Source organism: Ehrlichia minasensis, from assembly GCF_004181775.1.
Taxonomy (GTDB): Bacteria; Pseudomonadota; Alphaproteobacteria; order Rickettsiales; family Anaplasmataceae; genus Ehrlichia; species Ehrlichia minasensis.
In genome coordinates, this window is record NZ_QOHL01000012.1 from 1 (window position 1) to 43,029 (window position 43,029).

At 29.7% G+C, this 43,029-nt stretch carries 31 protein-coding genes, 4 tRNA genes and 1 pseudogene; 22 read left to right on the forward strand and 14 right to left on the reverse strand.

Going from position 1 to position 43,029, the window contains the following annotated elements; all coding sequences use genetic code 11:
- Positions 1-440, forward strand: a pseudogene (locus DRF75_RS05045) (hypothetical protein); the annotation flags it as partial.
- Positions 441-513: 73 nt separating this feature from the next.
- On the opposite strand, the gene DRF75_RS02935 reads toward DRF75_RS05045, so the two are convergent.
- Both DRF75_RS02935 and nrdR read right to left on the reverse strand, forming a co-directional pair.
- Positions 514-586, reverse strand: a tRNA-Ala gene (locus DRF75_RS02935).
- A 119-nt stretch (positions 587-705) separates the two neighbouring features.
- Positions 706-1,167, reverse strand: a complete 462-nt coding sequence (nrdR, locus tag DRF75_RS02940) for a transcriptional regulator NrdR (RefSeq protein ID WP_045170984.1) — start codon at positions 1,165-1,167, stop codon at positions 706-708.
- Between the two features lie 130 nt (positions 1,168-1,297).
- On the opposite strand from nrdR, the gene DRF75_RS02945 reads away from it, so the two are divergent.
- The 3 genes from DRF75_RS02945 (at position 1,298) to DRF75_RS02955 (ending at position 2,542) form a co-directional block, all read left to right on the forward strand.
- Positions 1,298-1,591, forward strand: a complete 294-nt coding sequence (locus DRF75_RS02945) for an NADH-ubiquinone oxidoreductase subunit NDUFA12 family protein (RefSeq protein WP_045170983.1) — start codon at positions 1,298-1,300, stop codon at positions 1,589-1,591.
- 25 nt (positions 1,592-1,616) lie between these two features.
- On the forward strand, positions 1,617-2,066 hold the full coding sequence (gene mlaD, locus DRF75_RS02950) for an outer membrane lipid asymmetry maintenance protein MlaD (protein WP_045170982.1): 450 nt from the start codon (positions 1,617-1,619) through the stop codon (positions 2,064-2,066).
- 170 nt (positions 2,067-2,236) lie between these two features.
- Positions 2,237-2,542: a hypothetical protein gene (locus DRF75_RS02955; RefSeq protein ID WP_240729886.1), complete on the forward strand. Its 306-nt coding sequence runs from the start codon at positions 2,237-2,239 to the stop codon at positions 2,540-2,542.
- Between the two features lie 80 nt (positions 2,543-2,622).
- Here DRF75_RS02955 and DRF75_RS02960 read toward each other — a convergent pair whose 3' ends face one another.
- Positions 2,623-4,098 carry a proton-conducting transporter transmembrane domain-containing protein gene (locus DRF75_RS02960; protein WP_045170980.1) on the reverse strand — a complete coding sequence of 492 codons (1,476 nt, stop codon included), beginning with the start codon at positions 4,096-4,098 and terminating at the stop codon, positions 2,623-2,625.
- 602 nt (positions 4,099-4,700) lie between these two features.
- Between DRF75_RS02960 and lnt the strand changes: the two genes are divergently transcribed.
- The gene (gene lnt / locus DRF75_RS02965) at positions 4,701-6,215 is read left to right on the forward strand and encodes an apolipoprotein N-acyltransferase (protein WP_240729887.1); all 1,515 of its coding nucleotides are present in this window, start codon (positions 4,701-4,703) and stop codon (positions 6,213-6,215) included.
- An 896-nt stretch (positions 6,216-7,111) separates the two neighbouring features.
- Here the strand turns inward: lnt and DRF75_RS02970 are convergent.
- Positions 7,112-9,757 (reverse strand): AsmA family protein, encoded by a 2,646-nt coding sequence (locus tag DRF75_RS02970; protein ID WP_045170978.1) that lies wholly within the window; start codon positions 9,755-9,757, stop codon positions 7,112-7,114.
- 164 nt (positions 9,758-9,921) lie between these two features.
- Positions 9,922-12,219 carry an NADP-dependent malic enzyme gene (locus DRF75_RS02975; RefSeq protein ID WP_045170977.1) on the reverse strand — a complete coding sequence of 766 codons (2,298 nt, stop codon included), beginning with the start codon at positions 12,217-12,219 and terminating at the stop codon, positions 9,922-9,924.
- 585 nt (positions 12,220-12,804) lie between these two features.
- Between DRF75_RS02975 and DRF75_RS02980 the strand changes: the two genes are divergently transcribed.
- Entirely contained in the window at positions 12,805-13,485 is a 681-nt protein-coding gene (locus DRF75_RS02980; protein ID WP_045170976.1) for an ABC transporter ATP-binding protein, read from the forward strand.
- 918 nt (positions 13,486-14,403) lie between these two features.
- On the opposite strand, the gene DRF75_RS02985 is transcribed toward DRF75_RS02980, so the two are convergent.
- The gene (locus tag DRF75_RS02985; protein ID WP_045170975.1) at positions 14,404-15,333 is read right to left on the reverse strand and encodes a tyrosine recombinase; all 930 of its coding nucleotides are present in this window, start codon (positions 15,331-15,333) and stop codon (positions 14,404-14,406) included.
- A gap of 321 nt (positions 15,334-15,654) precedes the next feature.
- Here DRF75_RS02985 and secG point away from each other — a divergent pair, with 321 nt between their 5' ends.
- Together secG and DRF75_RS02995 are read left to right on the forward strand one after the other, a co-directional pair.
- The gene (gene secG, locus DRF75_RS02990; protein WP_045170974.1) at positions 15,655-15,987 is read left to right on the forward strand and encodes a preprotein translocase subunit SecG; all 333 of its coding nucleotides are present in this window, start codon (positions 15,655-15,657) and stop codon (positions 15,985-15,987) included.
- A gap of 6 nt (positions 15,988-15,993) precedes the next feature.
- Entirely contained in the window at positions 15,994-17,610 is a 1,617-nt protein-coding gene (locus DRF75_RS02995; RefSeq protein ID WP_045170973.1) for a CTP synthase, read from the forward strand.
- A gap of 367 nt (positions 17,611-17,977) precedes the next feature.
- On the opposite strand, the gene DRF75_RS03000 is transcribed toward DRF75_RS02995, so the two are convergent.
- On the reverse strand, positions 17,978-18,397 hold the full coding sequence (locus DRF75_RS03000; protein WP_045170972.1) for a hypothetical protein: 420 nt from the start codon (positions 18,395-18,397) through the stop codon (positions 17,978-17,980).
- A 343-nt stretch (positions 18,398-18,740) separates the two neighbouring features.
- Positions 18,741-19,826, reverse strand: coding sequence for a bifunctional diaminohydroxyphosphoribosylaminopyrimidine deaminase/5-amino-6-(5-phosphoribosylamino)uracil reductase RibD (gene ribD / locus DRF75_RS03005; protein WP_045170971.1), 1,086 nt, complete (start codon positions 19,824-19,826; stop codon positions 18,741-18,743).
- 108 nt (positions 19,827-19,934) lie between these two features.
- Between ribD and DRF75_RS03010 the strand changes: the two genes are divergently transcribed.
- Entirely contained in the window at positions 19,935-20,534 is a 600-nt protein-coding gene (locus tag DRF75_RS03010) for a nucleotide exchange factor GrpE (RefSeq protein WP_045170970.1), read from the forward strand.
- A 239-nt stretch (positions 20,535-20,773) separates the two neighbouring features.
- On the forward strand, positions 20,774-21,775 hold the full coding sequence (gene trpS / locus DRF75_RS03015; protein WP_045170969.1) for a tryptophan--tRNA ligase: 1,002 nt from the start codon (positions 20,774-20,776) through the stop codon (positions 21,773-21,775).
- A 577-nt stretch (positions 21,776-22,352) separates the two neighbouring features.
- Here trpS and DRF75_RS03020 read toward each other — a convergent pair.
- Positions 22,353-22,949 carry a TRP47 family tandem repeat effector gene (locus tag DRF75_RS03020; protein ID WP_129992636.1) on the reverse strand — a complete coding sequence of 199 codons (597 nt, stop codon included), beginning with the start codon at positions 22,947-22,949 and terminating at the stop codon, positions 22,353-22,355.
- Between the two features lie 247 nt (positions 22,950-23,196).
- Between DRF75_RS03020 and DRF75_RS03025 the strand changes: the two genes are divergently transcribed.
- Positions 23,197-23,284 (forward strand) — tRNA-Ser (locus tag DRF75_RS03025).
- 434 nt (positions 23,285-23,718) lie between these two features.
- Here the strand turns inward: DRF75_RS03025 and DRF75_RS03030 are convergent.
- From DRF75_RS03030 to DRF75_RS03040, 3 genes are all read right to left on the reverse strand, one after another.
- Positions 23,719-23,797, reverse strand: a tRNA-Pro gene (locus DRF75_RS03030).
- Positions 23,788-24,162, reverse strand: a complete 375-nt coding sequence (locus DRF75_RS03035) for a MerR family transcriptional regulator (RefSeq protein WP_082019996.1) — start codon at positions 24,160-24,162, stop codon at positions 23,788-23,790. The genes DRF75_RS03030 and DRF75_RS03035 overlap by 10 nt, the downstream gene beginning before the upstream one ends.
- 12 nt (positions 24,163-24,174) lie before the next feature.
- Positions 24,175-24,477 (reverse strand): integration host factor subunit alpha, encoded by a 303-nt coding sequence (locus DRF75_RS03040; protein ID WP_045170968.1) that lies wholly within the window; start codon positions 24,475-24,477, stop codon positions 24,175-24,177.
- A gap of 425 nt (positions 24,478-24,902) precedes the next feature.
- On the opposite strand from DRF75_RS03040, the gene DRF75_RS03045 reads away from it, so the two are divergent.
- Together DRF75_RS03045 and purE are read left to right on the forward strand one after the other, a co-directional pair.
- Positions 24,903-25,349, forward strand: a complete 447-nt coding sequence (locus DRF75_RS03045) for a TlpA family protein disulfide reductase (protein ID WP_235424715.1) — start codon at positions 24,903-24,905, stop codon at positions 25,347-25,349.
- Positions 25,339-25,842 (forward strand): 5-(carboxyamino)imidazole ribonucleotide mutase, encoded by a 504-nt coding sequence (gene purE / locus DRF75_RS03050; RefSeq protein ID WP_045170966.1) that lies wholly within the window; start codon positions 25,339-25,341, stop codon positions 25,840-25,842. Before DRF75_RS03045 ends, purE begins: the two co-directional genes overlap by 11 nt.
- 317 nt (positions 25,843-26,159) lie before the next feature.
- On the opposite strand, the gene DRF75_RS03055 is transcribed toward purE, so the two are convergent.
- Entirely contained in the window at positions 26,160-27,443 is a 1,284-nt protein-coding gene (locus DRF75_RS03055; RefSeq protein ID WP_045170965.1) for a hypothetical protein, read from the reverse strand.
- A 1,294-nt stretch (positions 27,444-28,737) separates the two neighbouring features.
- Here DRF75_RS03055 and DRF75_RS03060 point away from each other — a divergent pair.
- The 3 genes from DRF75_RS03060 (at position 28,738) to ychF (ending at position 32,213) form a co-directional block, all read left to right on the forward strand.
- Entirely contained in the window at positions 28,738-29,454 is a 717-nt protein-coding gene (locus tag DRF75_RS03060) for an IspD/TarI family cytidylyltransferase (protein WP_129992637.1), read from the forward strand.
- A gap of 385 nt (positions 29,455-29,839) precedes the next feature.
- Positions 29,840-30,361: a 2-C-methyl-D-erythritol 2,4-cyclodiphosphate synthase gene (gene ispF / locus DRF75_RS03065; protein ID WP_045170963.1), complete on the forward strand. Its 522-nt coding sequence runs from the start codon at positions 29,840-29,842 to the stop codon at positions 30,359-30,361.
- Positions 30,362-31,124: 763 nt separating this feature from the next.
- Entirely contained in the window at positions 31,125-32,213 is a 1,089-nt protein-coding gene (gene ychF / locus DRF75_RS03070; RefSeq protein WP_129992638.1) for a redox-regulated ATPase YchF, read from the forward strand.
- A 1,391-nt stretch (positions 32,214-33,604) separates the two neighbouring features.
- Here the strand turns inward: ychF and tldD are convergent.
- The gene (gene tldD, locus DRF75_RS03075; protein WP_045170991.1) at positions 33,605-35,032 is read right to left on the reverse strand and encodes a metalloprotease TldD; all 1,428 of its coding nucleotides are present in this window, start codon (positions 35,030-35,032) and stop codon (positions 33,605-33,607) included.
- A 68-nt stretch (positions 35,033-35,100) separates the two neighbouring features.
- Here tldD and DRF75_RS03080 point away from each other — a divergent pair.
- The 6 genes from DRF75_RS03080 to DRF75_RS03105 all read left to right on the forward strand — a co-directional run bounded on the left by DRF75_RS03080 (position 35,101) and on the right by DRF75_RS03105 (position 42,073).
- Positions 35,101-35,184, forward strand: a tRNA-Leu gene (locus DRF75_RS03080).
- A 32-nt stretch (positions 35,185-35,216) separates the two neighbouring features.
- The gene (locus tag DRF75_RS03085; RefSeq protein ID WP_129992639.1) at positions 35,217-37,112 is read left to right on the forward strand and encodes a hypothetical protein; all 1,896 of its coding nucleotides are present in this window, start codon (positions 35,217-35,219) and stop codon (positions 37,110-37,112) included.
- 273 nt (positions 37,113-37,385) lie between these two features.
- Positions 37,386-38,384, forward strand: a complete 999-nt coding sequence (locus DRF75_RS03090; protein WP_045170988.1) for a pyruvate dehydrogenase complex E1 component subunit beta — start codon at positions 37,386-37,388, stop codon at positions 38,382-38,384.
- An 860-nt stretch (positions 38,385-39,244) separates the two neighbouring features.
- Positions 39,245-39,679 carry a CopD family protein gene (locus DRF75_RS03095; protein WP_129992640.1) on the forward strand — a complete coding sequence of 145 codons (435 nt, stop codon included), beginning with the start codon at positions 39,245-39,247 and terminating at the stop codon, positions 39,677-39,679.
- Between the two features lie 87 nt (positions 39,680-39,766).
- Positions 39,767-40,348 (forward strand): thioredoxin family protein, encoded by a 582-nt coding sequence (locus DRF75_RS03100; RefSeq protein ID WP_045171055.1) that lies wholly within the window; start codon positions 39,767-39,769, stop codon positions 40,346-40,348.
- A 15-nt stretch (positions 40,349-40,363) separates the two neighbouring features.
- Positions 40,364-42,073: a cation:proton antiporter domain-containing protein gene (locus tag DRF75_RS03105; protein WP_129992641.1), complete on the forward strand. Its 1,710-nt coding sequence runs from the start codon at positions 40,364-40,366 to the stop codon at positions 42,071-42,073.
- The last annotated feature ends 956 nt before the right edge of the window (positions 42,074-43,029 follow it).

Here is a 43,029-nt window from a genome sequence, read left to right on the forward strand (position 1 = left end):
AAAACAAAGTACAAAGCACTCCTACAGAAGATATTGCGCACCAGAAAATAAGTGATACAACACAAAAACACGATACATTGGTTTCAGAAAAAAGTGATAAAACTTTACAAAATTCAGTAGGTGAAGAATACAACATTAACAAAAGTAACCCTAATACCAATGTAGAAAAAAATATTGTATATTTTCCTCTATCAAGAGAACACGTAAATATTGTGGATAACATAGATCAGCATAAACATCACGTATCTTTTGATCTCACATACGAAGAGATGTTAAATTTCTATGAAGCAGTAAAAGAGCAATATAGTTACGATGAAGTATTAATTGCATACAATAACATATTCAAAAATTATGGTAGAGAACAAAAAAATGATAACGTTTATATTGATGGAGATAATCACATATTTATTGAGAATCATGATTTTGGATTATTACAGTAAATTTCTACAAATAAAAATACCAAAGCTTTATGATGCTAGTTTTTTTTATTAAGTTTAAGATTCAAATAGAACGTGGAGGTAAGCGGATTCGAACCGCTCGCCTTCTGCGTGCAAAGCAGATGCTCTACCAAATGAGCTATACCCCCATGATCATAGTGGCATAATATATTATCAATAGAAATATACTGATAATACATAACATAAGCTCATTAACAATTCAAGAATAATAATCTATCATAACATAATTTAACGGACTTAATACATACTAAAGAATTTGTTCATTAATTATTTTTGCTATTATATTACTAAAATCATTTATGTTCTTAAAATTCATATATACAGAAGCAAACCTAACATATGCAACTTTATCTAATTTAAAAAGATTATCCATGACCATTTTACCAATAACATCAGTTGGAACAGCACTTTCCTTTTTCCCCTCAAGTTCATAAAAAATATTATTAACCATTACATTTATTCCTTCATGACTAACAGGACGTTTTTTTATAGCTATTAAAATTGAAGAAAGCAATTTTTGCTTATCAAATAGCTCAGTTTCACCATTTTTCTTAATAACCATAAATGACCTAAGTAGTAATTTCTCAGTTGTAGTAAATCTAGAATTACATACAAGACAGATTCTTCTTCTTCTAATTAGCATGTCATCTTCTATAGCTCTTGAATCTTTTACTTGAGTATTAGTATTATTACAGAAAGGACATTTCATAATTACTTATTGAATATTACCAAATTTTAAGCTAATTGTTACATAAAATATTAACTAAATACCTAGTTAATAGTTGTATTGTATTATCATAACCATTATACTAATATAAAATAAATTACCAATTATAAGTATGTCATTTTTTTACAACTTACAGTTCTTAATAAAAAGAAACAAAAAACTAATTGGTAAGGATATTTTAGGTAATCATTACTATAATACAATAGTAAATGGGGTTGAAAAAAGGTGGGTAATATATAATGGTAAAGCAGACCCAACAAAAATTCCTGCACCATGGCATATGTGGTTACACTATACAAACAATCAAATACCCAAATCTTCAAAAAGTCTACATTTTCCAAACTTAACCGGTACTCAGTATGCTTATCATCCCAACAAAGTTTCTGTTTTTCATAATACAAAGTAACATTAAATTTTATTGGTAATTTTTTATGCATCGATCTAACGTAATTGAAATTTTTGCAGGATTTATAGTTTTAATAGCTGCGTTATCTATTGGAATAATAGCATTTAAAAAATTACCTTTCAATAATACTTCTCACAGTTGTTACACAGTTAAAGCACACTTCCCTAGTGTAGATGGATTAGATATGGGAGATGATATAACATTATCTGGAGTAAAAATAGGCAAAGTAACATCAATATCACTTGACAGAAATTTCACACCGGTTGTTACAATGTGTATACAAAAGAATGTCCTATTACCTTCTGATAGTTCAGCATCACTATCTCTCTCTAATTTCCTAGGTAGAAGGTATATCGATATTGTACTTGGATCAAATGAAGATTCCATTCCTATTGGAGGGTTTATTGAGCATACAAGTTCAGATTTAAACCTCAATGTAATATTGACAAGATTAGTTAACAGATTTGTAAAATAACAAAATTCAATTGACCAAATTTTATACTTGTATTGACGTAGCATTATTCAACAAAATAATTTACAATATTAACAATAAGTTGCTTATTATATATATTAAATAACACTATTCAAATTGATTACTTAGTGCTATTATTAAATAAGTGTGCAACAATTTGGTAGAAAGTGGTTATGAGTTATTTTCACTATATTTTACTTTACATTACGGACAATCCAAAGTGGTATGTTCTATTAGGGTTAATACTACTTATCGGTACGGGGTATTTCTTAAAACAAAAAGTAAACAGAAAATATAAAAGAAAAAAATCCATATCCTCATCTTATATCAATAATAGTGGTATTGGTTCTCCAGTTAAACCACATAATAAGCATTACGTGCCAGAGCTTAACACTGTACAAAATCAAGAACACTGCAGTTTTGTTGTTGAATCAGTATCTCAAGTCTTTGAAAGCAAAGCACAAGGAAGAAGTAGATAATTTCTCTTTCTTAATATAACACTTCTTTATTTCTTGAAAAAGACCTAGGTGGCTTTTAATTGTTTATTTGGTGCTCATGTTTAATATAATAGCGATTCTGCTATCTTGTTAGAAATCAGTGTTAAAGGCATTGGATATATTCCAAGAATAATAGAAGAAATCGCTATTGCCCAAATACACAGTACCATAACATTAGGAATTTCAAATAACTTTCTGTTCTGTTTATCAGATGACTTGAAACACGTTGCTTCTATTATATTCCATACATACACCACAGATAAGCCTGACCCAACAAGTAGCATAACCACACCAAACCAAAAATTCGCTTTAATCGTTGCATCAAAAATATACCACTTAGAAATAAACACTGAAGTTATTGGCATTCCAATAAGACTTATACACAAAATAACAAATGGTAATGCAATTTTTGGCATATTTTTCCATATGTTTGTACAATCCTTAAGATCAAGGCTCCCACAATTGTAAGAAATATTACCTATTACCATAAATAATGCAGATTTGACTAAACTATGATTAATTATATATGTTACAGCAGCTGCTAATCCATAATAAGTATTTAAACCAACAGCAAAGACAATGTATCCAAGATGAGCAACACTTGAATATGCAAAAATTCTTTTTATATTATCACTCAATATTGCAAATATAGATGCAAAAATCACTGACAAAGCAGCAAAAAACATAAATACAAAATTGAAAGGCAAAGTTATCAAAACTAATTCAGCTTTAAAAATATCGTACACTACTTTTATTATTAAGTAGATCATCACTTTGGTAGACACACCAGAAAAAAACACAGAAACAAAAGTAGGAGCATAACTATAAGCTTGAATTAACCATTTATGAAATGGGAACAGTGCTGCCTTAACAAATAAACCTACTGCTATAAATAATAATCCAATTTGTATAGCTTTATTTGTTGCTAAAGATTTATCCTGAACTATTAAAAACAAATCACCAACATTCAGAGTTCCAGTAATAGCATATAAAAATCCTACTCCTATTAAATAAAATGTCGCACCAATAGTACCTATCACTAAATAATCAAATGCTGCTATTAAAGCGGTTTTATCACGCCCCATTGCAACCAAAATATACGAAGAGATAGATGATATTTCTAGAAAAACATAAATATTAAAAACGTCATTTGAAACTAGTATACCTAAAAAACCACTAAAACATAACAGGAATATAGAATAGAAACTCGGTATAGTACTAATATTCACTTCCTTTGTATTAGGATATATGCCATATATAACACTCATCACAGCAACAAACCCAACCAAAACAAGCATTGTTGCATTAAATATATTTACTTTAAGTTCTATACCATAAGGCACTACCCACCCACCTACGCTATATTTAATCACACTATGAGGATATACTTGACAAAACAATATGACTGCAATAGAGAAAGAGATAAATATTACAATAGCTGATATTATTTTGACTAATCTAGCATTCTTTAATAAAGCACAGCCTACTGCAGAAAGTAAAGGTATAACAACCTGCAAGACAGGCAACAAACTAATCATCACATATACCTATAAACTTAATAATATATGATTGACAAACCTACTAAAATATTATCAAAAAGGCAAGCGCCTTTATCATAAATTATAATATTAACTATTCTACAAAGCAAAAATACTATAAATTGCTGTTCTTACTTTTCATGATTTTTTTGCTAAATTAAAATTAATGGATAAAAAAGCCAATACTATAAAGCATTTTTATACAAACAATAATCCAAGAGATTCTTTACCTTATAGATAATATACAAACTTTCTATAACAAAATAAGAAGCTTTACTTTTTTTTTAAGACAAAAGTGAATTACACTTAACTTAACAAAGTTGTAGCACAAACACAATTGACATCAAAAACAGGACCAACACTATAAAACATCTACCAAGAAATCACTAATACATTACATGAATATTCAATCCTGCTTAAATATTACTATCTTACTAACAAACAATTGAATATTAAATTTTTTATCTACTAAAAACTCATAAGCTTTATTATGTATAAACGCATTAAAGTCTTATGCTTTACATAACATAAAAAATACTTACAATAGTGAGTATACTAATCTTTATTGAGTATAATTAAGCATTAACATAGGGATAAAAAAATTGAAGGAACTTTATAAAAAATGCAACTATACATTAGCAATGACGCTAGGAGTACTAGGAGCGTTATCTATGGCACCCTTTTACATGTTTATTGCTTTAATGATAGCATTCTCTGGACTCTATATTATACTATCACATTCAAAAAATATAAAACAAGCCTTCTTTTGCGGATGGTCCTTTGGTTGTGGTTATTTTACTACTAGCTTATATTGGCTTGATGTCCCATTAATTACTCAAAGTAAAATATTATGGCTGTTAATACCTTTTACACTCATTATTCCAGCATCTTTATCATTATTATTTGCTGCAGCTACATCCATAAGCTATTTTCTAAATTACAAAAAGTTACCAGGATTAATAACATTTTCGTTATCTTTCACTATTGTAGGAATGTTATTAGAATACATAGTGCCTTGGAGTTTATTTGCCTATTCTTGGGCTTTCTCTATAGAAATGCTACAAACTGCTTCATTACTTGGAACATACGGTATGGAATTTCTTGCAATATTCTGCAGTACAGCTCCTGGAGTATGCATAAAAGATAAAAGCACCGCTTCATGTGCTATCGTAATGTTAGTACTAGTAAGCATGTTTATCTATGGAAATAACAGACTATCATTAACCAATCAAGATCAAAAATACAACCATGATGTAGCTATACGCATAGTACAAGGAAACACAGTAAGCAGCTGGAATGGGAATGAAGAACAAGAATATGATAGATTTCAAACATATTTACGCTTAACCAGTCAATATGGATTAAATTCAAGAACACATGTAATCTGGGGAGAAAACTCTTTTCCTTTCCTGACTAACAGAAATATTGATTCAGTGCAAAACTATCTTAAATTAACTATCCCAAAGTTTTTAATTGCCGGAGGAACAAGATTAGCAAATACCAATGATAAATTTCATAATACATTATTCGTTATTAATAGCAATGGACAAATAATAGATCACTATGATAAATTTCACCTTGTACCATTTGGAGAATTCATACCATTCGCATTAGGAAGTTTTATCCCTGAGAAAATTACAAGCAAATTAAATTATAGTCCAGGAACAAACAAAAATAAGACTGTATCATTAAATTACAGTCCTTTTATTCCTTTAATATGTTACGAATCCATTTTCAGCAATGAAGTTGCAAACAGATGTACAAAAGGTCAATGGATTGTCAACATTACAAATGATGGGTGGTTTGGCGTCAGTTCTCAACCATATCAACACTTAGAAATTAACCGCGTAAGAAGTATAGAAAATGGTTTACCTACTATCAGAGCTGCAAATAGTGGAATATCTGCTGTAATAGATAGTTATGGACGTATCATTAACGCTTTACCTATAATGACTGAAGGTATTATTGACTCATATTTACCTTATCATATAAGTGAAGGCACTATATATTCCAAATATTTAAGTAAATTCATCACAATTAAATATGCTACACTAATAATGTTAATATTAGCGATGTTAAGGTTGATACCATTTAAATTTCATACTAATAAAAAATAATGTACATGTCTTTTCCAATTTTATTATCAAACATTGATTAAACAACCCACATCATTTATGAAATAGTGGGTTATAGCATTCAATAATTATTCTACTCTAAGATTGCAGAGTAAGTAAACCATGAAGCCTTTAAATTAACTCTACTAAACTAAAATATATACACTAACCATACTGATTTTACTAAGGTTTATACTATTAAATTCCAGAACAATAAAAGATAATTTACATGTCTTTTCCAATTTTCTCATCAAACATTGATTAAATAACCCACATCATTTATGAAATAGTGGGCTATGGCATTCAATAATTATTCTACTCTAAGATTTTAGAATCAGTGTATCACGCACATCATACCTTTATCCAAATCTTGTAACACAACACATACTGACTATGTAAATGTTTCTCACTCCTACATTACTACAGATCAATAAAAGATAATGTTAAAATTCTATATTCAATTTACACATCCACAAACAAGTTACACGTGGAAAACAGTGGAGTGCAACAATTCAATAACTATTCAACTTATTAAATTAAAACAAACAAGTTTCAATAGTACACTTTTTAATCCCACAACACTGCCTTCACAAATAAATGATAAACTAGCAATTACCTGACATCAGAACCACAAATAACATTAAAAGCTATAATATTAAAGTTCATAAACAATAAATATACAAATATCAGCACAAAAATCTTTTTGTATACTTTCAATTTTTTATTATCACAAATAAAAATTTTTGAAAATCAGTGATAAATAGTTTATTTTATCCTCTTCTTCAATAAAGCACATAAGTTAAGAGAACTATATACTCAACAAACTTTTGATTGAGATAAAGCTTGCAAGCTTATACTAATACTATATTAAACAACCAGGTTGAATTATTTTAAAATTCTTAATCTATGAATTCTTCTTCATCATGAGTTGATACATAACCACTATTCCCTTTTACAATTTCTTCATAAAGAGAATGTACATTAAAACTCATCTTAGGCTGCCATAATTGACCATATAATGACATATCTATATTAGCTGGCAAAGATACACCTGGCCGCATAAACGATAATCTAACTTTAGATGTTACAGTAAATTGCAATAAAGAAACATTAGCAGATGCTACACCACTAGCATTATCAATTGCAAATTGCAATGAAGATATAACATTACCTCTACTAATGTTAGCACCAGCATTGATAAAGTTGAATACTGTATTGTTATCATACAAGCCAATTTGAGTTAATGCTACAACATCAGACTTATTTTTAGCATCTAATAGGTCCACTATAAACTTGTTAAAATCTACACCATTAACATTTACACCTTTAGCAACTATTTCCATTTTACCTTCTAAAGCATTAACCCAATCAACTAAATTCTTACCTTGAGTTTGAATACTACCACTTATACTTACATTACCAGTAACACCATCAACACGCGCATACTGAAGTAAATTCTTTAATCCAACATTAGCTACAGATATCACAGCAGACAATGAAGAAGTATTAGAGCCTATACCAATCTTACCACTAGTTGATACAAATCCATCATCTATCTTAAACATCAGCTTATTAATAGACATTAGACTATCTTTTAAACTAGATGAGAATACAAAATCTGTTAAAGCATTATTTTTAGCAACAAAATTTTTAATACTGATATCAATATTACCATCAACATGTTCTAATCCATAAAATTTTAGATCATGATTTAACCATTTTATGTTAGTTACTTTATTTGATGAATCAACAACATCATGTATTAAAGTAGGAAATTTTATGAACGCAGTATTATATTTATTTCCTTTAAGACTAACTGATATCTTTGGTTTTAGATCCTGAGATCTAATAGAAGCTTTAATAAATCCACTAAGATCAGACCCATCAGCTCCATTAAAACGTATTTTATCAATACCAAACTTACCTTGCACTACATTTACCAAAAAACCTAGTGTATTAACCCTCTGCTTTTGAATAAGAAAGTTATTCAGATTTGTCTCAACATTTATTTTATATTTTATATCTTTCAACCATTTCATTTGCATAAAGTTTTCTAGATTTAATTCCTCACTTACCTTATACAGACCAAAATCAATATTACTTAATCCAATATTACCGTAAACAGACCTACTTTTTTTATCATATTTTATTTTTAATTGCCCTTCCGCATCCCCAAAATTTTTAGTTAATATTTCAACATTAGATAAAGAAAACACCCTAGGTGCTAAATATAAATCACTTTGTATAGAAAATTTACTACTCGATTCCAAATTAACATGTATAGGGAATAACCATTTTGCAAAAGAAACAAAATCATCTCCTATTACTTTAAGCTTTCCATTAAAACTAGAGATTAAATCACTGCTACTAACATTACCTTCAATAGATAATACATTATTATTTCCAGGTAACATCACTGTCATTTTATTAATATTAATCTTTCCCTTTAACACTTCAAAATCTAGAACCAACTTACTAGATACTTCACCATGATACTTTATCTCCTCAGCATTAATTTTAATTTTATAGTCCAAATTTTCAGATATCAAAGTATTAAAATAGTCAAGAGTACGAGATTCTTTGCCATATGTATCACTTCTATTATTATTGCTAGACAAATTATCTATATTAATTTTTGAAAAATCAATACTAGCATCACATGATGCATAACTTGAACAAACTATTTTTCCTACACCATCTATGCTATCAGTAGATAGCTTTAAATCATTTAGTTCAAAAGACTTACCAAATAATTTTACATTAGCAGACAAAGAAAATTTTTCATTTGAATTAATAAAAGAAAAAATAGAAGTTTTATTAGTCTCAGAAATATCATTAATAAATTGCGAAAAGTCAGTCCCATTAGCCAATATTACACCATCAAATTCATTTCCACTAGCTATACCAGACAAAGTGACTTTTGTAGATTGAGAATAAACACCTGCATTAATCTTATTATGCTCTTTATCGAGTGATACATCACCAACTAAATTATAATCATTCTTACCAATACTCAATAATCCATTTATTACTTTTGCACCATTTATAGTTTTAATAGCTCCCTCTTTAATAGATATAGGCTTACTATTAAAAGATGTACCATCCTGATCTGTATTAACAACACTATTAACAATATTAAATGTATTTATATTAAAACTTTTGCTTTGAAATGAAGAAAATAGACTCACAAGATTCCCAAGTGGAATACTTAATCCGTCAATAGTGATCGTATTAACCTTAGGAGAAAACAACAATAAGGATAATAACGATATCTTTAATTCAAGCTGATTAACTAATATTGTTGATTTATGTGTTGATAATTTTCCACGCCCTTCTATATACAAATTATTAACTATAATCTTAGGTAAGATAAGTTTTCCTGTAACACTTCCTACACCTTTTACAGTGACATCATCTGACATACCTTCTATCTGTTTAAGTATATGAGATGCATAGTAAGAATTCCAATTAATAAAAAAAGGAGAAATTATTAAAAATAACAACAAAGCTAAAACAATTCCACCAGAGTATATTAAAATTCTCATCAACTCACCAAAAAAATACTTATCTTCTATTTATCTAAACAACATTAATTACACATAATAATATTAGAAAATGCATAACTTTAATAAATAGCAGCATTTAATAAATAATTAACAAAGAGATACATCATAGCACAATTTACCCTTTACTAACCCAATATAATTTATTATATCCTATCATACAAGCAAGATTGAACATTACTATTTACTGTAGGTGCAAGCACAGTAAGATTAAGAATCTCAGAAACTGAAGAAGACATTTGTACAATTTGCACTGGCTTTTCCATGCCAATCAAAATAGGTCCTATTACAGATACTCCAACAGCTTGTTGTAATAGCTTAGAAGATATATTTGCACTATGAAGAGTTGGCATAACTAAAATATTTGCTGCTCCAGTCAACCTACAAAAAGGATATAATGTTAACAATTCTGCACTAAGAGCAGTATCAACAGACATTTCACCATCATATTCAAAATCAACATTACAACCATCTAAAATTTCTATAGCCTTTCTCATCTTCCTAGCATCTTCTTGACAGTGACTACCAAAATTCGAAGAAGAAACAAACCCAACACGAGGTTCATGCCCCATTTTTCTAGTTTGTATAGATGCCTGAATTGCTATCTGAGCAATCTGCTCTGGCGTTGGTGATTCATGTATTGCAGTATCAGCAACAAATATAGTACGCTCTTTCATTACAATAACTGATAAACCAAAAACAACACCTTGAGATCCTATGACCTTCTGTACATCACTAATAGAAGCAGAATAACTTCTGGTTAAACCAGTAATTAATACATCACCATCACCACATGCAAGCATACATGCTGCAAAAACATTACGATCTGTTTTTACATCTCTTACACAACTCCTATATAAATACCCTTCACGTTGTAATTTTTTATATAAATAATCTGTATATTCATCATTCCGTTTTGAAATTGCTGCATTGGCAATTTCTATACCTTGCATATTTTTAATACCTAAACGTTCAAATGCTTCCTGCACCTTATCAATACGTCCCACAAGTATAGGCAACCCATATCCTTGATTACGCCACTGTACAGCAGCTTTAATTACTTTTTCCTCTTCCCCTTCTGAAAAAATAACTCTCTTAGGATCACGTTTAACAGCACTATACATCATGTTAAGTATATTAGAAGTTGATGATAGCCTTGACGCTAGTTGTTTAGTATATTCATCCCAATCTTCTATTTTTTTTCTAGCAACACCAGATTGAATAGCAGCCCTTGCAACCGCAGGAGACACTATAGTAATCAATCTAGGATCAAATGGAGTTGGTATAATATAATCCTTTCCATAGTTCATTTTACGTCCACCATAAGCATCAGATACTTCATCGCTAACATACTCACGTGCTAACATAGCAATTGCATTTGCTGCTGCTACTTTCATTTCACTATTAACTGATTTAGCACGTACATCTAATGCTCCACGAAATATATAAGGAAACCCCATAACATTATTAATCTGATTATTATAGTCCGACCTTCCAGTAGCTATAATTGCGTCAGGTCTAACCTCACGCGCAATATCAGGATTAATCTCAGGATCTGGATTTGCTAAAGCAAAAATCACAGGATCTTTATTCATAGACAACAGCATATCCTTACTTAAAACATCTTTAACTGATAACCCAAGAAACACATCTGCCATTACCAACGCATCTTTTAAAGATCTATCTTTCGTTTCAACAGCATGCTTTTCTTTCCACTCATTCATTCCAAGCTGTCTACCTTTATATATTACTCCATTTTGATCACATAAAGTTATATTATCAGCAGGAACACCTATTAGCTTTATCATTTCAAGACATGCAATACCTGCAGCACCAGCACCATTTATAACAATTTTAACATCTTTAAAGTTTTTACCAGTAATATCAAGAGCATTAATAAGTCCAGCAGATACAATAATAGCAGTCCCATGCTGATCATCATGAAATACTGGAATATCCATTATCTCACTCAACTTTTTCTCAATGATAAAACATTCTGGAGCTTTTATATCTTCTAAATTTATTCCGCCCCAACTTAATCCTAAATATTTTACAGCATTAACAAAATCATCCACATCAGAAGTGTTAACCTCTATATCAACCGCATCAATATCAGCAAATCTCTTAAATAATACAGCCTTACCTTCCATAACAGGCTTTGATGCTAAAGGTCCTATATTTCCTAAACCTAACACAGCTGTACCATTTGAAATTACAGCAACATAATTTCCACGCGCAGTATATTCATATACCAAATCAGGATTTTTAGCTATCTCTAAGCAAGGTACTGCAACACCAGGAGAATATGCCAGTGACAAATCCCTTTGAGTCAATAAGGGTTTAGTAGGCAATAAAGAAACTTTTCCAGGTTTTGAATCTTTACAATGGAATTCAAGAGCTTCTCTTTTTTTTTCATCAAAACTATTATTCTCAACATCTAACATAATATATATACTCAATTTAACACTTCTTCTAAAGCCTCCACTGTGTATACTGCCAGACAGTACAACATGTCAAGCTTTTAACAAAATGGAAATATTAGGCAATTTTTCCAACAAATAGATAGCTATGGACTAAATATGATACAACACAAGGATTATTAATCAGACCTATTTATCATTATACAACTTACGTTATTTTCAGAACTTGAAAATACAACTTTCTCATAATTTTGTACTACAATAACACAATATAATTTTTAATCACTACAACTTAAGAATAAGCATCAATAAACTACACCCAATAAACCTCATACATTAACAAAAGTTATGCACACCATCACAAAACAGTCACAACATAATAAATAAAAGCCAGCTTTAAAATTTCATTTAGTTTTTTGATACTACACTTACAATAGATAGTTATTTGAACTTATATTAGCCTTTTTCAATTTAATATCACACAACTACAAAAAACTTAACATATTTCTCTTTTTCAGTATGGAAAGTTACAATACACGATATACTATAAGCCTTGACAAAGTACACGTGTTTATACAATAAAATTCAAATAAAACAATAGGATTAAAAATGTCTACAGTATTTGCTTTATCTAACATCAGCAAATTTTTTGGCAAAGATAACAAATTACCTATTATAACAAATGCAAATCTACAAATAAAAAAAGGAGAAATTGTTGCTTTAATTGGTAGATCTGGTTCTGGTAAAAGTACACTGTTACATATTGCTGGATTACTAGACACTCCATCCTCAGGTAGTGTATTTATAAACAACATAGAGTGTTCAAATAAAACTTCAGATAAAGATAAAACTTTCTTACGTCGTCATTTTTTAGGGTTCATATACCAATTTCATCATTTACTACAAGAATTTTCAGTACTAGAAAATGTAATGTTACCACAAATTATCATCGGGAAAAGTAAGTCCATTGCAAAAAAAAATGCTATGGAAATCTTAGAACGTGTAAAATTACAAGACAAATTTTCAATGTCTATATCACAACTTTCTGGAGGAGAAAGGCAAAGAGTTGCAATAGCAAGAAGTTTAATTAATTGCCCGCTTATAGTTTTAGCAGATGAACCCACTGGAAGTTTAGATAACTATACTGCATTTGAAGTTTTTTCTTTATTACAAGAACATGCAAAAGAAAAAAACATTGCTATGTTCCTAGCTACACACAACAAAAGTCTAGCACAAAAAGCATGTCGTATTATTGAAATAAATTCATGCATGTTGAGGAGTGTTGATTAAGTTCTAGATAATCAAATATGATTTTCTATAAAAGAAAAAATATTCCTACACAAAACCCTTTTTAAAAACTTATTTACAATAAATACAAACTTTCAGTAAGATAAACTGCTAAACATTAGTTAAGTGGATTCCTAAATGACATAGGTTACTAACATAGTTCAATAACATCACCTTTATCTTAAAATTCCTTAGAACTCATGTACCATTACATTAATACTAAATTCTCACTAAATTAGAAATACTAAATAACGAACACCATATGAACCAATAATTTTACTACAAATACCTCATGCTTTCTTACAACCTATGCACTATCACATTAACACTAAATCTTAGTTAGATAAGCAAAAACGCTACAGTTAATTAACATTGTACAAATAATATAAAACCTCAATCAATAAGATCAATCCTTTCAATTGCATTTTAAACTTTCCTATTAATCATTATATCAATACAAGCTCTTAATTAGATAAATTATAAAAACTGAATCAAAATTATAAAAACTGAATCAAATTTCTAAATAACAAGTATCAATTCCTTAACCTATCTTAAATTTTTCAGACCTTATGTCTTATTATATCAACACTAAACTATTAATAAATATTCTCAAAAATGCCAACCAAACTAATATCAATAGAGAAAACACATTTTATATATTTCAATAACAAAATTAGTAATTTTTTTCAATTTATTAACATAAAAATTTTATGTTAATCTATAAATTTAAATTTTTAGTACTATATTTAAAACATGAAAATTCCAGTCAATAGCAATACTACTACTACAATAAAAAACATATTTAAACAGAGTAAGATATTTTATAAGTACATTGCTTTATAGCTTAACCTACAGAAAATTAAAGATAATTCAACTTTAGCAACACTATTTAAGAGGAAAATAATATCTTCTATTACAAATTTATTCATTGTTTAAAGGATGAAATTTTAGTAGCACATTCTTTAGTTTTTCATTTGCAATATGAGTATATATTTGTGTAGTTGCTAAATTAGCATGTCCCAACATTTTTTGTATAAAAATAATATTTGATCCGTTATTTAACAAATGAGTTGCAAAAGAATGTCGAAGTTTGTGCGGAGAGATTTTTGTAATATCAATACCAGCATTCATAGCTAAACCTTTTAACAATTGCCCTACTCTTTGTCTAGTTATAGGATTATCAAATTTTGTCCCAGGAAATAGCCATCGTGACATTTCAAACCCATTTGGAACAAAATATTTATAAACTTCCATATACTTTTTTATACTTTCCACAGCAGATAAATTTAATAATACTATCCTCTCCTTATTTGCTTTGCCATTAATCTTTATATGATAAATTTCCTCATTATGACCTTCCAAAGCCTCCATTACTGAACAAAACTTTAAACATACTAATTCAGAAATTCTTATACCTGAGGAATATAATATATTAACTATAGCATTAATCCTTCTTCCATCAGGTGAAATATCTAAAGCAGCAACATCAAGTAATTTATCAATTTCTTCAAAACTCAAAGCTTTTGGAAGAGAACGAGATAACTTAGGAGCATCAAGATACAAAGTAGGATCACTTTCAATTATATTATCTCTATATAGAAATCCGTAAAAATTCTTAATAGCTGATATCTTTCTCAATACAGTATTTGCTTTATATCCCTTCTCATACAACAACCTTATATAATTCTGTAATTCATTGATACTAGCATCTATTAATAAAAGATTCTGCTGACTAACAAATTGACAAAGCCCTAATAAATCAGTTTTATAACTCTGACAAGTATTATAGGATATATGTCTTTCTGCAGTTATTGCCTCAAGAAAAATCTCCACATATTTCTGATTATCCATATCAACTCACTATTAGCATATTGTCAGATTTTAACAGATAGAAAATCCATTGCTATCACAAAAAAATTCCACATTTTTTTATTACACATCACTACATAATCAACTAATATTCTCAAGCAAAGTGTACTGTTACAACAGACAGCAAAATTATAGTAACTAAAACTAATACTCAATTAATTGATATACAGTTACATCTTACTATCTTGCATAACAACCATACAATTATTAATACAAAAACTACATTTTTATAACCTCTGTAATCCTTGACTTAAAACAATAAACAATGTATAAAATATACTTTAATAGCATTATCTTTTCTATATGGTTTTAACAGTTATACAATTAGTGCTAGTATTTCTATTGGTAATCTTAATATTATTACAACCACCAGAATCTGATAATCTAAGTGGATTTGGTGGAACGCAGGGTAACTTGGATTCCATGTTTTCAACTGGGTCATCCTCTAATTTTATCACAAAACTTACAGTTGTTATTGCAACTGCTTTTATCATTAACACAGTTTTATTGGTTGGGGTAAATGCTAAAAGTGTACACAAGGAGTCTATTGTCAAGAAAATTGCTGAAATGAGCAAAGTACATAATCTGCCTCCTATGGAACATGATAATGAAGATAGCATACCATTTAATCAGTAAGGTATTATGAGTAACCAAACTTCAACTAGATTTATTTTTGTTACTGGAGGTGTAGTATCTTCTTTAGGCAAGGGGTTAGCTGCAGCTAGCATCGGAGCATTGTTACAAGCTAGAGGATTTAAGATCTGTTTACGTAAGTTGGACCCATACCTTAATATAGACCCTGGCACAATGAGTCCAATTCAACACGGAGAGGTTTTTGTAACTGATGATGGAGCAGAAACAGACCTAGATTTAGGGCATTATGAACGTTTCACAGGCGTCAAAACAACAAAAAATGACAACATAACTACCGGTAAGGTATATCATAATTTACTGAAAAAAGAAAGAAGAGGAGATTATCTAGGCCAAACAGTACAAATTATCCCACATGTTACTGACCTTATTAACTCTTTTATTCTACATAACACTGAAGGATTAGATTTTGTCATATGCGAAATAGGTGGAACAGTAGGAGATATTGAAAGTCAACCATTTCTTGAGTCTATAAGACAAATTGGATATAAATTAAGCAAAAATAATACTATATTTGTCCATTTGACTTTAGTACCATATATTGATGCAGCAATGGAATTAAAAACCAAACCTACACAACACTCTGTAAAAGAATTAAGTGCTGTAGGTATACAGCCAGATATAATACTGTACCGCAGTAAAATACCATTATCAAAAGAACAAAGAGATAAAATAGCAAACTTATGTAACGTTTCACCAACAAACATTATTCCTGCATTAGATGTAAAAAATATATATGAATTACCTATTTCTTATCACAATTACAACTTAGACACACAAATATTAAAACATTTTAATGTTAATTCTCCTGATCCAAACTTAAGTAAGTGGGAAAACATACTAAACATATCTCATACACTAACAAGAACAGTAACTGTAGCAATAATAGGCAAATATATCAAACTGCTTGATGCGTACAAGTCATTAATTGAAGCTTTAGAACATGCATCAACTCACAATAAGGTAAAGTTATTGATAAGATGGATAGATTCACGTTCATTAGATAGCAACGGGATTAGTGCATTTGATAATGTTGATTCTATACTAATACCTGGAGGATTTGGTGACGACGGAGTTAAAGGTAAGATCACAGCAATAACACATGCACGTTTAAATAAGATACCCTTTTTAGGTATTTGTATGGGCATGCAGCTTGCCATAGTTGAGTTCGCAAACAATGTAGCTCACTTAGAAGATGCTAATTCTACAGAATTTAACTTATATTGCAAAAACCCTGTAATACACCAATTACCAGAATTACAGCAAAACTTTCTAGGAGGAAGCATGAAACTAGGGTCATGCCCATGCTATTTAGATGCAAATTCTAAAATCTTTTCCATATATCAACAATCAGTAATAAACGAAAGAAGAAGACACAGATACACATTCAATTTACAGTATAAAGACTTACTAGAACAACATGGATTAACTTTTACAGGTAAAGCAAACAATACTGATGATAGCCTAATAGAAGCTATAGAATTAAACGATCATCCATGGTTTATTGGAGTACAGTTTCACCCAGAATTTAAATCAAGTCCTTTCCATTCTCATCCATTATTTATATCACTTATAAAAGCTTCATTGAGTTATCAAGAAACAAAATAAATTACACTATAACAATTCTAACAAAAAATAATTAAAACAATTAGATAAAATTAGATAAGTTAAAGCAGCAAATTAAATATTGATTAACATAAAAACTTCAACCATTTATGCTGCTTTACATTTAATTATATTAAACTACACCACCAGAATAATAGTTAAAAAATTAAAACATATGGAAATCAATAAGCTACAGCACCATAATACTATAAAACAGCATAAATAAACCTATAAAAACTCTTACCAAAACCTACAATTTATATATAATACCAAACTAAAAGAAGTATAAAACTACAAATCATCAGTTGTTAAATACAGGAACAATTGATAAATTTTAGTAAAGAATTTTATGCTTGTTGAATATTATGATTTACATTGCACAATCACAACAGTTGTTATAATACATATTATTATCACAACAATCGTAACAATTTTTATAACAACAGTCGTAATAACTTCTATCATAACAATCATAATAACAACAAGGGCGGCTATAAGACATGTAATGCATAGAGCTTAAAAAGCCACCTAACAATAACCCTAATTGATATGCATCAATAGTCAAGGCATCACCTTGGTGTACTTGCTTTTCCTCATTATGATTTTTTTCCATGTCTAAAGGAAAATATACGCAATCACATACTACATTATCATCAGAAGATATATTTAATTGCGCTTTTTCTTCCTCAGAAAGACTAACTTCAAACTCTTCACCGTGAGAACAATTTGTACAATTATGATAATCTATATAACCTTCATGTTGATCAACATCACTTTGAACGTGTAACATATCTAATACCTTATTTCATAATTAACACAGTGAACATGATTAATATTGCATAACCACAACACTAATTTTGAGTATATACTAATAAGATACAAAAATAAAGCTCTATAAACCCATAACTACCAATTAACATCCTGAGTTAATACATTTTATAGCAACAGTGGATGCAGCAATAGTGGCTTTTAAGGCACTGTTCGTATCAACTTTTTTAATATTGTCAATATTACAAAATTAATATATGAAATTAACATAAAACAACAACTATACATTACTTAATATTACATAACATTTCTACCTTCAATATTTCACTAAGAACATTTAATAACAATTATTACAGTAAAAAACATCAATACCTTCTACAACTTTCCAAAATATCCACAATATCATCATCAAAATATAATGTATTTATTTTTTTAAAATTATAAAGATTCTGTATCGCTAATACATCCAAATTCCCAATGGATGATACTGCACTGGCACCAAAAATCTTATTTGATCTACACCATATAATTCTATCAACCAATTGATTTTTAAGAAGCTCTGTTATTAAAATACTACCACCTTCAACAAATAATCTAGTAATACCTATTTTCATAGCAATTAACTTCATTGCATTTTTCAAGAAATCATCTACACCATTTACTACCAGGTAGTTAGCTTTACACAACTTCACTTTAGAACTATCATCTGTTAAAATATAAGTAGGAATAATATCAGCAGTTTTCACTATATTATGATAAGTACATATCTTTCCAAAGCGATCAATCACTATCCTTACTGGAGAATAATATTCCAACCCAGGAATCCTAACATTTAACATTGGATTATCATAAACTACAGTATTACTGCCAACCATAATCGCATCATACATAGATCTTTGCTTATGCACCCAATTACGTGTTAACTGATTTGTAATCCATTTACTACTACCATTACTTAAAGCTATTTTCCCATCCAAAGTAGATGCTAATTTTACTGTAATAAAAGGCCTATCCTTGATTTTACTAAAAAAGAACCCAATATTGAGCTCTTGAGCCTCTTTATACATGAGGTTACACCTTACATCTATATTTGCATCACGCAGTAATTTTATTCCATTGCCAGATACACGCACATCAGGATCCCTTGCAGCTATTACCATACGTTTAACACCAGCATCTATGAGTTTCAACGCACAAGGCCCTGTCTTTCCATAATGAGAACACGGCTCAAGAGTAACATATACAGTAGCACCCTTTGCTAGACATCCAGCATTATTCAACGCTATCACCTCTGCATGTGGCCTTCCACCCACTTGTGTCCACCCACGTCCAACTATCATGCCATGATTCACTACTATACATCCAACTGCAGGATTAGGGAAAACATTACCAAGGCCACGTCTTGCAATTCTTAATGCCAAAGACATAAATTTCTTATCGTCACGCATCATAAAATATTAACAATCTAGAAAAACTCTATTAACAATAGCTCATAACACTTGATATTTTTTGATAATATTACTATATATTCCTTAGAGTTTATAAACAAGTTTAGAATTATGAGTGATAGTGACAATAACACAAAAAGTCAACAAAACAATACGCCTCAAACTGAAGAAAAGTCGGGTGAAGAAATTCAATCTAACCAGAAACCACAAAGAAAATTTACAGCAGTATTAAACAAGAAAAAAGAAAAATTAAATGAAGATTTATCAGAGCTAGAGAAACTAAAACAACAACTAGCACATTTCCAAAATCAGTTTCGCTTGGCAGTAGCTGACAAAGAAAATGTTAAGCGGATTATGCAAAAAAATATAGATGATACATCTATCTATGCTATTTCTAATTTTGCACGTGATCTATTAAGTTCTTGTGATAATCTAGAAACATCATTAAAAAATTTAAAGGAAGACGACAGTATACATGCTGGAGTATTGATGACTTACAAAGAACTACTCAACACACTAGAACGTCATAACATTACAAGAATAGATCCAATTGGAGAAAAGTTTAATCCGCAGTTTCATAAAGCAGTATCTCAAATGAGTGATGAAGAGAAAGATGAAAATACTATTCTGCATGTTGTGCAACCTGGATATATAATAAAGGATAAGTTATTACGTCCAGCTTCAGTAATAATATCCAAAAAGAGTGATTAAATTCCATTAAACTCAAGCAAATTTATTTTATGCCATTTTAGTGGAGTATTTTTTGCTCTATGTTAATGCTAGTATATGTATACAAGTTTTTTTACTCCTACCCCCTAAGATACTGAAATTAAATCCAAACATACACCAATTAATGCTTGTATTGTTTTGTCCAATATAAAAAAATACGTGCATCACTTATAAATGTACTATAAAATACATCACTTAATTACTATTGAAGGATAACAATTATGTCTATGTCTATTGCTTTATCTGGTATACAACCAACTGGTAGTATACATTTAGGAAATTATTTAGGTTCTATACGTAATTGGGTATCCTTACAAAGTTCATACAAGTGTTTTTTCTTTCTTGCTGATTTACATACTTTAACATCTCAAAGCTATAACCCAGCTGAATTAAAGCAAAACTCGATAAACACATTAGCAACATATTTAGCATGTGGTATTGATCCAAATAAATCAGTTTTATTCATACAATCCTCCATACATGCACATTCAGAATTGTTATGGATACTTAGCTGCATCACTTCAACGGGACAATTAAACAGAATGACTCAGTTTAAAGAAAAAAGCCGTAACAAAGTATCAGTATCTTGTTTGGGTTTATATAGCTACCCAGTACTAATGGCCGCCGACATACTGATATATAAAGCAAATATTGTACCAGTAGGTGCTGATCAAAAACAACACCTAGAACTAACTAGGGATATCGCTACTAGTTTTAATTCTATTCATAACACACAATATTTTCAAATTCCAGAGCCATTGATAGTGCAAGAATCAGCAAAGATTATGAGTTTAAGAGATGGAAAGAAAAAAATGAGTAAATCAGATTCATCAGATCTTACACGTATTAACTTGCATGATAGTAATGATATGATTTCAAAAAAAATAAGCAAAGCAACAACTGATTCTATTGTGGGGTTTGACTTTAATACTCTAGATAGTAGACCTGAAGTTAAAAACCTAGTTAGCATATATGCTACACTTTTAAACATCAATCTAGAACAAGCATGTACTAACATTGAGAATCTAGATACAAAGCAATTTAAAGAACAATTAGCAGAATTAATAATATCTAATGTTGCACCAATACGACAAAAAGTAAAAGAATTTCTTGAAGACCAGGAGCATCTGCATAACATAATAGTTTCAGGTAACAATAAAGCAGCATCTATTGCTAATAAGCACATATTAGAGATTAAAGAGATCGTTGGATGTTGGCTATAAAAACACATTTATTGCTAAGCAGTAAAACTGCTTAGTACATTTAGTTATAATAGCCTCATTTTTAATATGTCTTTTCAAAAGTAAGGTTAATAAGTTGCATATATACAATACAAATCTTATAAACTAAATATAATGTTATAAGTTTGATACATTGGTGAAAGTTATGTTACTTGTATTATAGTTCTATAAAACTTAAAGTATGTACAACTTGATAAGGATAAAATAGCATTAAGTATGCAATTCAATTTTTTTATCTGGCAAAATACATGAAGTATAAAAACATTGAAAACATATGCAAAAAATTTTAGAACTGCATTATTCAGAAAAAAATACACAGTAACATATTGCACGAAGTTATCACAATAACAATAAAACAAATAAAAAGTTTAATTGTTAACTAAACAAAAGATTAACTTAATACTCAATATTACTTATACAAAAAATATTATACCTTTTCACAAGGTTATAATAGCTGTATAAAATACCGAGATTTAGCTTCTATAAGCTTTATAGAAGCTAAATTTTTGAGTAGAAAATAGAAATATTTTACAGGGTATATTTCAGTTATCAGAAGTTATTATAAATCCAACGCTTCAAGAGTCTCAGCACCTAAAAACTCAAATCCAGAAGGTCTGCGACTAGATAATGTTTGTAAACCTGTTGCTGCAGTTTGAGCATCACCAGAAGCTGCAGGAACTTGAGCATCACCAGAAGCTGCAGGAACTTGAGCATCACCAGAAGCTGCAGGAACTTGAGCATCACCAGAAGCTACAGGAACTCCACTTGGTAATAAAACTTGAGATTGATTTACTAGAGAAGTAAGTGGTGTGTTCCCATGCACACAATTATTACAAACACCTTCAGCATGCATAGAAATAGAGAAGTTTGGATGATTATTAACATCTAATTCATGAAAAGGAGCCATTGGATCAACTATGAAAGAAGCACTTAAACTACGATTCTTCATATCAAAGCTAAAGTCTTCAGCTTTTACACCATGTAAATCTGATATTACATGACCATTGTTTTTAAATAAAATATGATAACCATGACTACCATGGCTGCCGATCTCAAGTTGTAGATCACCACTTGTAACAACAAATCTTTCACCTGAATGTATATGAAAATCATTAGCAAAATCAATACCTGTAATTTCTGTTGTTAAATGAAGCATACAATAACCCATTAGTATAAATAGCATGCTTTATTATACATTTTAGTGTGTTAATTTTGTTTTAAATTAATTTTTGTCACAATATAAAAGAAACACACTATATTGATTAATAAATTTATATGTAGCACCATTACAGATATTTTACATTAACAACATTACCTTATTAGCATATAGAATAAATTATGATCTATAGAATCTCAATTAAAGAGATATTGCATGATTTTAAATATTATGTTACAAGTAAATCGGATGGATGGCCGAGCGGTTTAAGGCACCAGTCTTGAAAACTGACGTACGTTAATAGCGTACCGTGGGTTCGAATCCCACTCCATCCGCACCTTTCTGGTATTATCTTTCTTCTTATTTATCGTATATCAGAAGTTGTCATTCTATATGACTGAAAAAACAGCAAAAAATACTATTATTATCCCAAAGGAATTATTAAGTGCATTTCCACATAAAATCAGTACAAAAACTACAATGTATTTCCCAAACAACTACTATATAATTTACTATCTAACAAAAGCTTTCTTATTATTTCAATTAGCAGCTTATTAATAATCTGTTGTAAAATTAAAAAAACACCTAACTCAAATAACAAAGATTTCAAACAGCACAACAAATTACATATACTTACACAAAATTAGAAGAATTAACAATTAAATAACTTAACATAAAAAAGCTACATATATGACTAAGATTACAAAATACTAGCACAACCATAGCATCATTAATTTTGTCAAATTATATATAGCATAAATTGAAAAAATGGTCGGAATGATGGGATTCGAACCCACGACCTCCAGCCCCCCAGACTGACACGCTAAACCAGGCTGCGCTACATTCCGTCAAACTTTTTCAACAAATCATTTCTTAAGTGCAACATATCATTTAGCAAATTTACCAAACCTTCTCTATAGACATTCTGCGTTATATTAGCATTACTTTTATCAACATTAGCAGTTTTTTTATTAAGTTCCTGTTGTACACCTTTAATTTTATATCCCTTATCGTACAATAAATGTTTAATATATTTTAAAATATCAACATCAACTTGTGTATACAACCTTCTACCACGACGCTTGATAGGATTAATTTGAGGGAATTTTTCTTCCCAAAATCTTAACACATACTGTTCAACATTTAAGCACTTTGCAACTTCACCTATTGTCTGAAGCTTACAACTACTTTGCAATAGCTTCTTTCCACTCATCAAATTCACCTTTTATTCCATACTATCATCACCATTAATCGAATGTTTAACAAGTATAGAGGGATAAAATGATACAGTATTACGTTCTTTAATAACAAATGCCTCAGCAGTTTTCGGGTTACGCCCCATACGAGCTTTTTTCTTATAAGACTTAAAAGTACCAAAAGAAGATATTTTCAATATATGATCTCTAACTAATGCATTTATCATCTCATCTAAAACCTCACCAACAATAGATGCTGCATCTTCACGAGATAGTCCAACATCTCTGTTAATTACTTCTGCTATCTTCGACTTAGTAAGAGTTTGAGTCATATTATAAATAACTTAAAATTTAATGTTTTTTATTCTATATTATAAGATAAAAAGTTCAAGCTTATATTCTAAAAATATACACAATAATATTAACAAAAAACTGCAACATATCTCATTTGTAACATAAAAAACATATTATTCTTCACAACACTATCACAAGTATTATAATTTCACTTATGCTAGACCAATAATAAGACATTAAGCTATGTAAAACTATCATCTTAAAATAATACTGATAAAGTAAAATTATCTTTTAATAATCAACAATTTAATATTATACACTTACATACTTAATATAAGTATCACACATATAATAGGCACAGCTCATGAATAACAAACACTTTATACTTTTTACATTCATTATCTCTTTATTCGCTTTACTTACCTTCAACAAAATATCTTCTTACTATAAAATACATAGTAATATGCCAGATACACTGGTAAAAATTAAGGAAATCAATTCAGCCCAAGCATTATCAGATACGTTCAAAATAACAGATTCTAAAATAAATGTCATAGTAATTTACACATCTTGGTGTAGCAGTTGTGTAAAAAAGATTCCAGAAATCAATAAAGTCATCTCTGATTTTGACAACATCAATCCTATCATCATTTCACTAGACGAAAATAAAAATAAGTTACTATCTTTTCTATCTAAACAAGGTACTCTCAACTTCACACCATATAACGTACCACCAGGTTATCTAAAAAATCTATTGTCATATTTAACCAACAAAGGTATAGTTTTCAATCATCATATTCCTTATATAGCAGTCTTATATAATGGAATGCATCCAATAACTAATATAAATAATGCAAAACAGCTAAAATTAACAATTCAAAATCTTATAGAGAAACACCATGTCAATTAACCAAAACACAGTAGACGTCGCAGTAATTATGGGTAGTCAATCAGATTTTTCAACAATGAGCAATTCAATCTCAATATTAAAAGAGCTCAATATAACACACCAAACAATGATTATATCTGCACACAGAACACCGGACAGACTTTACACATTTGCAAAATCTGCAGAAGATAATGGGTTCAAAGTAATTATAGCAGGAGCAGGAGGAGCAGCCCATTTACCAGGATTAGTAGCATCCTTAACACATATACCAGTTATAGGAGTACCAATAAAAAGTAGTAATTTAAACGGAATAGATAGCTTGCTATCAATAGTACAAATGCCTAAAGGAGTCCCTGTTGCAACAATGTCTATAGGATTATCAGGAGCATACAATGCAGCTATCATGGCAGCATCTATTTTATCCCTAGAAAATGATAATATTAAAAACAATCTAAAAACATGGAGAAAAAATTTATCTGATTCAGTAAAACTGACGCCAGAAATATTATTATAAGTTTTATAAAAAATTGTAGTAGAAAAGCTTTTACCTATGTTGTAAATTGAAATACATCCAGATTATTTAATCTACATCACATGACTGAAAGACATAATAATAATTTTTTTTACATCTCAAGCATTATACAATTTTTAACTAAATCTAAAAATCAAACGCTTATACATAAAACACACATACTATCATAAATTACTATAACAAATCAGCAAATACAGCTTCCTATAGGATTTTCACTTTGTTATATATTAGAAATATTTAAACAATATTAAGAACACAATTAATACAGTAAAGATAAGAAATTTACTAGAAAATTTATATTATTGAGATTGAGCATTATTATGTGCCTGATCTGATACATTAGTATCTTCAAGCAATAAGGTAGGATATAACTGAGTACTAGAACTAGAGCTACTAGAACTATCTGACATTTTCTGCAAACTACTAGTAAGATTTTCCTGAACAAAACTTTCAATATCAGTACTAGCATCAGCAAACCTGGAAGCACGTTTTACTGTTAAAAAGCGCAGTACACATATTTGTAATAATGGTAATTCTATTCTTATCAGCTTTTCTAACATATTTTTATCACTACCACTATAGCCATCTATTCTTCTAGAACTAGAACATAAAAATTTCCCTATATCATTTGCCATCATCTGCAGTAACTGCATAAATTCTACTGTAGCATGATCAGTCTTCTGTGCTTTCGTTAATGATACATTGACACTTTCCTGTAAACACCACAAATCACGAAGCATAGCTGATTTCAGAATTGATGGCTTTTCTACTAAAGCATTCCGCACTTGATCTACAAAAGGTCTCGCCTTACTTGTTATAATACTTAAATTAGCATCAGCAGTTAAATCGGCTTGTAAAGCTCGAAGCATTGATACCTTATCATCTACTTTTATCAATTCTGAACTTATTGTGCTTTCAATAGCAAGTAACAAATTATCACATGATTCCGTCAACTTTTGACTATCAGAACATAATCCATTAAGTTGTAACGTTATATCTTCAACTACATGCTGTACCTTCGTGATACTAGACGTCACTCCACATGTAGCTGAATTAACAGACGCTAAAACAGATTTACATTGTTCTTCAACTTTAACAAATTCATCACTACATTGTTTAACAAAATTACTGTATTTTATTTTGAATTTTTCAAGTGTAGATTCTAGCTCACCTATTTTACTACTGTTATAATCTAATTCACGTTGTAAAGCATAGTATGCTTCTTGAAGAGTACCAATAACATCAACATTTTTATTATTTAACTTCCGCTTTACTTCTTGAGTTTCACATACCTTATAAATCAAGAAAAACAACAATAATATAGCAGGAATAATAACGACTAATGCTAATGAAAAAGGTAAATTATCGCCACCGAATAACTTAGCCTCTCCTCTAAATATTGTGAGAAAGAGTTTCCTATCACTATATAATACTATGATAGATAGTACAGTAATAATGGCAGTCATCAATATACAACTACCTAACATAAAGTGATATCTTGATGATAATTTATGATCATTGTTAAGTTTAGCATAACTGCTTAACTTTCTATCGATATAAGTAAAATAATCCTTCCCTAGCATATAATTTTACAACTATTAATTAAACATACATGGTACTTAATAAAAATTAATATATTTACTGAAAATATAGAAAAACCTTATTCCATTATATAATAAAATAACGTAAACTGCAAGCTCTACACAATAACACTACTAGCAATTTTAGTCTGATTATCAGTAGGATTACTTAATATCACAACATTATATAACCTATTAAGTTGAATCATAAATAAGCAATTCTTTATTATTGTGTTGTGATTGCACAAATTGTATAACATATACATAACTACTCGTGAAATACATTGCATAAACAAATCACAACAACTCTTTCAAAGCTCACCAGAAGTACATAATACACGAAATAAAAGCACTTTTTAACTGCCCTTACCTCACTAGGTATTCTATACAACATATACGATATCAAAGGAATATATAACTAAACAACAATAACACAACAGATAAATGATAAAATATTCCATTGCTTGACTGCATTTGAAATATAAATTTTGCTTTTATTAATATAGACTTTAATTTCTTTACTTGACTATTATTTTCAAACATGGAAAACTTTGAGCAAAATAAATGTAACCACATTACTTAACAAGACATATTATCTCTGTCAACATCTGATGTACTAACACTGTTCATCTATGCATACTAGCTGCATCTACTTCAATCTATCTATCATGCTATCCACAAATTAAGCAAAACTATTAATCACACCAATTGTATTACTTAATAATTTTCTATACATTTCAGGTATTTTACCTATACAACAACTACTGATCACTTTTTTCAATCTTGATCAATGTCAGTTTAACAGTAGATACTTTTTTATAAGTATGTGGAATCAGACAGCAAGAATAGATTTTTAACATATCTGTATTAATATATAACAAAAGTTTTTAACAAATCAGTGCAAAACTTTTCCACCTACAAAACACAATGTCATATTTCATCATTAGGATTTCAATAACTATTAGAAAACATACTAATGCACTAACTGTGTATTCAAAAAACAACTTCGTTAATGATTTCATATTACTACAGCAGGTTATAATTTTGTATTATGCAATATAAAACATTGACACACTTTTAAAGATTTTAACTAACTATGTAACCTAAAAAAACTCATAAAATAGTGTTAGTACATGTAAAAGTGTATATTTACAACACTAGTATGACAAATATTACACTAAAAAATACTCACTAATTATAGTCAATCCAATTTAAATATATTTGTATTGTATAATCACCATAAGATTTTTAAAATGATACACTTAAAATCAAATACATATAACAAAATTCAACATCTATGCATAAATTTACACTATTAATTGTTGCAGCAGGTAACAGCAGCAGGTTTAAATGGAATATTGCTCCTAAACAGTATTGTTTACTAGGAAATCACAATATACTCTGCAGTACAATCAATAATATGATCTCACATCCTAAAATTAGCTACGTAAAAGTAGTCATAAGAAAAGAACACCAACATTTATACAGCAGTAGCCTACCAAAACACGATAAACTCTTACCACCTGCTTACGGAGGAGCACGAAGACAAGACTCTGTACGCATAGGATTAGAGAGTCTTCAAGATATAAATCCACATTTTGTAATAATACACGATGCATGTCGTCCTTTTGTAGATTTAAAATTACTAGATACAATGGAACCAATATTAAACCATTATGTAGGAGTGGTACCAGTACTTTCAATAACTGATACTGTACACATGGTATATGAAGACAACACTGTTATGAAAAATATAGACAGGAATACAATTAAACTCGTTCAAACACCACAAGCATATAAATATAGTGATATACTATTATACCATAAAACTGCATATGATACTGACCCTTATAATGAGTTTCCAGATGAATCATCCCTTATGCTATACTATAACATTCCAATTATGACAATAAAAGGTGATTACAATAATTTCAAGATTACAACTATAGAAGATCTACATAGAGCAATCTCATATATTCAATATACAAATAAAATAACCTCCTTTAAACAATAATAAGGATTCTTATAAAAAAATCAGCTTATATCAACATATTATGTAAGCTATTTTCATTATACACAACGTGGAATTCAACAGTACTATAACAAGATCAAAGCTACACTCACAGAAATTTAAGACAAAGCTTTAAACATTAAGTTGATCACTATAAAACACCAACCTATACTGAACTAAATAGAAACTCAAATACATCATGTTCAGCTTATAACACTTCAATAATGACTTCGATTATAATAATCTTAAAACTACAACCAGAGAAAATTTACAAAAGTAATCTTTCTTATATCAAATTCATAATTTACATACAATAAATAGGATATGCATTTTTATAAAAATACAGTATAAAAACATTTACCTGTTTTTTATTAGATAGCATTGTTTTATGAATCAATACACAAACAAACCAACATTTAAGATTGGGATAGGCTATGATGTACACAAATTTGATAACACAAATCACGATGCTACTAATACACTTATTACAATATGTGGCATAAAAATCAATCACAATAAAAAAATTGTAGCGCATTCAGATGGGGATGTAGGACTACATGCATTAACAGACGCAATATTAGGAGCAGTTGGATGTGGAAGTATAGGGCAGCATTTCCCAAATACAGATAACACATGGAAAGACATTAAATCTGATCATTTCCTAATAGCAGCAAAAAACAAAGCACAAGAAAAAGGATACTATATTTCAAATGCTGATATAATTATTATATGTGAACAACCAAAAATTATGCCACATGCATTAAAAATGCAAGAATACACTGCTAATCTTATAAACATAGACCCATCATGTATTAATGTCAAAGCAACAACCACAGAAAAATTAGGATTTTTAGGTAGAAAAGAAGGAATAGCTGCACAAGCAATAGTTTTATGCTGTTTACAAAACTAATTACAGCAATAACACCTGATTAGTATAAATAAACTTATAATATGAAATAATATCTCCCAGTATTTACATACCTGATATCATTGAAAAAAGATAAGCAAGATGGTTTTTACAATATTCAACAACAAGTTGGACTTATATTAGTATAGTTACACTATTTAGAAACAGTGTAATTGTTTACCTGCATGATTAACTCTATTACAAAAACATCACTAATATTTACACACATTTATATTTTTACATAATATTCAAAAAAACTACGATTAACATGTAAGTACTTCTACTTCACAATAATTGAAAATAACAAGCACTATATGTCTTCACATTTTCATAATATAGCAATTTAGATAATTTGATTTCACACAGCATATAACACTCCAACATACACTATTGTCATATAACTAAACAAATACTGAACAACACTAGAGTTCATAACATGAAAAAACAAGTACCAGCTATACAACTAACAGCCTTATGCTGCAGAAAATTAATTACAATAACAACCTTTTATCAAGAGAGATAGATTTGACTTACTCAACATACAACAGAAAATTTTCACATATTTAAAATCTGAAACCTGCAAATTAAAAATACCTTACTTATAACAATCAAATAGAACTAATATCACAGATTTCACACAATTTTAAAATATACCAACAACATCTAACGATGTAGTGTAAACAAGTATTCTGCTGACTTAATTTATAAGTATCACAAGTAAGTAATTAATGTTACAATTCCAATTTTATAATTATTGATCATTGTTATGGGACTAAACTGTGGTATTGTTGGTCTACCTAATGTGGGAAAGTCAACTTTATTTAACGCATTAACACAAACTATGGTAGCAGAAGTTGCAAATTATCCATTCTGCACAATAGAACCAAATGTAGGCAAAGCAATAGTACAAGATCATCGCTTAAAAACATTAGCACAAATGGCATCTTCTAAAAAAATTATATATAATCAAGTAGAATGTGTTGATATTGCAGGATTAGTTAGCGGGGCAAGTCAAGGGGAAGGATTAGGAAATAAATTTTTAAGCCATATAAGGGAAGTAGACGCCATTATCCATGTATTACGGTGTTTTAGTGATCAAAATATCAGTCACGTAAACCAAACTGTAGATCCAATAAGCGATGCAGAAATTGTAGAGATGGAGTTAATTTTAGCTGACATTGAAAGTTTAAAACGCCGTCTACCTGCAATGGAAAAGTCTGTAAAAAGCAATAAAGAACCAAGAAAAAAACTAGATAACATGTTAGAAGTATTAAGCATACTAGAATCAGGAAATTTAGCAAAAAATGCGGAACATCTAGGTGAAGATTTAAAACAATTACAACTCATTACAACAAAACCTATGATGTATGTGTGTAATGTTGAAGAATCTAACGTTACCAATGGTAATATTTTGTCAGAAAAAGTACGACTTATGGCAGAAAAAAAACATAATAAATTTTGCTGTATATCAGCAAAACTAGAAGCAGACGTATCAAGCCTAGAAACAGAAGAAGAAAAACAAATTTTTTTATCTGAATTCAATCTAGAAGAATCTGGTACAACGTCTGTAGTGAAAACAATGTATGATCTTTTAGATATGATTACATTCTTCACTTTAGGCCCACAAGAAGCACGTGCTTGGCCAATAAAGAGATTATCTACTGCTAGTACTGCTGCAGGAGTAATTCATACTGATTTTGAAAAAGGGTTTATAAAAGCAGAACTTATTAGTTTTGATGACTATATAAAATATAACGGAGAAGCAAAATGCAAAGAAGCTGGAAAAGTAAGATTTGAAGGAAGAGACTACATAGTACAAGATGGAGACATAATACACTTTAGGCACAACAAATAATGTCATCAAACAAATCATGCATTATATAGAATTTACCAATCTGTTAATTATTGTATTTATATTGCTACAACATTTAGAGAGCTACAAATTTCTTATTAAATAAACTAATAAGTCCTTATCTATAGCATTAATCATTATAGAATTTTAAGCATAAAATTTATACCATGACTATAGTACAGCTGTATTATCAAAGAATTACAGTGCACCATCTGTATACCATATTCCCTGACAATACAGTCTACAATTTTCCAAGATAAATACAATACAAGGTATTTATAAAATATTTAATCTAAATTCCATTACTGAACCAATAGTGCACTAATTGAATACATTAGAAGTTTATGATACTAATTTTTGATACTTCACACAATATTCAAACACACATATTACCATATAGAGAAAGATAATAGTTTAACTCAAAATTTTCACTATTACATTTCAATAACACAATAAAAAGACATTGCTTGAATATTTAAAGAATTTTACTCACTGCTAACAACCCTATCATCATACATATATTACAAAACCATACAGAAACAACACTTCAACATTCAAAACTCTCACTGTTACACAAAACTATGCACCACACTATTAAAAGTTATTAGCTTTCTCTGTAATAACACTCTACAACACTACAAACATAAAACAACTATAGCTATAGTATAATTAAGGATCTTGATAATATTAATTAGCATACCACGAATGAACTTTGGATTGACTGCAGCATTAAAAAAGTTCTATTTATCCAGCAATAACATTTTCACATCATCTAACATAAATATTATCTATCAATCAAAAAGTGACATATTAATGAGTAATATCCTATACCAAAAATTCTTATAGCTACAGTTCAAGTATGGAAAATCATATACTTTAAGTATTAAAAGTGATCAACTTTTTACATGACAACGTTCACACAATATTATTCATGCTCAAACATAAAATCACAAGAATTACAATTGCTTACCATGAAAAAACCTTAATACAACAAATACATTTTGAAAATATTGAAACAAAGCTCTAATAGTCTGTATTTTATATAATCAACATTACCTACAGACCATAAAAGCTACATTTTATAGTAATATTTCCACATTCAAAGATCTTATTATTTGTAATCAATAAACAAAGCAGTATTGATACTTGAGGCATTAGTTACTTCTTTTTTTTCAATCTTAAAAACATTAAAACTATACAATACTCTATTGTATTTTTTAGTTAAACCTCTAAACATAAACACTACTAATCAATATGAAACTACATATTAGAGTAATATTTTTAATACCAAAGACACTATCACTTGTAGTAATAAAATAGTACATTTCAGCATTAGTGACTGTTTCTTGCTTAAACTTAATAAATACCAGATTATAGCAGTAACATTTTTTAAATTAAACTTCTGTACCACCAACAACAATATTATCTATTTTAAGAGTTGGTTGTCCTACCCCAACAGGAAGATCTTGTCCATTTTTAGAACAAGTACCAATTCCTAAATCAAGCGCTAAGTCATTTCCAATCATAGATACTTTTGTCAAAACATCAGGTCCATTGCCTATAATTGTTGCACCTTTAACAGGACGCGTAACCTTACCATCTTCTATTAGATAACCTTCAGAAGCTGAAAAAACAAATTCACCAGATGTAATATCAACCTGCCCTCCAGAAAAATGCACTGCATATATTCCTTGCTTAACACTTGAAATTATTTCTTCTGGATGATAATTGCCTGGTAACATGTAAGTATTTGTCATCCGTGGCATGACAACATCTTGATAACTTTGTCTACGACCATTACCAGTAGAAGTAGTGCCCATAAGATTAGCATTCATTTTATCTTGCATATAATTTACTAAAATACCATCCTGAATTAATACATTGTAAGCTGATGGTACACCTTCATCATCTACATTTATAGAACCTCTACGCCCAGATATAGTGCCATCATCAACAACAGTTACACCATCTGCTGCTACCTTTTTACCTATAGAATTTGAAAAAGCAGAAACTTTTTTTCTATTAAAATCCCCTTCTAACCCATGGCCTACAGCTTCATGTAATAATACACCTGGCCAACCAGGACCTAATACTACCGTCATTTCACCAGCAGGAGTAGGAACAGATTCTAAGTTAACCAACGCTTGACGTAATGCTTCATCAGCAATTACTTGCCATTTTCCAGCTCCAATAAATTCTTCATAGGGAGCCCTACCACCATGACCAGCAGATCCACTTTCCTTTCTCCCATCTTTTTCTAAAATAACACACACATTAAATCTCACAAGTGGCCTAATATCGCAAACTTTATTCCCATCAGGCAAAATAATATGAACCATTTGCCATTGTCCACTTAAAGCAGTCTTGACCTGTCTCACATATGGACTTTTACTATGTAAGTAACCTTCAACTTCTTGTAAAAGCTTTACTTTAATATCAAAAGTTATACTCTGCAAAGGATTAGTCTCAGGATACAGAGTAGGCTTTGTCTTATTCAAATGTACAACTCCACCATTGCCATTACTATTAATAGATTTGACCAAAGCTGCAGCATTGCTAATTTCTCGCTCAGTAACCTCAGAAGAACAAACAAATGCCGTTAATTCATTACAAAATGACCTCAACCCAAATCCTTGACGTGAATTAAAATCAGCATATTTGAGAATTCCATCCTCAAATCCAAGAGTTTCCGAAATACACATTTCTAAGAATAATTCTCCACCATCTGCTGTATACAAACAATCGCTAACTATACGATTTATGGTATTTTCATTAATTTGATTACGAGAAAAAAGCATCTGTTCTACGTTAGATATATTCATAACCATAAGATTTAATTTGACCAAGTTTTTATGTTATAGTATAATTCTTAACAAATCAACTACTATATGCCCGAATGGCGGAATGGTAGACGCGCTAGTTTCAGGTACTAGTAATTTTTATAATTATGGAAGTTCAAATCTTCTTTCGGGCACTTGCTTTTTTATGTTGTAAGAATAAATTCACATGCCCACACCAGAACAACAGATTATCGCTATTAATCAAAAAAATAGTCAGCTTATCATACAATTAGCACAACTACTCTTCCAAGAGTTTTCACACAATATATCACACGAAACATCAGATAAACATTTTACCATATCCTATACATTATGCCAAATAGCAGAAAACAACCCAATCAATATAGATGATATCAGTGAGACTATAGCAAACTTTCTGGAATTCTATGTAGTATCAAATTTTATCCTACCATATCATCCAAATTCACCTGATCAAGAACCATCACCACCAGAAAAATCTTTACTATCCTTTAAAATACGCATTAACAATGAAGCAGAAAGTAAAGAAATAAGCCCAGATAAAATTATAACCCAATCTTCCAGTAAGATACTAACAATTACAAATCCATTGAAATCTGCTATTAGAAGACTTTTAGAAAAAGAAATAACAAAATATTCTAGCACATTATCAAAGAAAAAACTGGAGTTATGTTTTTCAGCTACATTTCACACTGAGCTTAATATTAATACATTAAATGAGCATCTTGAAAATAACATACCTGTTACACAAGGAATATTAAAACTTTACCCCATTATAAGACTATATAATACTTCACCACTAACTTCAATATTACCTAACTGCCAAAAAAGCCTTAGGTTAACTATAGCTCATATTAAAAACTCAAAAAGCTCTAAAGCGCAAATATCAATGTGTTTAATGACATACAACACAGAACATAGCAACGCACCTACACCATTAACACACATATGTAAATTTCAATATAACCATTTTAGCTGTACACTATATGAAATAGATAACACATTATTAGATACATTACCAACTTTTCAAGATTATATTCTAACACGTCATAGACAAGTTAGCCTATATCCACAGCATTCGGTCATTTATTCACTAATCTACAGCAGCTTTGCAAAAACACAGTTTTGTCAACAGATACAACAGTATGCAAAACTTTTTGAAGATTTATATGGTACACAAAATTCAAAATTATCAATATCATTCTCACTAAAAGACAACATAACACCTCAACCAGAGACCTTACCAAAGTGTTATTCACAAGAACTTGATTCTGAGACTGATATTGATGCACTACTAAATACTGTATGCTGCATACCTGAACAGGGTACTCTTTCTAAGATACTTTATAAAAAATACAATGAGCAAACACTTGAAAAAATACTTTCTCAATACACAATAAATCTACACATAACATGTAAAGATTTATTAGTAGAACCTTCACACGATCCACAAACTTCTCCTCCATTTACCAGTACTATAACTATCCATCAGTTCCAACATGAACATCTTATAGACCCAACAACACAACAATCTGATAGTCAAGTAATGCCACAAATAATACACACCACTCAAACATCTAGTCAGACACAACCATCAACATCTTTACATACTACAATACCCAAAACAAAAGCATCGTCTACAACTTACAGTAGAACATTACGTTCAAGATACAAAGGTACACGGTTACCTACTATCCCTGAAGCACCAGAGCATACACCAAAATATAAACCCGTATCAAGCAATACCTTACAAACCTTTTTAGTCAATAAGTCAAAATATAAAAAACGTCAAAAAGGCAGTATTATGTGCGCAGCTATTGTCACAGCTATGTTAACAACATTAAGTATTTGGGTATATCATCTACTTACTACTCACTGGAAATTTCTCGCAGAACAACCGGATCTCAGTAAAATTAACAAAACAGTCACATTTGGTATTTTTGTATTTTTCGGAATATTGTTTATAGGATATGTCATATACAGTCAAATTAAAGTATCACATGACATCAGTGAAAATATGATCAACGATTTCACAATTGATCCAATTGAAACAAATCAATTAAGTATAGATTCTAACAAATAATCTATATCTTTGCATATATCAAATAATATCAAGCATCTTATACACAACATACAAAAATAAAATAGAGCAAAACATACTACTGACTCAAAATAAATAATTTGAGTGTCATCTATCTCACTGAATAATGATATATATATTTATACTAAAACAAGCATATTTATTATCATTTTTTATTACTTTTCTTAAACAAACGAATACAAGCTGGGAAATTGTATTTGCATATTTACTTTTTTAAATATAATTATTCAGAATTGTCATTAAGATTGTTAAATTATGAAAAGTTTAACCGTAAGAGAAGCACTATGCGCAGCAATACGTGAAGAAATGGAACGCGACCATACTGTATTAATCATGGGAGAAGAAGTAGGCGAATACCAAGGGGCATATAAAGTCACACAAGAATTACTTGCTCAATTTGGTCATGAGAGAGTTATAGATACACCAATAACTGAACACGGATTCGCTGGAATAGGAGTAGGTGCTGCTTTTGGTGGATTAAAACCCATTGTAGAATTCATGACATTCAACTTTGCTATGCAAGCAATAGACCAAATTATCAACTCTGCAGCTAAAACTAATTACATGTCTGGTGGGCAACTAAATTGCCCTCTCGTATTTAGGGGGCCTAATGGAGCAGCTGCAAGAGTAGGAGCACAACACTCACAATGTTATGCATCATGGTATGCACACGTTCCAGGGTTAAAAGTAATATCACCATACTTTGCAGCAGATTGCAAAGGTTTATTAAAATCAGCTATCAGGGATCCAAACCCTGTTATATTTCTTGAAAATGAGATTGCATATGGGCATAAACATGAAATACAAGATGAAGTATTAACATCAGACTATACAACTGAAATTGGTAAAGCTGCAATAGTTAAAGAAGGCATGGATATTACAATAACTGCATTTTCTATACAAGTTAAAAATGCACTAGAAGCAGCAGAATTCTTAGCAAAAGAAGGTATAAATGCAGAAGTTATAGATTTAAGAACTTTACGTCCACTTGATACAGAAACAATATTACGTTCTGTCAAAAAAACAAATAGAATCATTACAGTAGAAGAAGGATGGCCATATTCAGGAATAGGATCTGAAATAGCTGCACTAATAATGGAACAAGCATTTGATGATCTAGATGCTCCAGTAATAAGAGTCACTGGAAAAGATGTTCCTCTCCCCTATGCTGCAAATCTTGAAAAACTATCTTTACCACAAGTAACAGATATTCTAGAAGCAGCAAGAATTTTATGTCTGCGTAACTACAAGTAAGCTATAAGACTATTTTTATTGCAACCCTACTTCTTTAATCAAGTAGTACAATTATATTGATAACTTTACAGTAAGAAAATATTAAATGCACAAAAATTAGTGATAGCAGAACAACATTTATAACCACTTGAGCTAATTTCTACCTAATGATATATAGATTTAAACTTATAAAGCAACCATTACATAAATAGGATTTAAAACACATACACATCTAGTAAACGCAATGACAACTTTGCAAAAAAGATGTTAAATGTATAAAAATTAGGTATAGTAGAATTATATCTATGAAGCTTGAGCCAATTTTTACTAACCCATGATATACAAATTTAAGCACACAATGCAACCATTACATAAGCTAAGTTCAAAACTCCACAATTCATAGGATGTTTTACAATAACTTGAAATATTCATATTTTTTATTAGTTAAATATCAATATCATTCATTCGGTACTTAAAAATACACACTGTTTAACTAGGAAAAACTTCAACATGTTGCTCCATTACGGTAAATATTCTAAAGCATTTCTACTGATTAGGATAGCTAGTATGCCACACTTACTAGAATATTATACCACTTCAAACTCAACACATTTCTATATAATTTAGTTAATACTACAAACAAAATGCTAAATCTGTATTCATATAATAAGATTAGAGTATAAAATGTATAAAAATATACTTTAATATTACTAACAATAAACACTCAACATTTAAAATGTTACAAATTACCTATGCATCCAACGCTAACATGCCTAATAAAAACTTACAAATCTATTGTAAATAAACATTCTAATTGTATCTCTAAAGGAATCAACATATAATATAAATTTAATAAAAGTTCAGACACACTGGTTTCTATAATGATAGATTATAAGCATTGGATTGAAGCATTTCATATAATATCAATTATTACTTGGATGGCTGGGATGTTGTATTTACCTCGAATATATGTATACCATGCTCAGGTTCCACTACATTCCGACAGTTATAATTTACTCAATACCATGGAAAGGAAGCTATTGTTTTACATAATTAATCCATCAATGATTTCTAGTATAACTCTTGGAGCAGTCTTATCTATAATCACAAAAGCACACTACTTTTTATGGTTTAAGATAAAGATAATATGTGTTATATTGATGTGCATTATCCAAATTATGCTATTCAAACATAGGCAAGACTTTGCTGCTAAAAACAACACTAAGTCTTCATTGTATTTCAAGTGTCTTAACGAATCAGTAACCTTGTTAATAATAATTATTGTAATTATGGTTGTAGTAAAACCCTTTATGTGATTTTTAGCATAAATATAATTAAATTTGACTTTAGAAGATTGTATTCTAGAATAAAATAATTGTTTGTAGTTTTGGAAACATAAGTTTATGGTAGCGCTTTATACTCCTCAAGTAGATAAAAATGTCACTGCACATGATTTTTCATTAAAATCTATAGATGGAAATCTATATAGCCTAAGTAGTTATCATAAAGGGAATGGTCTACTAATAATGTTTATATGCAATCATTGCCCTTATGTTAAGGCAATAATAAACAATTTAGTGTATGATGTTAACACATTAAAAAATGATCATAATATTTATACCATAGCAATTATGCCAAATGATACCATTGCTTATCCAGATGATTCATATGAGAATATGATAAAATTTGCACAGAAATATGGTATTAATTTTCCATACTTAATAGATGAAGATCAAACAGTTGCAAAAAATTATGGTGCTGTATGCACACCTGATTTCTTCGGATTTAACAATAAACTAGAATTATGTTACAGAGGAAGATTTGATTCTTCAGGAAAAAATCAAATGGACAGTAAGCAAGAGGATAGAGATCTGTTCAATGCTATGAAATTTATTTCAAAAACAGGTAAAACACCTGAGAATCAAAAACCAAGTATTGGTTGCTCCATAAAATGGAAGTCTCAAAATGATCAGTTTGTTACATAATTTTAAGAGATTTCTATGCATGATTCTAAATATTTATTAGACATAATTACTCTACTTTCAGCAGCTATAGTAATAGTTGTATTATTCTGGAAGTTAAATATTAGTCCCGTATTAGGATATTTTGTTGCAGGAACTCTTATTGGGTCAAATGGGTTAAATTTAGTAGAATCATCTACTATCATACAGAATCTTGGAGAATTCGGAGTGGTTTTCCTGCTATTTTTAATAGGCATTGAGCTAACATTTGAAAGACTAATTGCCATGCGATTGCATGTCTTTGGCTTTGGAACATTACAGGTCATAGTCACAGCATCAGTAATATGGTATATTTCAAATAAGTTTGGCATAGATTCTAGAGGATCCCTTATAATAGGAGGTGCTTTAGCTCTTTCTTCAACAGCAATAGTATTACAAGTATTACAAGAAAAAGGCTATCAATCAACTCAAGTTGGAAGGCTATCGATAGCAGTGTTACTACTACAAGATTTTGCAGTTGTACCATTAATTGTACTATTACCATTGTTAACAGGGGAATCACATCATAGTATACCTATATCATTATTATACTCTTTCATCAAAGCAGCAATTGCATTAACTTTGATTTTCATTACAGGAAGGCTATTGCTTAGACCTTTGTTCAATACCATAGCAGCAATGAAAAGTAACGAAATTTTCATAGCCACAACATTACTGATTGTTTTAGGTGCAGCTTTTATTACAGAAAATTTCAATTTATCTATGGCCTTAGGAGCATTCGTTTCAGGATTACTTGTTGCAGAAACTGAGTATAGACACGATGTAGAACAAGTCGTTCTGCCATTTAAAAGATTGCTATTAGGGTTGTTTTTCATGACAGTAGGGATGTCAATTGACATCAAATTTGTATTAAACAAGTTACCCATAATAACATTAGCTTCAATATCTTTAATAGCACTTAAGTCTCTCATAATCTTTATACTATGTAGGTTCTTTAGATTCCAACTAGCAGCAGCTATACAAGCAGGATTATTACTATCTCAAGGTGGAGAGTTTGCTTTTATTTTATTTGGTCTTGCAGCAGAAAAAAATGTACTATCTAGTGATCTAGCACAAACACTTATGATGATTACAACAGTCACTATGGCTTTTACTCCACTACTTGCAACGCTGGGAGACTGGATATCAAAATTAATCACTAAAAAGAAAATATCATTAAATTCTCAAGAGCTCACTTTAGATACAAAAGATCTAGACCAACATGTTATAGTAGTAGGTTTTGGAAGAGTAGGACGTATGGTTGCAAAAGTGTTAGTTGCAGAACACGTAAACTACATTGCATCTGACATTCAACCAAAAATAGTAAAAGATGGCATAGATGAAGGATATCCTGTATATCTTGGAGACCTGACAAAATTAAATACTTTACAATCTATGGCAATATCACGTGCTCGAATGATAATCATAGCAATTAACAATGAAGTAACTATAAAAAAGATTATTTCACTAGTTGCAAAGAATTTTCCACACATAATAATTATTGTCAGGTTACCTGATCTAAACAATGTAGAAATATACAAAGAACTAGGTGCTCACTATTTAATTCCTGAAACCTATGAAGTGGGGTTACAACTTGGTGCCGTAGCACTGAGTAATAGTGGATTTAGTAACCATGCTGTTGCTCTATTAAAAGATAGATTTAGAATGGTAAATTATGATGTTGTAAAAAATAAAGAATCAGATGAATAATCTAGTAGTAATCAAATTTAAATAATGAAAGCTCTTATTTATACACAATAAACAGCCAATTAACTTAACATATAATCAACTTTTTTGCTATGAGAATATAATACTGTAAATAACAAAACATATAAATGCAGTATAAATTTCATCCAATTTATTATATTACTACACTGTAAAGCAAAAATCAGACTAATAACAGCATTACTAATGTTACGCCTAAAATCATTAATTGAAAAATCACAATAAAAACTAGTACAGTTAATAGAAATACACAAAAATATTAAATTAATAACCAGGCATTATCAACCAATGTTAAAATGCTTATAAAATACATTACGTAAAAACAATTACAAACAGTAACATAGTTAAACTTGTATTAGTAAGATAGATTAGAAAATATGAAATAAAACATGCAACTCATACTCTTTCAACATCAATTAACAAATCAAAAAGCTTTTTCACAGTGATTAACAATACACAGTCTCTATCTAATGTAATATGTTACTAGAGATAAAAAAAATTAGCCTAGTAAACTAGGATTTTAATTTCAACCAAAAATTTCCCACCTGTAAAACCCAGAGATATTGATTGCAGTTCAACTTATTCAGATATAGATAAGCTATAAAACATGCAACTCATATCCTTTCAACATCAATTAACAAATTAAAAAGCTTTTTCACAGTGATCAACAATACACATCCCCCTATCTAATGTAATACGTTACTAGAGATAAAAAAAATTAGCCTAGTAAACTAGGATTTTAATTTCAACCAAAAATCTCCTACCTGTAAAACCCAGAGATATTGATTGCTGTTCAATTTATTCAGATACAGTAAGCTATAAAACATGTAACTCATATCCTTTCAACATCAATTAAAAAATCAAAAAGCTTTTTCACAGTGATCAACAATACACATCCCCCTATCTAATGTAATACGTTACTAGAGATAAAAAAAATTAGC

Coding starts and splice junctions, on each gene's coding strand:
- DRF75_RS02945 (WP_045170983.1), top strand. CDS start 1,298: ATGTCATTTTTTTACAACTTACAGTTCTTAATAAAAAGAAACAAAAAA.
- DRF75_RS03105 (WP_129992641.1), top strand. CDS start 40,364: ATGCATGATTCTAAATATTTATTAGACATAATTACTCTACTTTCAGCA.
- DRF75_RS02960 (WP_045170980.1), bottom strand. CDS start 4,098: ATGATTAGTTTGTTGCCTGTCTTGCAGGTTGTTATACCTTTACTTTCT.
- DRF75_RS03035 (WP_082019996.1), bottom strand. CDS start 24,162: ATGAGTGGAAAGAAGCTATTGCAAAGTAGTTGTAAGCTTCAGACAATA.
- DRF75_RS02985 (WP_045170975.1), bottom strand. CDS start 15,333: ATGGATAATCAGAAATATGTGGAGATTTTTCTTGAGGCAATAACTGCA.
- DRF75_RS02995 (WP_045170973.1), top strand. CDS start 15,994: ATGAGTAACCAAACTTCAACTAGATTTATTTTTGTTACTGGAGGTGTA.
- DRF75_RS03055 (WP_045170965.1), bottom strand. CDS start 27,443: ATGCTAGGGAAGGATTATTTTACTTATATCGATAGAAAGTTAAGCAGT.
- DRF75_RS03100 (WP_045171055.1), top strand. CDS start 39,767: ATGGTAGCGCTTTATACTCCTCAAGTAGATAAAAATGTCACTGCACAT.
- trpS (WP_045170969.1), top strand. CDS start 20,774: ATGTCTATGTCTATTGCTTTATCTGGTATACAACCAACTGGTAGTATA.
- secG (WP_045170974.1), top strand. CDS start 15,655: ATGGTTTTAACAGTTATACAATTAGTGCTAGTATTTCTATTGGTAATC.
- nrdR (WP_045170984.1), bottom strand. CDS start 1,167: ATGAAATGTCCTTTCTGTAATAATACTAATACTCAAGTAAAAGATTCA.
- tldD (WP_045170991.1), bottom strand. CDS start 35,032: ATGAATATATCTAACGTAGAACAGATGCTTTTTTCTCGTAATCAAATT.
- DRF75_RS02955 (WP_240729886.1), top strand. CDS start 2,237: ATGAGTTATTTTCACTATATTTTACTTTACATTACGGACAATCCAAAG.
- DRF75_RS03090 (WP_045170988.1), top strand. CDS start 37,386: ATGAAAAGTTTAACCGTAAGAGAAGCACTATGCGCAGCAATACGTGAA.
- DRF75_RS02970 (WP_045170978.1), bottom strand. CDS start 9,757: ATGAGAATTTTAATATACTCTGGTGGAATTGTTTTAGCTTTGTTGTTA.
- mlaD (WP_045170982.1), top strand. CDS start 1,617: ATGCATCGATCTAACGTAATTGAAATTTTTGCAGGATTTATAGTTTTA.
- purE (WP_045170966.1), top strand. CDS start 25,339: ATGTCAATTAACCAAAACACAGTAGACGTCGCAGTAATTATGGGTAGT.
- ychF (WP_129992638.1), top strand. CDS start 31,125: ATGGGACTAAACTGTGGTATTGTTGGTCTACCTAATGTGGGAAAGTCA.
- DRF75_RS02980 (WP_045170976.1), top strand. CDS start 12,805: ATGTCTACAGTATTTGCTTTATCTAACATCAGCAAATTTTTTGGCAAA.
- DRF75_RS03045 (WP_235424715.1), top strand. CDS start 24,903: ATGCCAGATACACTGGTAAAAATTAAGGAAATCAATTCAGCCCAAGCA.
- DRF75_RS03010 (WP_045170970.1), top strand. CDS start 19,935: ATGAGTGATAGTGACAATAACACAAAAAGTCAACAAAACAATACGCCT.
- DRF75_RS03060 (WP_129992637.1), top strand. CDS start 28,738: ATGCATAAATTTACACTATTAATTGTTGCAGCAGGTAACAGCAGCAGG.
- ribD (WP_045170971.1), bottom strand. CDS start 19,826: ATGATGCGTGACGATAAGAAATTTATGTCTTTGGCATTAAGAATTGCA.
- ispF (WP_045170963.1), top strand. CDS start 29,840: ATGAATCAATACACAAACAAACCAACATTTAAGATTGGGATAGGCTAT.
- DRF75_RS03095 (WP_129992640.1), top strand. CDS start 39,245: ATGATAGATTATAAGCATTGGATTGAAGCATTTCATATAATATCAATT.
- DRF75_RS03085 (WP_129992639.1), top strand. CDS start 35,217: ATGCCCACACCAGAACAACAGATTATCGCTATTAATCAAAAAAATAGT.
- DRF75_RS02975 (WP_045170977.1), bottom strand. CDS start 12,219: ATGTTAGATGTTGAGAATAATAGTTTTGATGAAAAAAAAAGAGAAGCT.
- DRF75_RS03040 (WP_045170968.1), bottom strand. CDS start 24,477: ATGACTCAAACTCTTACTAAGTCGAAGATAGCAGAAGTAATTAACAGA.
- DRF75_RS03020 (WP_129992636.1), bottom strand. CDS start 22,949: ATGCTTCATTTAACAACAGAAATTACAGGTATTGATTTTGCTAATGAT.
- DRF75_RS03000 (WP_045170972.1), bottom strand. CDS start 18,397: ATGTTACACGTTCAAAGTGATGTTGATCAACATGAAGGTTATATAGAT.